46 protein-coding genes are annotated in these 48,268 nt (G+C 72.5%); 35 read left to right on the top strand and 11 right to left on the bottom strand.

All coding sequences use genetic code 11. From position 1 onward, the window contains the following. Positions 1–72 precede the first annotated feature (72 nt). Positions 73–1,863 (bottom strand): AMP-dependent synthetase/ligase, encoded by a 1,791-nt coding sequence (locus JCO01S_RS09025; RefSeq protein WP_068254105.1) that lies wholly within the window; start codon positions 1,861–1,863, stop codon positions 73–75. Between the two features lie 131 nt (positions 1,864–1,994). On the opposite strand from JCO01S_RS09025, the gene JCO01S_RS09020 reads away from it, so the two are divergent. From JCO01S_RS09020 to JCO01S_RS08995, 6 genes are read left to right on the top strand one after another with little or no spacing between them, the layout of a single operon-like run. Then, positions 1,995–2,363 (top strand): polyketide cyclase / dehydrase and lipid transport, encoded by a 369-nt coding sequence (locus JCO01S_RS09020; RefSeq protein ID WP_157074538.1) that lies wholly within the window; start codon positions 1,995–1,997, stop codon positions 2,361–2,363. Positions 2,364–2,373: 10 nt separating this feature from the next. Next, positions 2,374–2,817, top strand: coding sequence for an SRPBCC family protein (locus JCO01S_RS09015; RefSeq protein ID WP_068254095.1), 444 nt, complete (start codon positions 2,374–2,376; stop codon positions 2,815–2,817). 4 nt (positions 2,818–2,821) lie between these two features. Beyond that, complete coding sequence (locus tag JCO01S_RS09010) at positions 2,822–3,730, top strand: ArsA family ATPase (RefSeq protein ID WP_068254084.1); 909 nt, start codon at positions 2,822–2,824, stop codon at positions 3,728–3,730. Continuing rightward, complete coding sequence (locus tag JCO01S_RS09005; protein WP_068254081.1) at positions 3,723–4,058, top strand: hypothetical protein; 336 nt, start codon at positions 3,723–3,725, stop codon at positions 4,056–4,058. Before JCO01S_RS09010 ends, JCO01S_RS09005 begins: the two co-directional genes overlap by 8 nt. Continuing rightward, entirely contained in the window at positions 4,055–5,032 is a 978-nt protein-coding gene (locus JCO01S_RS09000; protein WP_068254078.1) for an ROK family protein, read from the top strand. The genes JCO01S_RS09005 and JCO01S_RS09000 overlap by 4 nt, the downstream gene beginning before the upstream one ends. Further along, positions 5,029–6,012, top strand: a complete 984-nt coding sequence (locus tag JCO01S_RS08995; protein ID WP_068254075.1) for an ROK family glucokinase — start codon at positions 5,029–5,031, stop codon at positions 6,010–6,012. Before JCO01S_RS09000 ends, JCO01S_RS08995 begins: the two co-directional genes overlap by 4 nt. Here JCO01S_RS08995 and JCO01S_RS08990 read toward each other — a convergent pair. Next, positions 6,009–6,671 (bottom strand): hypothetical protein, encoded by a 663-nt coding sequence (locus tag JCO01S_RS08990; protein WP_157074537.1) that lies wholly within the window; start codon positions 6,669–6,671, stop codon positions 6,009–6,011. The genes JCO01S_RS08995 and JCO01S_RS08990 overlap by 4 nt on opposite strands. Positions 6,672–6,740: 69 nt before the next feature. Between JCO01S_RS08990 and JCO01S_RS08985 the strand changes: the two genes are divergently transcribed. The 4 genes from JCO01S_RS08985 to JCO01S_RS08970 all read left to right on the top strand — a co-directional run bounded on the left by JCO01S_RS08985 (position 6,741) and on the right by JCO01S_RS08970 (position 10,883). Next, positions 6,741–7,550, top strand: coding sequence for a lysophospholipid acyltransferase family protein (locus JCO01S_RS08985; RefSeq protein WP_084342781.1), 810 nt, complete (start codon positions 6,741–6,743; stop codon positions 7,548–7,550). Further along, positions 7,551–8,780, top strand: coding sequence for a MacS family sensor histidine kinase (gene macS, locus JCO01S_RS08980; RefSeq protein WP_068254069.1), 1,230 nt, complete (start codon positions 7,551–7,553; stop codon positions 8,778–8,780). After that, on the top strand, positions 8,777–9,463 hold the full coding sequence (locus tag JCO01S_RS08975) for a response regulator (RefSeq protein WP_068254119.1): 687 nt from the start codon (positions 8,777–8,779) through the stop codon (positions 9,461–9,463). The genes macS and JCO01S_RS08975 overlap by 4 nt, the downstream gene beginning before the upstream one ends. A gap of 67 nt (positions 9,464–9,530) precedes the next feature. After that, the gene (locus JCO01S_RS08970; RefSeq protein WP_068254066.1) at positions 9,531–10,883 is read left to right on the top strand and encodes a class II 3-deoxy-7-phosphoheptulonate synthase; all 1,353 of its coding nucleotides are present in this window, start codon (positions 9,531–9,533) and stop codon (positions 10,881–10,883) included. Between the two features lie 3 nt (positions 10,884–10,886). Here JCO01S_RS08970 and pknB read toward each other — a convergent pair whose 3' ends face one another. Next, entirely contained in the window at positions 10,887–12,779 is a 1,893-nt protein-coding gene (gene pknB, locus JCO01S_RS08965; protein ID WP_068254060.1) for a Stk1 family PASTA domain-containing Ser/Thr kinase, read from the bottom strand. Positions 12,780–12,810: 31 nt separating this feature from the next. Then, the gene (locus tag JCO01S_RS08960; RefSeq protein WP_068254057.1) at positions 12,811–13,941 is read right to left on the bottom strand and encodes a LysM peptidoglycan-binding domain-containing protein; all 1,131 of its coding nucleotides are present in this window, start codon (positions 13,939–13,941) and stop codon (positions 12,811–12,813) included. 231 nt (positions 13,942–14,172) lie between these two features. Between JCO01S_RS08960 and JCO01S_RS08955 the strand changes: the two genes are divergently transcribed. Beyond that, positions 14,173–14,532 carry an Rv2175c family DNA-binding protein gene (locus JCO01S_RS08955; protein ID WP_157074536.1) on the top strand — a complete coding sequence of 120 codons (360 nt, stop codon included), beginning with the start codon at positions 14,173–14,175 and terminating at the stop codon, positions 14,530–14,532. Between the two features lie 37 nt (positions 14,533–14,569). On the opposite strand, the gene JCO01S_RS08950 is transcribed toward JCO01S_RS08955, so the two are convergent. Continuing rightward, entirely contained in the window at positions 14,570–15,643 is a 1,074-nt protein-coding gene (locus tag JCO01S_RS08950) for a polyprenyl synthetase family protein (protein ID WP_245634381.1), read from the bottom strand. 163 nt (positions 15,644–15,806) lie between these two features. Between JCO01S_RS08950 and JCO01S_RS08945 the strand changes: the two genes are divergently transcribed. The 8 genes from JCO01S_RS08945 (at position 15,807) to JCO01S_RS08910 (ending at position 24,220) form a co-directional block, all read left to right on the top strand. After that, complete coding sequence (locus tag JCO01S_RS08945; protein WP_068254052.1) at positions 15,807–16,166, top strand: DUF6504 family protein; 360 nt, start codon at positions 15,807–15,809, stop codon at positions 16,164–16,166. Further along, positions 16,166–16,666 carry an SAV_6107 family HEPN domain-containing protein gene (locus JCO01S_RS08940; protein WP_157074535.1) on the top strand — a complete coding sequence of 167 codons (501 nt, stop codon included), beginning with the start codon at positions 16,166–16,168 and terminating at the stop codon, positions 16,664–16,666. The genes JCO01S_RS08945 and JCO01S_RS08940 overlap by 1 nt, the downstream gene beginning before the upstream one ends. Continuing rightward, positions 16,663–20,403 (top strand): DNA polymerase III subunit alpha, encoded by a 3,741-nt coding sequence (locus tag JCO01S_RS08935; protein WP_068254042.1) that lies wholly within the window; start codon positions 16,663–16,665, stop codon positions 20,401–20,403. Before JCO01S_RS08940 ends, JCO01S_RS08935 begins: the two co-directional genes overlap by 4 nt. Positions 20,404–20,572: 169 nt before the next feature. Continuing rightward, positions 20,573–20,932 carry a nuclear transport factor 2 family protein gene (locus tag JCO01S_RS08930; protein ID WP_157074534.1) on the top strand — a complete coding sequence of 120 codons (360 nt, stop codon included), beginning with the start codon at positions 20,573–20,575 and terminating at the stop codon, positions 20,930–20,932. Further along, positions 20,929–21,501 (top strand): GNAT family N-acetyltransferase, encoded by a 573-nt coding sequence (locus JCO01S_RS08925; protein WP_068254035.1) that lies wholly within the window; start codon positions 20,929–20,931, stop codon positions 21,499–21,501. The genes JCO01S_RS08930 and JCO01S_RS08925 overlap by 4 nt, the downstream gene beginning before the upstream one ends. 135 nt (positions 21,502–21,636) lie before the next feature. Further along, a complete protein-coding gene (locus JCO01S_RS08920) occupies positions 21,637–22,413 on the top strand; it encodes a methyltransferase domain-containing protein (protein WP_068254030.1) in 777 nt (258 codons plus the stop codon). Positions 22,414–22,429: 16 nt separating this feature from the next. Continuing rightward, positions 22,430–23,701, top strand: coding sequence for a DNA polymerase IV (gene dinB / locus JCO01S_RS08915; protein ID WP_068254027.1), 1,272 nt, complete (start codon positions 22,430–22,432; stop codon positions 23,699–23,701). Positions 23,702–23,782: 81 nt separating this feature from the next. Continuing rightward, complete coding sequence (locus JCO01S_RS08910) at positions 23,783–24,220, top strand: SCO2097 family morphological protein (RefSeq protein WP_068254022.1); 438 nt, start codon at positions 23,783–23,785, stop codon at positions 24,218–24,220. 45 nt (positions 24,221–24,265) lie between these two features. Here the strand turns inward: JCO01S_RS08910 and JCO01S_RS08905 are convergent, their stop codons facing one another. Together JCO01S_RS08905 and JCO01S_RS08900 are read right to left on the bottom strand one after the other, a co-directional pair. Further along, on the bottom strand, positions 24,266–24,781 hold the full coding sequence (locus JCO01S_RS08905) for a DUF456 domain-containing protein (RefSeq protein ID WP_068254019.1): 516 nt from the start codon (positions 24,779–24,781) through the stop codon (positions 24,266–24,268). 18 nt (positions 24,782–24,799) lie between these two features. After that, complete coding sequence (locus JCO01S_RS08900; protein WP_068254015.1) at positions 24,800–25,024, bottom strand: DUF7455 domain-containing protein; 225 nt, start codon at positions 25,022–25,024, stop codon at positions 24,800–24,802. Between the two features lie 222 nt (positions 25,025–25,246). Here JCO01S_RS08900 and JCO01S_RS08895 point away from each other — a divergent pair, with 222 nt between their 5' ends. Beyond that, a complete protein-coding gene (locus tag JCO01S_RS08895; RefSeq protein WP_068254012.1) occupies positions 25,247–27,376 on the top strand; it encodes a DNA gyrase/topoisomerase IV subunit B in 2,130 nt (709 codons plus the stop codon). Between the two features lie 127 nt (positions 27,377–27,503). Further along, positions 27,504–28,937 (top strand): APC family permease, encoded by a 1,434-nt coding sequence (locus JCO01S_RS08890; RefSeq protein WP_068254009.1) that lies wholly within the window; start codon positions 27,504–27,506, stop codon positions 28,935–28,937. 86 nt (positions 28,938–29,023) lie between these two features. Here the strand turns inward: JCO01S_RS08890 and JCO01S_RS08885 are convergent, their stop codons facing one another. Continuing rightward, entirely contained in the window at positions 29,024–31,459 is a 2,436-nt protein-coding gene (locus JCO01S_RS08885; protein ID WP_068254007.1) for a DNA gyrase/topoisomerase IV subunit A, read from the bottom strand. Positions 31,460–31,685: 226 nt separating this feature from the next. On the opposite strand from JCO01S_RS08885, the gene JCO01S_RS08880 reads away from it, so the two are divergent. Genes JCO01S_RS08880 through JCO01S_RS08855 form a run of 6 tightly spaced genes read left to right on the top strand, consistent with a single transcriptional unit; the run spans position 31,686 to position 38,698 of the window. Continuing rightward, positions 31,686–32,177: an RNA polymerase sigma factor gene (locus tag JCO01S_RS08880; RefSeq protein ID WP_084342782.1), complete on the top strand. Its 492-nt coding sequence runs from the start codon at positions 31,686–31,688 to the stop codon at positions 32,175–32,177. Continuing rightward, positions 32,174–33,499, top strand: a complete 1,326-nt coding sequence (locus JCO01S_RS08875) for a sialidase family protein (protein WP_068254001.1) — start codon at positions 32,174–32,176, stop codon at positions 33,497–33,499. Before JCO01S_RS08880 ends, JCO01S_RS08875 begins: the two co-directional genes overlap by 4 nt. Positions 33,500–33,532: 33 nt before the next feature. Next, positions 33,533–36,226: a bifunctional acetate--CoA ligase family protein/GNAT family N-acetyltransferase gene (locus tag JCO01S_RS08870; RefSeq protein ID WP_245634380.1), complete on the top strand. Its 2,694-nt coding sequence runs from the start codon at positions 33,533–33,535 to the stop codon at positions 36,224–36,226. A 6-nt stretch (positions 36,227–36,232) separates the two neighbouring features. Beyond that, entirely contained in the window at positions 36,233–36,838 is a 606-nt protein-coding gene (locus JCO01S_RS08865; protein ID WP_068253996.1) for a DUF5998 family protein, read from the top strand. Further along, on the top strand, positions 36,835–37,992 hold the full coding sequence (locus JCO01S_RS08860) for an alkaline phosphatase family protein (RefSeq protein WP_068253991.1): 1,158 nt from the start codon (positions 36,835–36,837) through the stop codon (positions 37,990–37,992). Before JCO01S_RS08865 ends, JCO01S_RS08860 begins: the two co-directional genes overlap by 4 nt. Before the next feature lies 1 nt (position 37,993). Further along, complete coding sequence (locus JCO01S_RS08855; protein WP_068253988.1) at positions 37,994–38,698, top strand: thymidine kinase; 705 nt, start codon at positions 37,994–37,996, stop codon at positions 38,696–38,698. A gap of 4 nt (positions 38,699–38,702) precedes the next feature. Here the strand turns inward: JCO01S_RS08855 and sepH are convergent, their stop codons facing one another. Continuing rightward, positions 38,703–39,884 carry a septation protein SepH gene (gene sepH, locus JCO01S_RS08850; RefSeq protein WP_068253985.1) on the bottom strand — a complete coding sequence of 394 codons (1,182 nt, stop codon included), beginning with the start codon at positions 39,882–39,884 and terminating at the stop codon, positions 38,703–38,705. A gap of 92 nt (positions 39,885–39,976) precedes the next feature. On the opposite strand from sepH, the gene JCO01S_RS08845 reads away from it, so the two are divergent. From JCO01S_RS08845 to JCO01S_RS08815, 7 genes are all read left to right on the top strand, one after another. After that, complete coding sequence (locus tag JCO01S_RS08845) at positions 39,977–41,116, top strand: ferrochelatase (RefSeq protein ID WP_068253982.1); 1,140 nt, start codon at positions 39,977–39,979, stop codon at positions 41,114–41,116. A gap of 1 nt (position 41,117) precedes the next feature. Continuing rightward, positions 41,118–41,987 (top strand): inositol monophosphatase family protein, encoded by an 870-nt coding sequence (locus JCO01S_RS08840; RefSeq protein WP_068253978.1) that lies wholly within the window; start codon positions 41,118–41,120, stop codon positions 41,985–41,987. Positions 41,988–42,125: 138 nt separating this feature from the next. Further along, positions 42,126–42,425, top strand: coding sequence for a DUF4193 domain-containing protein (locus tag JCO01S_RS08835; RefSeq protein WP_068253975.1), 300 nt, complete (start codon positions 42,126–42,128; stop codon positions 42,423–42,425). Between the two features lie 3 nt (positions 42,426–42,428). Beyond that, positions 42,429–42,914, top strand: a complete 486-nt coding sequence (dut, locus tag JCO01S_RS08830) for a dUTP diphosphatase (RefSeq protein WP_439645696.1) — start codon at positions 42,429–42,431, stop codon at positions 42,912–42,914. Continuing rightward, positions 42,914–43,651, top strand: coding sequence for a DUF3710 domain-containing protein (locus JCO01S_RS08825; RefSeq protein WP_068253972.1), 738 nt, complete (start codon positions 42,914–42,916; stop codon positions 43,649–43,651). Before dut ends, JCO01S_RS08825 begins: the two co-directional genes overlap by 1 nt. Beyond that, positions 43,651–44,019 carry an OB-fold nucleic acid binding domain-containing protein gene (locus tag JCO01S_RS08820; RefSeq protein WP_068253968.1) on the top strand — a complete coding sequence of 123 codons (369 nt, stop codon included), beginning with the start codon at positions 43,651–43,653 and terminating at the stop codon, positions 44,017–44,019. The genes JCO01S_RS08825 and JCO01S_RS08820 overlap by 1 nt, the downstream gene beginning before the upstream one ends. Further along, positions 44,009–44,725 carry a DUF3159 domain-containing protein gene (locus tag JCO01S_RS08815; RefSeq protein ID WP_068253965.1) on the top strand — a complete coding sequence of 239 codons (717 nt, stop codon included), beginning with the start codon at positions 44,009–44,011 and terminating at the stop codon, positions 44,723–44,725. Before JCO01S_RS08820 ends, JCO01S_RS08815 begins: the two co-directional genes overlap by 11 nt. A gap of 33 nt (positions 44,726–44,758) precedes the next feature. On the opposite strand, the gene JCO01S_RS08810 is transcribed toward JCO01S_RS08815, so the two are convergent. Together JCO01S_RS08810 and JCO01S_RS08805 are read right to left on the bottom strand one after the other, a co-directional pair. Beyond that, the gene (locus JCO01S_RS08810; protein WP_068253962.1) at positions 44,759–45,427 is read right to left on the bottom strand and encodes a potassium channel family protein; all 669 of its coding nucleotides are present in this window, start codon (positions 45,425–45,427) and stop codon (positions 44,759–44,761) included. Between the two features lie 3 nt (positions 45,428–45,430). Then, positions 45,431–46,096, bottom strand: a complete 666-nt coding sequence (locus JCO01S_RS08805; protein ID WP_068253958.1) for a potassium channel family protein — start codon at positions 46,094–46,096, stop codon at positions 45,431–45,433. Between JCO01S_RS08805 and JCO01S_RS08800 the strand changes: the two genes are divergently transcribed. Next, positions 46,083–48,149 carry an APC family permease gene (locus tag JCO01S_RS08800; protein WP_157074532.1) on the top strand — a complete coding sequence of 689 codons (2,067 nt, stop codon included), beginning with the start codon at positions 46,083–46,085 and terminating at the stop codon, positions 48,147–48,149. The two genes, JCO01S_RS08805 and JCO01S_RS08800, sit on opposite strands and share 14 nt — an antisense overlap. The last annotated feature ends 119 nt before the right edge of the window (positions 48,150–48,268 follow it).

Genomic DNA, 48,268 nt, shown 5'->3' with positions numbered 1-48,268 from the left:
CAGGGGCCCGCGCGGTGCGCGAGCCCCTGCCACTGCATCGGGGACGGACCCGGGAGGCCGGGTGAGGTCGGGTCAGTTGCCGTAGAGGGCCTCGACCTCGTCCTCGTAGTCGGTCATGATGACCTTCCGCTTCAGCTTCAGGGAGGGGGTCATCGTGCCGTTCTCCTCGGTGAAGTCCTCCTTGAGGATCGTGAACTTGCGGATCGACTCGGCCTTGGAGACCGCCTTGTTCGCGTCGTCGACCGCGGACTGGACCTCGGCGAGCACGGTCTCGTTGGTCCGGGCCTGCTCGAGGGTGAGCGAGCCGAGGCCGTTGTTCGAGGCCCAGCCGGGCAGCATCTCCTCGTCGAGGGTGATGAGCGCGGCGATGAAGGGCTTGCCGTCGCCGACGACGAGGCACTGGCTGATGAGCGGGTGGGCGCGCAGCCGGTCCTCGAGGACGGCCGGGGCGACGTTCTTGCCGCCGGCGGTCACGAGGATCTCCTTCTTGCGGCCGGTGATCTTCAGGAAGCCGTCCTCGTCGAGGTCGCCGAGGTCGCCGGTGTGGAACCAGCCGTCCTGGACCGCCTCGGCCATCGCCTGCTCGTTCCCGTGGTAGCCCTTGAGGACGTTGACGCCCTTGATGAGCACCTCGCCGTCATCGGCGATCCGGACCGACACGCCCGGCAGCGGCAGGCCGACGGTTCCGATCTTGGTGTTGTCCGGCAGGTTGACCGTGGCCGGGGCCGTGGTCTCGGTGAGGCCGTAGCCCTCGAGGATCGTCACGCCGATGCCGCGGAAGAAGTGCCCGAGGCGGGTCCCCAGGGCCGCGCCGCCGGAGACGGCGTACTCGACCTTGTTGCCCATCTTCGAGCGCAGCGTGGAGTAGACGAGCTTGTCGAAGAGCGCGTGCTGCAACTTCAGCTTCAGCGGCACCGAGCCGGTGTCCTGGGCCTCGGACCAGGCGATGGCGGTCTCCGCGGCCCTGGCGAAGATCTTGCCCTTGCCGCCCGCGGTCGCCTGCTCGTTGGCCTTGTTGTAGATCTTCTCGAAGACCCGCGGCACGGCGAGGATGAAGGTCGGCTTGAAGGCCTGGAAGTCGTCGAGGATGTTGGCGATGTCGGCGCTGTGGCCCATCCGGACCTCGGCGGTCACGGCCAGGACCTCGATGAAACGGGCGAAGACGTGTGCGAGGGGCAGGAAGAGCAGCGTCGAGGCGTCCTCCCGCTCGAGGAGGTCCTTCATCTTCGCCTGGGTGTTCTCCGCCAGACCGAGGAAGTTGTCGTGCGTCAGCTGGCACCCCTTCGGGCGACCGGTGGTGCCGGAGGTATAGATGATCGTCGCGACCGTCTCGCGTCCCGTGCCGGCGATGCGGGCGTCGAGGTCCTCGTCGCTGACCTCGGAGCCGCTGGCGACGACGGTGTCCAGGTCGCCGTTGTCGATGGTCCAGACGTGCCGTACCCCGGACTGCTCCCGGGTGGCCTCGGTCGCGATCTGCTGGTGCTTGGCGGTCTCGACGATGAGCAGCGAGGTGCCGGAGTCCTTGACGATCCACTCGATCTGCTCGGCGGAGCTGGTCTCGTAGATCGGGACCACGACGCCGCCCGCGGCCCACGCCGCGAAGTCGATCACGGTCCACTCGTAGCGGGTGCGCGCGACGAGTCCGATCCGGTCGCCGGCCTCCAGGCCCTGGGCGATGAGGCCCTTGGCGAGGCCGCGCACGTCCTCGTTGAACTGGGAGGCGGTCACGTCACGCCAGGAGTCGGCCTCCTTGACGGAGAAGGCCACCCGCTGCGGGTGCCGGGCGGCGTTGCGGCCGGGAAGGTCGGCGAGGGAGTCCTTCGGGTCACCGTCGACGATCCGAGGCATCGAGTTGTCGTTCACATGGTCTCCTTTGTGTCGCCGGTTCACCGTTCTCCGCCCACTCCGCAGGGGCGCACGCTGCCCTTGACCTTACCGGGCATGGGCGGGCGGCGGGCTGGCACCGGGCGTGATCGAGGCCATAATCTGTGCCGGTGTCCCTCCGCCCCCGCACCGTCGACGTCGTGGACGAGACCTTCGTGCGCGCCCGGCCCGCGACGGTGCGTGCCGCGCTGGACGAGCCGGGCCTGCTCGACCGGCTCTGGCCGGGCCTGCAGCGGGAGGTCCTCCAGGACCGGGGGACGAAGGGGGTGCGCTGGCGCGCCGCCGGCGACGTCGAGGGGCGCCTCGAGATCTGGCTGGAGGAGGCCTCGGGCGGCACCATCGTCCACCACTTCCTCCACGGGAGGCAGCGCCGGGGAGGTCGGCGCTGGGTGCAGCAGCACCGTCGCCGGTGGAAGGGCGGCCTGCATGTGATCAAGGACCACCTCGAGGGTCGGCGGCCACGAGGCGGTGGCCTGTAGTCTGCCCGCCATGGCCGACAGCACGCGCTCCAGCATCGTCGTGGACGCTCCCTGCGGGGACGTCCTGGACATCATCGCCGACCTCGAGGCCTACCCGGAGTGGGCCAAGGAGATCACCCGCGTCGAGATCCTCACCGAGGACGGGGACGGGTGGCCCGACCAGGCCCGCTTCTCCCTGGACGCCGGGGCGATCAAGGACACCTACACCCTCGAGTACACCTGGGACGTCGAGGAGTCCGGTGCCGGTGTCGCCTCCTGGCAGCTCGTCGAGGCCACCATGCTCAAGGCGATGGACGGCTCCTACACGCTGACCGAGTCCGACGCGGGGACCGAGGTCGTCTACGAGCTGACGGTCGACCTCAAGGTGCCCATGCTGGGGATGCTCAAGCGCAAGGCGGAGAAGGTCATCGTCGACACGGCGCTGCGTGACCTGAAGAACCGCGCCGAAGCCTGACCCCGTGGGAGTTCATCTCGTCATCGGCGGCGGCGAGCACAGCGAGGCCGTCACCACCCGGATCAGCGCCGGCCTGCAGTCCGCGGGTCCGGTCGTGCACGCCTCCTCGGGGGAGGGCCGGGACCCCGTCGTGGTCGCCGTCCGCGCCCACCTGGACCGCCTCTTCGCCGCGCTGGACCTGCCGGCGCCGGTGATCGCCGACCTGCTCGCCCGGGTCCTGCCCCCCGAGCTGCCCACCCTGCTGCGGCTGGCCCGCGAGGTGGACCAGGCGAGGGCCCAGGGGGTGGACCTCGTCGCCGCGGTGCCGCTGGAGGTCGGGCGGCTCCTCGACCTGCCGCAGCGCATCGCACGGACGATGGAGGCCTTCGTCCCCGTGGTGGCCCGGTGGGAGACGCTCGTCGCGCCCCCGGGAGTCGGGTCCCTCCCCGCCCCCACGAGCACGCTGCTCACCGCCCTTCGTGAGGGTGGTGAGTTGCTGGCGGACCTCGACGAGGTGCTCAGTGACGCGTCCGGCACCGCGCTGCACCTGGCGGCCCCCGCCGGGCCGGTCGGGTCCGCCCGCCGGGCCGACGCCGAGGTGCTCCTGGCGCTGCGCGGCCGGACCCTCACCGCCGTCCACCCGCCCGGAGCGGCCGGGATCGAGTACCTGCCCCAGGTCGAGGCAACGGCACGGCCCCTCGTGGAGCGCAGCGAGGACGTCTGGTTGCTGCGGGTCGCGCTGCCGGGGATCCGGGCGGGCGACCTGGAGCTGGTCCGCCACGACGACGAGCTGCTGCTGCAGTGCGCGGGTCGCTCCCGCCGGGTCCTGCTGCCCTCGGTCCTGCGGCGGTGCACGGTCGAGCGGGCCGGCGTCGCCGGCGGCGTCCTGACCGTGGCGATGTCCCCCGACGAGGCGGTGTGGCCGCGTGGTTGACGGCACGGACCACGGCGGCGGAGCGGCGGACGACGTGGGCGAGGCCGTGGCCTCGCTGCTGCGCCTGCTCTCCGAGATCGACATGGACGAGCTGGGCGAGGACCTGCGCGAGCTGGACTCGGCGACGAGCCAGCGTGCCCTGACGGGCGTCAGCCTCCTCGCCGAGGCCATCACCCGTGCGGTGCTCGGCGCCGACGGAGTCGCGGACGTGCTCGGCGTCGACCTCGACCAGACGCCGGAGCACACGCCGCACACCGACCGGGGTGAGCGGATCGTGGTGCACGACGACGACGCGGGCGCCGGGTCCGGGGCGGGAAGTGGAGCATGAGCCGACCCGAGCGGGAGGCACCCGCCATCGGCATCGACATCGGCGGGACCAAGCTGGCCGGCGGGCTCGTCGACGCCGGCGGACGCATCAGCCACCGCACGCAGGCGGCGACCCCCGAGGACACCGTGGGGATCGTCGCTGCCATCGCGCGGCTGGCCGCCGAGCTGCTGGAGACCGCTGACGGCCCCGTGGCGGGAGTCGGTCTCGCCTGCGCCGGGCTCGTCGACGGTCACCACGGCCACCTGTGGTTCGCACCGAACCTGCCCTGGCGGGACATCGACCTCGCAGGTGAGGTGGAGCAACGACTGGGACGCCCCGTCGTCGTGGAGAACGACGCGAACGCCGCCGCCTGGGGCGAGTACCGCCACGGCACCGGGGCCGCCGCGGACACCGACGCCATGGCGCTGATCACCGTGGGGACCGGCATCGGCGGTGGCGCCGTCGCCGGCGACCAGCTGCTGCGCGGCAGCTTCGGGGCGGGCGGCGAGATCGGCCACGTCGTCCTGGACCCGGACGGGCCGCGCTGCGGCTGCGGCAACCGTGGGTGCCTCGAGGTCTTCGCCTCCGGCAGCGCCCTCGTGCGCACCGCCCGCGAGGTGATCCACTCCTCCTCGCCCCACGTCCAGGGCCTGCGGGACCGCTGCGGGGGCGACGCCGACCGGCTCACCGGCGAGGACGTCACCGCCGCAGCCGTGGACGGGGACCAGGCCGCCGTCGAGCTCCTCGCCGATCTCGGCGCCCGGCTCGGGGAGGGGATCGCGACGCTGTGCGCGGTGCTCGACCCCGGCCTCGTCGTCATCGGCGGGGGCGTCGCCGACGCCGGTGACCTGCTGCTCGGGCCGGCCGCCGCCTCCCTCGGCCGCCGGATCGTCGGGCGTGGGTACCGCCCTTCGCCCGACCTGGCCCTGGCCACCCTGGGCAACGACGCCGGCATCGTCGGCGTGGCCGCCCTGGCCCGGGAGAGCGCCTCGTGAGGACCGCGATCGGTCTGGACATCGGGGGCACGAAGGTCTCCGGAGGCGTCCTCGACGAGGAGGGACGCATCCTCGTGCGCACCCGGCGGGACACCCCCGACCGCTCCAACGCGCCCCGTGTCGTCGAGGACACCCTCGTCGAGGTCGTCGACGAGCTGCTCGCGATGGCCGAGGAGGACGGCATCGACCGGCCGCTCACCGTCGGCATCGGCGCGGCCGGCTTCGTCGCGGCGGACCGCTCCACGGTCGTCTTCGCCCCCCACCTCTCCTGGCGGGACGAGCCGCTGCGGGAGTCCCTCGGCTGCCGGATCGACCTGCCGATCACGATCGAGAACGACGCCAATGCCGCCCTGTGGGCGGAGCACCGCTTCGGGGCGGCCGCGGGGGCCAGCCACGCGGTGATGATCACCCTCGGCACCGGGATCGGTGGCGCGATCCTCGTGGAGGGCGCGCTCGTGCGGGGCCGGTACGGCATCGCGGGGGAGTTCGGGCACATGCAGGTCGTCCCCGGCGGTCAGCGCTGCGAGTGCGGCAACCGCGGCTGCTGGGAGCAGTACTCCTCGGGCAATGCCCTCGTGCGCGAGGCCAAGGGGCTCGCCATGGCCCACTCGCCGATGGCCACCGATCTGCTCGCCCACGTCGGCGGTGACGTCTCGCGCCTCACCGGGCCGGCCATCACCGACATCGCCCGGTGCGGCGACGCGACGGCCATCGAGCTCCTCGCCGAGATCGGTCACTGGCTCGGCGTCGGTCTGGCCAACCTCGCGGCGGCCCTGGACCCGGAGGTCTTCGTCATCGGTGGCGGTGTGAGCGCCGCGGGCGACCTGCTCCTCGGCCCGGCGCGGGAGACCTTCGCCCGGCAGCTGACGGGGCGTGGGTACCGACCGGCGGCGCGGATCACCGCGGCCCGATTCGGCCCCGACGCCGGTCTCATCGGCGCTGCCAGTCTCGGGGCGCGCGAGGGGAACTCGCCCCGCTAGACCCGTGCGCCGTCGTCCGGGTCGTCGCCGCGGTGGGTCGGCTGGCGCAGCACCAGGCAGGTGAAACCGCCGACGATCAGCCCGAAGACGACCACCTTGGTGAGGAAGCCGGCCTCCGGCCGGAGGAAGACGAGCCAGACCAGGCCGAGCGGGCCCAGGACGAGCCCGACGAGCGCGCCCCAGAAGAGCCGGTCGCTCAGCGGCGGCAGCGGCCGGGTGGGCGGGGGAGTGAAGCCCTCGTCGTCCTCGGCCGTGCCGGGGTGCTCCGGCTGGCCGAGCAGGTCGGCGACCGAGTTCGTCGGGTCCACCCGCCACGGCACCGAGCCGTCGTGGGCGAAGGGGGAGACGTCCCCCTTGCCCTCCTCCTCCGCCTCCGGGTGGCGGGCCCCCCAGGGCGGGTTCGTCGCGCTGCGACGGCTCGGGGGTGGATTGGTCGCCCCACGACCGCGCGGCGCAGGATTCGTCGGCCCGTGTCGGTGGGGCGGCGGGGCGCCCCCTTCGTCATCCGGCTCGGTGGGTCCCTGCTGCGGGTCGAGTGCCTCGTCCTCCCAACGGGCAACGATCGACTCGAAGATCGCGTCGACGTCACGCTCGTCGGGCTGCTGTGCCTCGGCCATCTCCCGCTCCGTGCTCGCCTCCGGTGATGCTGCTGCTCCCATCCTCGCACGGTCGCCGCCGGAGCCCTCCGCCGTGCACTACAGTTCGACCAGAATGGAGGTGGCGCGTCGGTGCTGTACTGGGTCCTCAAGAGGATCATCGTGGGTCCCCTGCTGCGGGTCTTCTTCCGTCCGTGGGTCGAGGGGATCGAGCACGTCCCGGACGAGGGTGGCGCGATCTTCGCGAGCAACCACCTGTCCTTCTCCGACTCGATCTTCCTGCCGCTCATGATCGAGCGACGCGTGACCTTCCTCGCGAAGTCCGACTACTTCACGGGCACGGGCATCAAGGGGTGGCTCACGGCGGCCTTCTTCCGCGGGGTCGGGCAGGTGCCGATCGACCGCAGTGGCGGGAAGGCGAGCGAGGCGGCGCTGCGCTCCGGCCTGCGGATCCTCGACTCCGGTGACCTGCTCGCGCTCTACCCGGAGGGCACCCGCTCACCGGACGGGCGCCTCTACCGGGGCCGCACCGGCGTGGCCCGGATGGCGCTGACGGCCGGGGTCCCGGTCATCCCCGTCGCGATGATCGACACCGAGAAGGCGCAGCCGACCGGCCAGATCATCCCCAACATCCACCAGGTGGGCGTCCGCATCGGTGCCCCGCTGGACTTCTCCCGCTACGAGGGCATGGAGGGGGACCGCTTCGTCCTGCGCTCGATCACCGACGAGGTCATGTACGAGCTGATGCGGCTCTCCGGCCAGGAGTACGTCGACACCTACGCCACGGCCGAGAAGGAGCGCCTGCTCGTGCGCGCCAAGCGCCGCGCCCGGGAGCTGCAGGAGGCTGCCATGCCCGGCCGGGCCGCTCCCGAGCTGGAGGCGGCCCTGGACCCACAGGACGACCCGAACAACCCCTGGGCCGAGGGGCAACGGGAGATCTGAGTGGACCTCCCCGTCGGTCGCGCCGACCAGAGGCACTACCACCCCTCGCCGCTCATGGACAGCGCGGCGGGCAGAGGGTTGGCGCTGTACCGTTTCGTCGCGATCGGCTACGCGGCGGCGCTCATCGCCTTCGTCCACCGCGAGCACGTCATCAGCTGGTGGCCGATCATCGCCTACGGCTTCGTCATCGTCGGCTGGTCGGTCGTGGCCCCGCTGCGGCCCCGTCCGACGCGACTGGCGATCGTCATCGAGCTGGCCATCGCGGTCACCGGCATCTTCCTGACGAACATCGTCTACGAACCGGCCGAGGTGACCGCGGGGATCTCCACGGTCCCCGGCGTGTGGGCCGGTGCCCCGGTGATGGCCGCCGCGCTGCTGTCGGGGGTCCGGGGCGGGGTCCTCGCGGCGACCGTCATCGCCACGACCAACATCATCCAGACCCAGCACGAGACCCAGCTGACCTGGCACAACATCATCCTGCTCTACCTGCTCGGTGGCCTCGTCGGGTTGGCCGTGCAGCTGGCCACGGAGAGCCAACGACGTCTCGAGCGGGCCATCGCCATCAGCGAGCGCAGCGCCGAGCGGGACCGGATCGGTCGGGAGGTGCACGACAACGTGCTGCAGGCCCTGGCCCTGATCAACCGTCGCGGTCGCCAGATGGGGGGCGAGGGCACGGCGCTCGCCGACCTCGCGGCGGACCAGGAGCGCTCGCTGCGCAGCCTGATCTCCCGGCTCTCCTCCGAGGCCCATGGGCCGCCCGAAGGGGGCGCCGGGCGCGGGGCCGACGGGCGGACCGGCGCCGGACCCGGCGGGCACGATCAGGAGGTCGACCTCGGCGACCTGCTGGGCCGGCTGCGTCGCGACGGTGTCGAGATCATCCTGCCGGCGGGGCCGGTACGCCTCTCCGAGGGCGTCGCCAGTGAGATCCGCGCGGCCGTCTCCGCGGCCCTGGACAACGTGGCGCTGCACGCCGGTGAGGGCGCGCGGGCCTGGGTGCTCGTGGACCGCACGGACGAGGCGGTCCAGGTGGTCGTGCGCGACAACGGCCGTGGGATGCCCTCGGACCGGCTCGTGCAGGCCGCGGAGGAGGGGCGTCTCGGGGCGAGCAGCTCGATCCGCGGGCGCATGCTCGACCTGGGCGGTGACGCGACGTGGCGCACCCCCGCCGGCGGGGGCACGACCGTGACGCTCACCGCCCCGGCCCGACGCGTGGCAGGCTCTCCCTCATGAGTACCGGAACCGACGGCGGCAGCGGCCTGACCGTCCTCGTCGCCGATGACCACCCGCTGTGGCGGGACGCGCTGGTGCGCGACCTGCAGGAGACGGACTTCGAGGTCGTCGGCACGGCGGCCGACGGTCCCGCCGCGGTGCGGCGCACCCGCGCGACCGTCCCCGACGTGCTCGTGCTCGACCTGAACCTGCCGGAGATGAACGGCGACGAGGTGTGTCGGGCGATCAGCGATCTGCCGACGAAGGTCCTCATCCTCTCCGCGAGCGGGGAGGAGCGTGACGTCCTCGCCGCCGTGAAGGCCGGGGCCAGCGGCTACCTCGTCAAGTCCGCCTCCCCGGAGGAGATCCGCGCTGCGGTGACCGCCACGGGGGCGGGGGAGGGGGTCTTCACACCCGGGCTGGCCGGGCTCGTCCTGGGTGAGTTCCGCGAGATGCACACCCGCTCCCGGGGCTCGGACCCGCAGCAGGACACCGCCCCGGTCCCCGAGCTGACCGAGCGGGAGACCGAGGTGCTGCGCCTCGTGGCGATGGGCATGACCGCCAAGGAGATCGCCGCCGACCTCGTCCTCTCCCACCGCACGGTGCAGAACCACGTGCAGAACATCCTCGGGAAGCTGCACCTGCACAACCGCGTGGAGCTGACCCGGTTCGCGATCAGCAGGGGCCTGGACAAGCCGGACTGAGCCGCCCGGGACGTCTGTCTGGTGGACGTCTGCAGTCTCCGAGGGACCGGCGACCTATCCTTGGGGTGTGACCACTGCACCGCCCACCTTCGACACGCCCAGCCATGCGCTCACGACCGACCTCCCGGCGGCCCAGCAGCCCTCCTGGCCGGACCGGACCGCCCTCGACGAGGTCGTGTCGACGCTGGGCAGCTGTCCGCCGCTGGTCTTCGCCGGCGAGTGCGACGAGCTGCGGGACCGGATGGCCCAGGCATCGATCGGCGAGGCCTTCGTCCTGCAGGGCGGGGACTGCGCCGAGACCTTCCAGCACGCGACCGCCGACAACATCCGCGACCGGATCAAGACCGTGCTGCAGATGTCGGCGGTGCTCACCTACGGCGCCGGCATGCCCGTGGTGAAGATGGGGCGGATGGCCGGCCAGTTCGCCAAGCCACGCAGCAAGGACACCGAGACCCGTGACGGGGTCACCCTGCCGGCCTACCGCGGGGACATGGTCAACGACTTCGAGTTCACCGCCGAGTCCCGGGAGCCGGACCCGAAGCGGTTGTTGCGCGGGTACCACACGAGCGCCTCGACCCTGAACCTCGTGCGTGCCTTCACCCAGGGCGGCTTCGCCGACCTGCGGATGGTCCACGACTGGAACGTCGGCTTCGTCTCCAACGCCGCCAACCGCCGGTACGAGGGCCTCGCCCGGGAGATCAGCAAGGCGCTGCGCTTCATGGCCGCCTGCGGGGTGGACTTCGACGCGATGACCGCGACCGAGTTCTGGTCGGCCCACGAGGCGCTGCTGCTGGACTACGAGCGGCCGATGACCCGCGTGGACTCCCGCACCGGCGACCTCTACGACACCTCCGGGCACTTCCTGTGGGTCGGCGAGCGCACCCGGCAGCTGGACCACGCCCACCTGGAGTTCGTCAGCCGGATCCGCAACCCGATCGGGATGAAGGTCTCCGACAAGGCCGACCCCGAGGAGCTGCTGCGCGTCATCGACCTGCTGGACCCGCAGCGCGAGCCCGGCCGGCTGACCTTCATCACGCGGATGGGGGCCGGCAAGATCCGGGAGGCGCTGCCCCCGATCATCGAGAAGGTGCGCGACTCCGGTGCGACCGTGACCTGGATCTGCGACCCGATGCACGGCAACACCTTCGAGTCGGCCTCGGGCTTCAAGACCCGGGACTTCGAGGACGTCGTGGATGAGGTGCGCGGTTTCTTCGAGGTGCACCGCAGCCTCGGCACCGTCCCCGGCGGGCTGCACATCGAGCTGACCGGCAACGACGTGACCGAGTGCCTCGGTGGCGCCGAGCGGATCCTCGACGAGGACCTCAACAAGCGTTACGAGAGCGTCTGCGACCCGCGGCTGAACCACCGGCAGAGCCTCGAGCTGGCCTTCCTCACCGCGGAGATGCTCGCCGAGGGCTGATCCTCACACGACGAGGATCGTCACGGTCGAGCCCTTCTCGGCGCGTTCGCCGCCACCGGGTCGGGAGGCTCGCACCTCGTCCATCGGGGCGCCGAGGAACTTCTGGACGGTGACCTCGAAGCCGGCCGACTCCAGGGCCCGGGTGGCCTCCGCGAGGCTCATCCCCTCGACCTTCGGCACGGTGACCATCTCCGGCCCCTTGGAGACGGTGACGGTGACGGTCCCACCGCGCGGGAGCGTCCCGTCGGCCGGCGACTGGTCGGTGATCGCCCCCTTCGGCACGTCGGAGGAGTAGGCGTCCGCGCTGCGGTCGACCTCGAAGCCGGCCTCCTCGAGGGTGGTCGTGGCCGCTGCCAGCCTCTCGCCGGTCACCGAGGGCACGTCGACGGGCTCGGGACCCTTGGAGAGGACGAGGTCGATGCCGGAGTCGCGCTTCAGCTCGGTACCCGCGTCCGGTTCCGTCGCGACGACCCTGCCCTTGCGGACGGTCTCGTCGTAGCGTCCGGTGGTCCCGTCGACCCGGAGGTGGCGCCGCTCGAGGAGGGACTCGGCGCGCTGGCGCGACGTGCCCGCGAGGTCCGGCACCGCGTACCGCTCCGGGCCGCGGGAGAAGACGACGGTCAGCTCGTCGCCCCGGCCGACCTCGGTGCGCGCCGGCGGGCTCGAGGTGATCACCCGCCCCTTGGGGACGTCCTCGTCGTAGGCCCGCTTCGCCTCGAGTCCCAGGTCGTGCTCCCGGAGGGTCTGCTCCGCCTGCTGGCGGGTCTGGCCGGCGGTGTCCGGGACGGTGACGTCGCCGCCCGGCCCTGCGGTGGCGTACCACCAGTACCCGGCGCCGAGGACGAGCAGCAGTGCCAGCAGCAGTGCGACCAGCCGGCCCCGCGAGGACGAGGCCGGAGGGAGCGTGCCCCCGGTGGCACCGGGGTGCGCCGGTGCGGTGAGTGAGCGGGTCGGGGCCGGGCGCGCGTGGGCGACCGTGGCGGCGTTGCCGGGCGCGGCGGCACCCGCGGGGTGTGGGGCCCCGGCGGGTCGGCGGTCCAGCTGGGCGGGCGTGAGCGCCCGGCGCACCGCACGGACCTCCGCGAGGTACTCGCCGGCGTCGCGGGGACGCTGGTCCGGGTCGCGGTGGGTGGCCACGGCCACGAGGTGGTCCAGCTCCGGCGGCAGGCCGGGCACCCGCTCCGAGGGGGCCGGGATGTCCGCGTGCACGTGCTGGAAGGCGATGTGGATCGGCGAATCACCCTGCAGCGCACGGGTGCCGGTGAGCAGCTCGAAGAGCACCAGGCCCGCCGCGTAGACGTCGCTGCGAGCATCGGCGATGCCACGCTCGACCTGCTCGGGGGAGAGGTAGGCGACGGTGCCGTAGAGGACGCCCTCGTCGGCGGTGTGCGTCTGGGAGGTGACGGCCCGGGCCAGACCGAAGTCGGCGACCTTGACCCGGCCCTCCTCGGAGATCAGGACGTTCTCCGGCTTGACGTCCCGGTGGATGTAGCCGGCGTCGTGGGCCACCGCCAGGCCGGTCAGCACCGGCGCGAGGAGGTCGAGGGCCTCCCGCGGTGTGAGCGCCCCCTCGGTGCCGATGCGTTCCCGGAGGGTCTCACCGGCCACGTACTCCATCGCGAGGAAGATCCGGCCGTCGTCCTCGCCCTGGTCGTGCACCTGCACGACGTTGGGGTGGCTGAGGCGGGCGGCGGAGCGCGCCTCGCGCCGGAAGCGGGAGACGAAGGTCTCGTCCGCGGCCAGGTCCTCGCGCATGACCTTCAGCGCCACCTCGCGGTCCAGCCGCGTGTCGGTGGCGAGCAGGACCGTGGCCATCCCGCCGTCCGCGAGATGGCTGAGCACGCGGTACCGGCCGTCGACCAGGTGGCCGACGAGCAGGTGGGACGAGGTGGTCACTGCCACAGTCTGGACCGGCCCCCTTCGTGGGTCACATCTGGTGTCGGAGCGCCTTGACCTTCGAGACGTACTCCTTGGTGTCGTCGTACATACCGCCTCGCTGTACCGAGGCGAGGCCCTGGTAGTACCCGGCGATCGCCTCCGAGGTGTTCGATGCCTGCTCGGTGAGGGACTTGATGAGCACGACGCCGGCGGTGATGTTCTCCTCGGCGTCGAGCAGGTCCAGGTCGCGCCCGGTCATGCTGGAGGCCCACCGGCCGCTGCTGGGGATCAGCTGCATCGTGCCCACGGCATTGGCCACCGACACCTGCCGATGATCCCAGCCGGACTCCTGGTAGGCGATGGCCAGTGCGAGGGAGGGGTCGACGCCGTGGCGCTTCGCGGTGCGCACGATGGTGTCCTTGACCTCCTGACGGGAGGGTGTGTCCCGGGCGGCGAGGGTGCGCCGGTTCTCGTCCGCCGCGGCGACGGTCTCGTCGGAGTAGTCCCGTCCCGCGAAGGTGTTGTGGTCGTACTCCGCCGGCCGGTCCCGGGCGACCTTGAGCTCCTGCCCCGGCCGGATGACCGTCCCGGGGGTGAGCGAGTTGGTCTTGGCCAGCCGGGTCGGGCTCATGCCGTGGCGGGCGGCGATGCCGGTGAGGGTCTCGCCCGCGCGCACGGTGTGGGTGTCGGTCGCCGGGGAGCGGTGGGTCGCCCGCTTCGCGGGGCGGTGGGCGGTGCCGTGGACGCGGAGCTTCTGCCCGGTGCGGATGGGGTCCTGCCCGAGCCCGTTGAGGCTCCGCAGGCGGTCCACACCCATGTCGTGGCGGGCGGCGATGCCGGTGAGGGTGTCGCCGGTGCGCACCGTGTAGCTGCGGGTCGGGCCGGAGCGGGCCGGCGTGGAGCGGGAGGCCTGGGCCTGGGTCCCGGCGTGGGACTCCCGGGGCGGGATGCGCAGCTGCTGGCCGGGGTGGATGTAGGCGCTCGAGGAGAGGTTGTTGCGCTCGAGGAGCCGGCCGACGTCGACCCGGTAGCGGGTGGCGATGGCGGTGGCGGTCTCGCCGACGCGCACGGTGTGCTCCGCGGAGCCGTTCCGGGCGGTCGCGGGCGCGGTCACCGTCGTCTCGACCGTGGGGGCCTCGGCGGGCGTCGCGGGGGTGGTGACGAGCAGTGGCAGGACCAAGCGGGCCTCCAGGGGTCGGGGCGGCGAAGGGGCCACCCGGCACGGGCGGGATGAGTGGTGCTGGCGTTGCCTGTGTGACGAAACGACATTCGTGTGCTTTGTGTGATCGACGGTAGCGAAGATCCGACCGGATCCGTCGGACCCTCGGTCGGCAGGGGCGCGCTCGACCGGACCCGGCGAGGCGGGCGTGCCCCGTCACTGCGGGCCCGCGGACCTGAGAGACTGACCGGCGTGCAACAGAGCGACACGCCGAAACCCGATGAGTGGCTGACCGTGCCCGACCTCGCCGAGCGGCTGGGGGTGCGGATCGGCGACGTGCGCCGGATGCTCGAGGAGCGTCAGCTGGTCGCGGTCCGACGCGGCGAGCGGAACGTGCTCTCGGTGCCCGCCGCCTTCCTCGACGAGGAGGGCCCGCTGCCCGCGCTCGCGGGGACCTTCACGGTCCTCGCCGACGGCGGCTTCGGCGACGAGGAGATCGTCGAGTGGATGTTCGCCGAGGACGAGCGGCTGCCCGGGGGCAGCCCGATCGGCGCGATCCGCTCCGGTGCCAAGACCGAGGTGCGCCGCCGCGCCATGGAGGAGGCCCTGTAGCCGGGCACCGCTGCGGAGAGCGGCGGCCCCCTTCGCCTCAGGTGCTGCGCGCGGTGGTCCGGTCGATGAGCTCGGCGAGGACCTCGCGGGGCTCGTCCGGGACCCCCTCCGCCTCGGCCAGCGCCTGTCGGGCGGCTTCGGCCCCCTCGGCGATGTCGGCCTCGACCCGCTCCAGCGCGCCGGTGTCGACGAGCAGCCGGCGCAGCTCGAGGACCTCCTCCTGCGTCAGGTCCGGCGCCCCGAGCCGCTGCTCCAGGCGATCGGCGTCGGTCGCGGTCGCCCCGGCGAGGGTCCGTGCGATGAGCACGGTCCGCTTGCCCTCGCGCAGGTCGTCGCCGGCGGGCTTGCCGGTGACCTCGGGATCACCGAAGACGCCGAGCACGTCGTCGCGCAGCTGGAAGGCCTCACCGAGCGCGAGTCCGTAGCGGGAGAGCGCCGCCAGGTCCTGCTCGCCCGCGTCGCCGGCGGTGGCGCCGATGAGCAGCGGGTGCTCGATGGAGTACTTGGCGCTCTTGTAGCGGATGACGTGGCGGGCGCGATCGGTGCGCTCCTCGTCCCCGAGCCGGCGCCACGGCCGCATCGAGGTGACGATGTCGAGGAACTGCCCGGCCATGAGCTGTCCGCGCATCCGCTCGAAGACCGGCCGCGCGGCGGTGAGGGAGTCCGCCGGCAGTCCCGAGTCGGCGAAGAGGTCGTCGCACCAGCCCAGGCAGAGGTTGCCGGCGAGGATGGCTCCCGCGGCGCCGAATCGCTCCGGGTCGCCGTGCCAGCCGCGTGAGGTGTGGGTTCCGGCGAGCGAGCGGTGCATCGCGGGGCGCCCGCGACGGGTCTCGCTGTCATCCATGACGTCGTCGTGGATGAGCGCGGCGGCCTGGAAGAGCTCCATCGAGGCGGCGAGCGAGATCGCCCCGTCGTGGTCCTCGCGGCCGGCGGCGCGCCAGCCCCAGTAGGCGAAACCGGCCCGCAGCCGCTTGCCGCCCTCGAGGAGCTGGCGGATGGGGGTGAGCAGGTCCACGACGTCGGGGCCGATCTCGGCGAGCTCACGCTCCCAGCTGCTCAGCTGGTGATCGATGCGGACCTGGACCCGGGAGCGCAGGTCTGCTCGGTCCAAGGGGTGCGGCACGTGGGCTCCAGTGACGAAGGGTCGGTGACGGCCCGGGCGGTCCCGCACGGGCCGTCCTCAGCCTACGTCGGGAGGACTTGACGCGCTGTCGGGCCCTCGGTCTACTGTTGTTCGAACAGGCGTTCGAAAAGTGGTGAGGAAGGGAGCAGCCATGGTCCGGCTCGTCGAGGAGGACATCGAGGTGCGGGTGGCGCAGACCGCGCAGCAGCAGTGTGCAGGCGAAGGGGGACAGCCCCCGGATGCGCCGGAGCAGTTCCTCTGGCGCGGGCGGCTCTACCGGGTGACCGAGGTCGTCGACCACTGGCAGGAGCGGCGCGACTGGTGGCGCGAGGCGGCCACGCGGCCGCTGGACGAGGTGTCACTGGCCAGGCAGGTCTGGCGGGTCAGCGCCAGCCCGGGCCGTTCGGAGGTGCCCGGGGTCTACGACCTCGGGGTGGACACCGGCGCCGGACGGGATCCGGCGGCGGCCGATCGCGCCGCCCGGTGGCTGCTGCTGCGGACCCAGGACTGATGGCTGTGGTCGCGCTGCCGATGTTGGACACCCACCGGGTCGAGGCCGCCGTGGAGCTGCTCCACGCCGCCGGTGAGAGCCTGACCGCCGCTCACCTGGCGGGGAACGTGCGGGCGCGGGCCGCGGCGACCCGGCTGGCCGTCCTGCGCGCCGCGACGGCCGTGCTCGCCGTCCGCCCCGCGGCCCCCCTCCGGGGCTCCTCCGTCGCCCCGCCCACGCGGAACGTGGGGCCCGGGGAGCCGCCTCGAAGGGCCCTCGACGTGTGGTCCGCCCTGCCCCGGGTCGCGCCCGAGCTGACCGAGTGGGCGCAGTTCTTCGCCGCGGTGCTGCCCGAGGAGGGCGACCGCGGTTGGTGGCCGAGCGTGCGCGAGGCCGACGACCTGCTGCGGCAGGGGGAGGAGTTCGCCACGGTCGTGGCGGGGCAGCTCGGGCTGCCGCCGGTGCCGGTCACCGGTGCCCTGACCTCGTTGGGCCCTGCGAGCGGAGGAACGAGACGGTGAGCTTCGCCCATCTGCACGTCGCGTCGGGCTTCTCGCTGCGGCACGGCACGAGCACCCCGGAGGACCTGGTCGCCCGGGCTGTCGAGCTCGGCCAGCCGGCGCTGGCGCTGACCGACCGGGACGGCCTCTACGGGGCGGTCCGCTTCGCACGGGCCGCGGGCGAGGCCGGCATCGCCCCCGTCCTCGGGGTGGACCTGGCCGTCGGCCCCGGTGCGGGCGCAGGTGTGCCGGCACCGCGACGGCGCACCCCCGTGCGAGGGGGCGCCGACGTCGACCCGCGGCACCCACGGGTCACGGTGCTGGCCCGCGGCGGCGGCGCGGGGGTGCCGCACGGGCTCGGGTGGGCCCGGCTGTGCCGCCTCGTGAGCGAGGTGCACCTGACGGGGGAGCGGGACGACCCGGTCGCCGACGCGTCGATGATCGCCCGGCACGCCGCCCCGGCCGTGCCCGGTGAGGCGGCCCCCCTTCGGGTCCTGCTCGGCCCGGCCTCCGACGTCGGGGCCGCGCTGCTCGCCCGCCGACCGGACCTGGCGCGGGAGCGGCTGGCGGCCTGGCACCGGCTGCTGCCGCCGGATGCGGTGACCATCGAGGTCGTCGACCACGGGGGGCCACCCGGTACCCCCGCGTCCACCGGGCACGCCATGCACCTGCTGGGTCTGGCCGACGAGACGGGCACGCCGGCGGTGCTGACCGCGGCGACCCGGCACCTGCACCCGCAGGACGCGGTCGTCGCCGACCTCCTCGACGCCACCCGCCGGCTCGTGGTCCTCGACGCCCGCCACCTGGACCGGACGACCGACGCCGGCCACCTTGCCGACGACCGGGCGATGGCGGTCACCGCCCACCGGGTGGCCGCCGCGCTCGGCGGCGGCGTCGGGATGCTCGCCGGACTCGGCCCCCGGCAGCGGGCCGAACGGCTGCTGGAGGAGACCACCCGGGTGGCCCTGGAGTGCGCCCAGGGGGAACGCACCGACCTGGGCATCGGGCGGGTCCATCTGCCCGAGGCGCGCCTGCTCGGCCTGGCACCCGACGAGGACCCGCAGACGGTGCTCGCGCAGCGGTGCCGGGCCGCGGTCGGTCGGCGCTATCCGGGCGCCTCCCCGTCGCTGCTGCGGCGGGTCGAGGGCCGGCTCGAGGACGAGCTGGACGTCATCGCCGCGCTGGGGTACCCGACCTACTTCCTCACCGTCGCCGAGGTCGTCGACCTCATCGTCGACGCGGGGGTGCGGGTGGCCGCCCGCGGCTCCGGCGCCGGCAGCCTCGTCAACCACCTGCTCGGGATCAGCGCGATCGACCCGATCCGCCACGACCTGCTCATGGAGCGCTTCTGCTCGCCGCTGCGGGCCGAGCTGCCGGACATCGACATCGACGTCGAGTCCGCCCGGCGCACCGAGATGTACGACCGCATCCTCGAGCGCTTCGGGCGCGATCGGGTCACCTGCGTCTCGATGATGGACACCTACAAGGCGCGACACGCGATCCGCGACGTCGGTGCCGCGCTCGGCATGCCTCCGGCCGAGGTCGACCGGGTCGCCAAGGCATTCCCGCACATCCGGGCCCGGGACGTGCGCAGCGCGCTCGCCGAGCTGCCCGAGCTGCGCACCCGGGGGGTGGGGGACGGCGGGCCGGGGTTGGGGACCCTGCTGGACCTCGTCGAGCGCCTCGACGGGCTGCCCCGGCACATCGCGATGCACCCGTGCGGGGTGGTGATCTCCGACGGTGGCCTGCTGGACCGGACCCCGGTGGAGTCCAGCTGGATGGGCTACCCGATGAGCCAGTTCGACAAGGACGACGTCGAGGCGCTCGGGCTGCTCAAGCTGGACGTGCTCGGCATCCGGATGCAGTCGGCGATGGCCCACGCGACCGACGAGATCGAGCGGGTGGAGGGGGAGCGGATCGACCTCGACGACCGCGCCCGGGTGCCCCTCGACGACGCGTCGACCTACGCGATGATCCGGACCACGCACACCCTGGGCTGCTTCCAGATCGAGAGCCCGGGGCAGCGCGAGCTCGTCGGCAAGCTGGGGCCGACGACCTTCGAGGACCTGGTCATCGACATCTCGCTCTTCCGTCCCGGGCCGGTGAAGTCGGACATGATCCGGCCCTTCCTCGAGGCGCGGCACGGGTGGGCCCGCCCGCGCTTCCTCCACGACCGGCTCGTCCCGACGCTCGCCGAGACCGAGGGGGTGGTCGTCTTCCACGAGCAGATGCTGCGGATCATCGCCGAGACGTCCGGGGTGGACCTCGCCCGGGCGGACGAGGTGCGCCGGACGATGGGTACTCCGGACGGGCAGGCGCGGATCGAGGCGTGGTGGCGTCCGGCCGCCGCGGCCCGGGGGTACCCGCCCGCGGACGTGGACCGGATCTGGGAGGTGCTGGCCGCCTTCGCCTCCTTCGGCTTCTGCAAGGCGCACGCGGCGGCCTTCGCCATGCCGACCTACCAGTCCGCCTGGCTGAAGACCCACCACCCGGCCGCCTTCCTCGCCGGGGTGCTCACCCACGACCCGGGGATGTACCCCAAACGGCTGCTGCTGGAGGAGGCCCGCTCCCTGGGCGTCGCCGTGCTCGGCGTCGACGTCAACGCGAGCACGGGGGAGTACCGCGTCGAGCGGGTCGGCGTCCCCGGCCGGCCGCCGGAGGACCCGGACCTGCCGGACGGCTCCGGGTACGGCATCCGGCTCTCCCTCGCCGACGTCAAGGGGATGAGCGAGGGGGAGATCGAGCGGGTGGTCGCAGGCGCGCCCTACGAGTCGCTCGCCGACTTCTGGCAGCGGGCCCGGGTCAGCCGTCCCGTCGTCGAACGGCTGGTGCTGGTGGGGGCCTTCGACTCGATCCACGGCACCGGCGCCGGCGCCGCGGTGCCCGGTGTGGGTCACCGCGGCCGGCTGACCCGGCGGGACCTGCTGCTGCACGTGGCCGAGCTGGACCGGTGGAGCCGGGCGAGCGGGCCCGGGCGGGGGCGCTCGCGCCGGAGGGAGCCGCCGCCGGCATGGGCGGCGGACGGGCCGGGGGCCCACCAGGTGCGCACGCAGGCCGTGGCACCCGTCGCCAGCCAGCTGACCCTCGACCTCGGGGACGAGCCCCAGCTGGGCGAGGCGGCGGGCCTGCCCGAGATGAGCGTCTCGGACCAGGTGGGGGCGGAGCTGGAGATCCTCGGGCTGGACGCCTCCCGGCACGTCATGGGCTTCTACGCGCCGATGCTGCAGGCGCTCGGGGTGACCCGCAGCGCCGACCTGCTCTCGGTGCGCAGCAACACCGAGGTGCTCACCGCCGGGGTCAAGGCCGCCACCCAGACCCCACCGGTCCGCTCCGGGCGGCGGGTGGTCTTCCTCACCGTCGACGACGGGAGCGGGCCGGTGGACGCGACCTTCTTCGAGGACGCGCAGGGGCCCTACGCGGCGACGATCTTCCACTCCTGGCTGGTGCTCGTGCGCGGCACGGTGCGTCGGACCGGCGACCGGGGGCTCTCGCTGCTCGGCTCCGGGGCGTGGGAGCTCTCCGGCCTCTGGGACGCCTGGCAGTCCGGGGGTATCGAGGCGGTGCACGCCGCCTTCGCCGAGGCCGACGACCTCGCCCGTACCCGGGACGCAGCACACCGACAGCCCGAGGGGCACCGGGTGCTGGTGCACGCCTCCGGGTTCCGGCAGTCCCCCTTCGCCGACACCCGCCCCGCCGGCACCGGCGTGCAGCCGCCGCGCAAGCTGTGGCACGCCTCGCCCGGCAGCTCCGGCCACTGAGGTTCGCCCCATGAGTCACCCGATTCTCGGGTCACCCGAGAAACTGCCCCTTGGCAAGAGTTTGAAACTCCTGCGAAGGGGGTGAAAGTCCTGCAGAGCACTCGGCAGCCGGGGCAGCAGAGCCCCCTTCGTCCCCTCCTGCGGGGGCGAACGTGCTGGGATGGCAGACATGGATGAGTCCGCACTCGCCACCGTCCTCGAGCTCGAACGCGAGCTGCAGTCCCCGGCCACCCGGGCCGACGAGCACCGGCTGCGCCAGCTGCTCGCGCCGGACTTCCTCGAGGTCGGGGCCTCCGGCCGGCAGTGGGACCGCGAGACGACCCTCGCCCTGCTGCGCGAGCAGTCCGAGGACGAGGAGACCCCGCCAATCGGGATCCACGACCTGCGCGGTCGCATCCTCACGCCGGGCGTTGTGCAGGTCTCGTGGGACTCCAGCACGGGGGCCCTCCGAGCGCGACGCACCTCGATCTGGTGCGAGCGAGGCTCGGGCTGGCAGCAGGTCCACCACCAGGGGACCCCGATCCCATGATGCCCACGAGACTGCCGCGGATCCTTCGGCCTCCGGCCCTGCTGCGTCCTTTCGCGGACATCGACGCCGATCTGGTCCGATCCATCGCCGATGACCCGCTCATCCCGCTCATCACCACGGTCCCGACGAGCGGTACCCGGGGTGACGCGCTGTCCTACATCGAGCGACAGCACGCACGACTGCGCGACGGACAGGGCTACTCCTTCGTGATCGCCGACGCCGTGCAGGGACATGCCGTGGGGCAGATCGGGCTGTGGACACGTGACATCAACGCCGGACGTGCCTCCACCGGCTACTGGGTCGCCCCGCAGTTCCGTCGTCGAGGCTACCTCCGCGCAGCACTTGCGGGCCTGACGGAATGGGCGCTCACCCACGACGAGATCAGCCGCATCGAGCTGCACGTCGAGCCATGGAACGCCGGATCGTGGCGTGCGGCCCGGGCCTGTGGCTACGAGCGCGAAGGGAGGCTGCGCTCCTGGGAGCAGGTCGGCGAGGAACGCAAGGACATGGACGTGTGGAGCGTCGTCAGCCACCCCTCCGAACGATTCGAGGTCCCAGGGGGCGAATAGCCGAGCGCCGCAACCTCGACCCACGTGTGGGGCCGATGCCGGGAGCCGTCGTCAGCGGCGACCACTAGGCTGGAGCGGGTCCGCCGGGCAGGGCGGGCCCGCGGCCAGCAGCACCCCACAGGACCAGGAGCAGGCGTGAACGAGGAGTACGGATGGCGACGCGGCGACGGGGTGGCGGACAACGTGCGCACCGCGGCCGTGTGGTCCCAGGTCCGTGAGCTCGGCGAGTCCCGGCAGCAGGAGCTCTCCCGGCCGCTGCGGGTCCTCGACCTCGGCGGGGGCACCGGCGGCCTGGCCGTCGCCCTGGCCGAACGCGGACACACCGTCACCGTCGTCGACCCCAGCCCGGACGCCCTGGCATCCCTCGGCCTGCGCGCCGAGCAGTCCAGCGCCGCCGAGCGGGTCACCGCGGTCCAGGGGGACGAGGACGACCTGGCCGACATCGCCGCCCCCGGTTCGATCGACCTGCTGTGCTGCCACGGCACCCTCGAGTACGTCGAGGACCCCGCCGCCACCCTCGTTCGGATGGCAGAGGTCCTCGCTCCCGGGGGCCACCTCTCCCTGCTCGTCGCCCAACGAGTCGCTGCGGTCCTGGCCCGCGCCATCGCGGGGCAGTTCGAGCAGGCGCGGGCGGCCCTGACGAGCGCGGACGGGCGCTGGGGCGAGGAGGACCCGATGCCGCGACGCTTCGACCGCGCCGAGCTGCGCGAGATGCTCGGCCGGGCAGGATTCACCACCCTCGACGCCCGCGGCGTGCGCATCTTCAGCGACCTGGTGCCGGGCACCTATCTCGACACCGACGCCGAGCGCACCGCCCTGCTCGAGCTGGAGGAGCTGGCCTCCACCGACGAGGGCGACACCGGGCTGGCGCGGCTCGGTGGTGCCGTGCACGTCGTGGCGCGCCGGGACTGAGCGAGCGGGAGCGCAGATGAGCCGGCGCCAGTTCCGGCCGCCGCCGCGGGCGGGTGACGGGCCCCCGGACGACACCGGGTGCACGGTCCTGCACGTCGACATGGACGCCTTCTACGCCTCGGCGTCGCTGCTCTCCCGTCCCGAGCTCGTCGGCACGCCCGTCATCATCGGTGGTGGCAACCGCGGGGTCGTGCTCTCCGCGACCTACGAGGCGCGCGCCTTCGGGGTCAGCTCGGCCATGCCGATGGGCCGGGCCACCCGGCTGTGCCCGCAGGCGACCATCATCGCGCCCGACCACGACCGCTACGCGCGCATCTCGAAGGCGGTGATGGCCACCTTCGCCGACATCACCCCCTTCGTGGAGCCACTGAGCCTCGACGAGGCCTTCCTCGACGTCGCCGGCGCGGTGCGGCTCATGGGCAGCCCCGCGACGATCGCCGGCCGCATCCGCGACACGATCGCCGACGAGCAGGGCATCACCTGCTCCGTGGGGGTGGCCGGCAGCAAGTTCGTCGCCAAGCTCGCCTCCGCGCTGGCCAAACCCGACGGGATGCTCGTCGTCCCGGAGTCCGAGGTCGTGACCTTCGTCCAGCAGCTGCCCGTCGCGGCGCTGTGGGGGGTCGGGGACCGGACGGAGGAGCAGCTCGCCCGCCTGGGGCTGCGCACGGTCGCCGACATCGCCCACACCCCCCGGCAGACGCTGGTGCGCGCCCTCGGCGAGGCGACCGGAACCCACCTGCACGACCTGGCCTGGGGGCGTGACCCGCGCAGCGTGGAGCCGATCCGCAAGGAGCGCAGCATCGGCAACGAGCGCACCTACGAGCACGACGTCGACGACCCGGACGTCGTCCACCGCACGATCCTCGGCCTCGCCGGCACCACCGCGGCCCGGTTGCGGGCCGCCGGCCTCGTCGGCCGGACGGTGAGCATCAAGGTCCGATTCGCCGACTTCACGACGATCACCCGTTCGAAGACCCTTCGGGACCCCACCGACGTCACCCGCGAGGTCGCCGCCGTCGCGCGCGGCCTCTATGACGCCCTCGGCCTGCAGCGGGCCAGGGTGCGCCTCGTCGGGGTGCGGGTCGAGGGGCTGAGCGAGGCCGCGGCCACACCGGTGCAGGCCACGCTCGATGAGCCCGAGCACGGGTGGCGCGAGGCGGATCGTGCAATCGACCGCGCCAGGGCCCGATTCGGGACCGGCAGCGTGGGTATGGCCAGCCTGCTGGCCGACCGCGAGCGGCGTGGGAGGCGTCCACCTACCGAAGGAGAGGGGCACGACATAGAATGAGAGGACCACGGCGGGAAGCGTCCGTCGTGGGGTTCGGCGGACGAACACCTCGTCCACTGGTCAGGCGAGTAGGAGGTCACCGTGGCGCTGTCAGAGCGTGAGCGGCAGATGCTCGAGGAGATGGAAGAGGCCATCCGGGCCGAGGACCCCCGCTTTGCCTCGCAGATGAACGGCACCCGAGGCCACATGGGCGCCAACCGCAAGAAGATCGTCATCGGCGTCGTGGGCGCACTCGTGGGGCTCGGCCTCGTCCTGCTCGGGGTCAACACCAGCATCTGGGTGGGTGTCGCCGGCTTCGTCATCATCGTGGCCGCGGTCGCGTACGCGGCCACCCCCGGCCAGGCCGGCCTGAAGGTCGTCGCGGAGGACGGCAGCATCCAGCAGCCCGGCGGCCACGGCTCGCGGACGAAGGGGGCCTCCCGCGCCCCGAAGGGCCGGTCCCGGAAGACCCCGAACCACGGCAGCTTCATGCAGCGCATGGAGCAGCGGTGGGAGGAGCGTCGTCGGCAGGGCTACTGAGCCGGCCGCCCACGCGCCCCACTGACATGACGGCGGCGGGGGTCCTCAGTGGAGCAGGATCCCGCCGATCCACACCACGGCGATGACGAATGCCGTGGAGAGCTCGATGCCCATGCTGTGCAGCACGCCCCGCACGGCGGACTTGGTCATCTCCCACGCGCGCACACGGTCCCGGTAGCGCAGCAGCTCGACCGCGAAGATCCCCAGGACGAAGCCCACGGGCGCCCCGAGGAGCGGGATGACGAAGAAGCCCACGACGGCGGCCACGAGCCCGAGCAACAGCGTCGACGTGCTCACCCCGGCTCGCTTCATGCGCCGCCCCGGGACGAGGTACTGCAGGGTCAGCCCGCACAGGTAGAGCGCGAGCACCACGCCGAAGGTCCCCCAGGCGAGCGGCCCCGAGGTCCCGGCCGCCCAGAGCAGCACCGCCGCCACGCACACGAGCAGGCCGGGCAGCACCGGGAAGATGATCCCGAAGACCCCGACGAGATAGAGCAGCGCCGCGAAGACGAGGACGACCGAGGTCGGATCGGGTCCGGCCTCGGTCGTCAGGGTCAGCACGGCTGGTGCGGCGGCGGATCAGCGCTCGTCGACGGGCGCGGACGCGGGGGTCTCGTCGTGGAGCTGGTCGCTCTGGTCCTCGATCTCTGCCAGGCCCTTCAGTGCCGGGATGTGCTCACGGCCGTGGTGGGCGCAGAACAGGAGCTCCCCACCGGCGTGGAGACGAGCACGCACGTAGGCCTTGGCTCCGCAGCGGTCGCAGCGGTCGGCTGCGGTCAGGGGGGTGGCCAAAGTCGCGTTCACGGTTGCCTCTTTTCCTCCGTGGTTCGTGGACGTCCGGGACAACAGTCAAACACGTCGTGAACTTCCCTCGGTGCATGGTCTCGCGCGAGTCGTGACCGAGGACACAATGCGCTCCCTTCGCGACACCACCGCCGGGTCCGCCTCCCGGGCGCCCCCGGGAGCGCGGACTACCCTGCGAGTGACCACCAGCAGTCAGCCCACGGATAGGAACCGGTCACCGACGTGTCCCCTGCCACAGCCAAGAAGGCGGCCAGCACCAAGTCCGCCAAGGACTACACCGCGCACCACCTGCAGGTGCTCGAGGGGCTGGAGGCCGTGCGCAAGCGACCCGGCATGTACATCGGGTCCACCGATCGCCGCGGCCTCATGCACTGCATGTGGGAGATCATCGACAACTCGGTCGACGAGGCGCTCGGTGGCCACGCGACCCGCATCGAGGTGCTCCTGCGCGCCGACGGCTCGGTCGAGGTGAGCGACGACGGACGCGGCATCCCCGTCGACATCGAGCCGCGCACCGGGCTGACCGGGGTCGAGGTGGTCTACACCAAGCTGCACGCGGGCGGGAAGTTCGGCGGCGGCTCCTACACCGCGTCCGGCGGCCTGCACGGCGTCGGCGCCTCCGTGGTCAATGCGCTGGCCTCCCGGCTGGACGTGGAGATCGACCGGGGCGGCAAGACCTACGCCATGAGCTTCCGCCGGGGAGAGCCCGGCAGCTTCTCCGACGTCGCCGGGTCGAAGGGGAGCAAGTCCCCGGAGAACGACTTCACCCCCTACGACCGGGGGAGCGAGCTGGAGGTCGTCGGGAAGGCCAAGCGCGGCGTGACCGGCACCCGGGTGCGCTACTGGGCCGACCCGCACATCTTCCTCCAGAGCGCCACGGTGGACCTGACGGCGCTGCTGGACCGGGCCCGCCAGACCTCCTTCCTCGTCCCCGGGCTGACGCTCGTCGTGCGCGACGAGCGCGGCGAGGAACCGGTCGAGGAGGTCTTCCACCACGAAGGGGGCATCAGCGAGTTCGTCGACTTCCTCACCCCGGACCAGCCGGTCACGGACGTGTGGCGGCTGCAGGGGAGCGGTACCTTCACCGAGACCGTGCCGGTCCTCGACGACGCGGGCCACATGACCCCCACCGACGTCGAGCGGGAGTGCGAGGTGGACATCGCGCTGCGCTGGGGGACCGGGTACGAGACGAGCGCCTCCTCCTTCGTCAACATCATCGCCACCCCCAAGGGCGGCACCCACGTCACCGGCTTCGAGCAGGCACTGCTGAAGGTCTTCCGCAAGCAGCTGGAGGCCAACAGCCGCAAGCTGAAGGTCGGGAACGACAAGGTGGAGAAGGACGACGTCCTCGCCGGCCTCACCTCGGTGGTCACCGTCCGGCTCGCCGAGCCCCAGTTCGAGGGGCAGACCAAGGAGGTGCTCGGCACCAACGCCGTGCGCAGCATCGTCGCCAAGGTGGTCGAGAAGGAGCTGACCGCCCGCATCACCAACCCCAAGCGCGGCGAGAAGCAGATGGCGACCCAGCTGCTGGAGAAGGTCGTCGCGGAGATGAAGTCGCGCATCTCCGCGCGGATGCACAAGGAGACCCAGCGTCGCAAGAACGCCCTGGAGACCTCGACCCTCCCGCCCAAGCTGCGCGACTGCCGCAGCAACGACGTCGACGCCACCGAGCTGTTCATCGTCGAGGGGGACTCGGCGATGGGCACCGCGAAGGAGGCCCGCAGCAGCGAGTTCCAGGCCCTGCTGCCGATCCGCGGCAAGATCCTGAACGTGCAGAAGGCCGCCGTCGGCGACATGCTCAAGAACGCCGAGTGCGCCTCGATCATCCAGGTCATCGGCGCCGGCTCGGGACGGTCCTTCGACATCGACGCCGCGCGCTACGGCAAGGTCATCATCATGACCGACGCCGACGTCGACGGCGCCCACATCCGCACCCTGCTGCTCACCCTCTTCTTCCGCTACATGCGCCCGCTCGTGGAGGCCGGCAAGGTCTACGCCGCGGTGCCCCCGCTGCACCGCATCGAGGTGATCAACCCCGGGTCGAAGAAGAACGAGCTGATCTACACCTACTCCGAGGCCGAGATGCGCAAGGCCCTGGCGAAGCTGTCCTCCAAGGGGAAGAAGGTCAAGGAGCCGATCCAGCGCTACAAGGGTCTCGGCGAGATGGACGCCGACCAGCTCGCGGAGACCACGATGGACCCCGCGCACCGCATGCTGCGGCGGGTGACCACGGCCGACATGGAGGCCGCCGAGGAGGTCTTCGAGCTGCTCATGGGCAAGCACGTCGACCCGCGGCGGGAGTTCATCGTCTCCTCCGCCGACCAGCTGGACCGGGAACGCATCGACGCCTGAGGGCCGGCCGACACCTCCACCCGAGACCCACCGGCGTGTCCGGGGCGAAACAGTTGCGTCGGGGAGTGATCCGGACCACGGTTGGTTCATGGCGCGCACGGGTGCGCCATGAATCGAGGGAGGTCCCATGACCGAGGACACGACGGATCGCGCCGCCCAGGGCTCGGGTGAGCTCAAGCGGGTCATGGGGCCCAAGCTGCTGCTCCTCTTCATCGTCGGCGACATCCTCGGTACCGGCGTCTACGCCCTGACCGGGGACGTGGCGGCCGAGGTCGGCGGGGCGGCGTGGGCTCCCTTCCTCGTCGCCTTCGTCGTCGCGGGCCTCACCGCCTTCTCCTACCTGGAGCTGGTGACGAAGTACCCGGCGGCCGGGGGTGCCGCCACCTTCGTGCACAAGGCCTTCGGCATCCATTTCCTGACGTTCCTCGTCGCCTTCGCCGTGATCTGCTCCGGCATCACCTCCGCCTCGACCGCCTCGAGTGCCTTCGCCGGGTTCCTCCGCGATGGCCTGCTGGCGGACTGGGATGCCGGCTCGACCCCGCTGCTGATCGTCGCGCTCGGCTTCATGACGCTCATCGCACTGATCAACCTGCGCGGGGTCGGGGAGAGCGTCAAGGCGAACGTGGTGCTCACGCTCGTCGAGCTCTCCGGTCTGCTGATGATCATCTTCATCGGCCTGTATGCCGTCACCCAGGGCAATGCCGACTTCTCCCGGGTCGTCGTCTTCGAGAGCCCGAGCGACAAGAACACCTTCTTCGCGGTGACGACCGCGACCGCCCTGGCCTTCTTCGCCATGATCGGCTTCGAGGACTCGGTGAACATGGCCGAGGAGACGAAGAACCCCTCCCGGGACTTCCCGCGGATGATGCTCACCGGCCTCGGCCTCGCCGCGGTCATCTACACCCTCGTCTCGATCACCGCGGTCGCGCTCGTACCCGTCGGCAAGCTCGTCGGTGGCGAGCAGTCGGCCCTGACCCAGGTCGTCGAGGTCGGGGCGCCGGGCCTTCCCTTCGACCGGATCTTCCCGTGGATCGGGATGTTCGCGGTCGCCAACACGGCGCTGATCAACATGCTCATGGCCAGCCGGCTCATCTACGGCATGGCCAAGCAGGAGGTGCTGCCCCCGGTCCTGGGCAAGGTCCACGCGGGCCGGCAGACGCCGTGGGTGGCCATCATCTTCACCACGCTGATCGCCTTCGGACTGATCAGCTACGTCAGCCTCGACAGCGAGTCGCCGATCGTGGCGCTGCTCGGCGGGACGACCGCCCTGCTGCTGCTGTGCGTCTTCGTCGTCGTCAACATCGCGGTGCTCACGCTGCGCAAGGACCGGGTCGGGCACAAGCACTTCGTGACCCCGTCCGCGTTGCCGATCCTCGGCGCCGTGACGAGCGCCTTCCTCGTCGGTCCGTGGGCCCGCAGCCCCGAGCAGCAGCAGCAGTACGAGATCGCCGGGATGCTCCTGCTGCTCGGCGTGATCCTGTGGGTGATCACCTGGTTCATCAACCGGGCGGTCTACTCCAAGCGGACCTACATGCGCGACCCGGAGCACCTCGAGGAGTGAGCCCCCCCCCGGGACCCCGACCCGGTCGAGGTCCCGGCGCCCCGGACGGACGAGCGGCTGGACCTCGAACCGACGGGGCCGGGCGTTCAGAGAGAGCCGATGCCGCCGATCACGGCGCGAGCCGGCTCACCGGAGCCGTCGCGGCGCCCCTCGGGCTCCGGGAGGGTCACGGCGACGCCGTTGGGCTGGGCCGCGCGGGCCCCGGCCCGGCCGGCCCAGGCGAAGAGCAGCGTGTCCTCACCCTTGAGGAAGCGGTGCGCCCGCACGCCACCGGTGCCGCGGCCCTTGCTCGGGTACTCCGCGAAGGGGGTGACCTTCCACGCGCCCGCGTCGGTCCCGGGCAGCGAGTCCGAGGAGCCGGAGACGGTCACGACGATGTTGTCCACGTCGGGGTCGACGACGCCGAAGAAGAGCACCCGGGCGCCCTCCGGGACGCGGATGCCGCTCACGCCACCGGCGGTGCGTCCCTGCGGGCGGACCGCTTCGGCGGAGAAGTGCAGCAGCTGGGCCTGGTCGGTGATCATGACCAGTTCCTCGTGCCCGGTGCGCAGCTGGGCCGCCCCGACCACCCGGTCGCCGTCCTTGAGGGAGATCGCCTCCCAGTCGTGGCCCTTGGGGTAGTCGGTGTTGACCCGCTTGACCACGCCGTGGGCCGTGCCGAGGGCGAGGCCGGGAGTGTCGGGGGAGAGGGAGGCCAGCGTCAGTGGCATCTCCCCGTCGGCCAGGTCGACGTAGGCCGCGAGCGGCGCGCCGCCGGAGAGGTTCGGGGCGCTGGAGGAGGCCGGCAGCGCAGGGAGCTCGAGGGCGCTGAGGCGGATCATCCGGCCGTGGGAGGTCACGACGGCCACCTCGCCGCGCGCGGTGGTCGCCACCGCGGCGACCACGGCGTCGTGCTTGGCCCGGCCCCCTTCGCGCGGGAGGGGCTCGGCGTCCGCGGTGCGGGCCAGCAGCCCGGTGCTGGAGAGGATCACCCAGCACGGATCGTCGGGGACCTCCAACGGGGTGGCCTCCGCGGCCGGCTGTCCGGCGGACTCCAGCAGGACGGTGCGTCGGGGGTCACCGTGCTTCTTCGCGACGTCGGCCAGCTCGCGGGAGATGAGCCTGGTGAGGACCGACTCGTCGCCGAGGATCTCCTCGAGCTCGGCGATGGCGGCGAGCAGCTCCTGCTGCTCGGTCTCCAGCTCGATCCGGGAGAACTTCGTCAGGCGCCGCAGCTGCAGGTCCAGGATGTAGCCGGCCTGGGCCTCGGAGAGGTCGAAGACCTCCTGTAGCCGGGTGCGGGCAGTGGCCGCGTCGTCGCTGGAGCGGATCAGCTGGATGACCTCGTCGATGTCGAGGATGGCGATGAGCAGCCCCTCGACGAGGTGCAACCGCTCCCGCCGCTTGGCCAGCCGGTACTCGCTGCGTCGGCGCACGACGTCGCGCCGGAAGTCGATGTAGACGGTGAGCATCTGCTTCAGGCCCATCGCCTGCGGCCGCCCGTCGACGAGGGCGACGTTGTTGATCCCGAAGGAGTCCTCCATCGGGGTCAGCCGGTAGAGCTTCTCGAGGACCGCCTCTGGGTTGAAGCCGTTCTTGATCTCGATGACGAGCTGCAGCCCGGACTGGCGGTCGGTGAGGTCCTTGACGTCGGCGATGCCCTGCAGCTTCTTGGACTGCACCGCGTCCTTGATCTTCTCGATGACCTTCTCGGGGCCGACGAGGTAGGGCAGCTCGGTGACGATGATCCCCTTGCGGCGGGGCGAGACCTTCTCGATCCGGGTGGTGGCCCGGGTGCGGAAGCTGCCGCGGCCGGTGAGGTAGGCCTCCCGGATGCCCTCGAGGCCGACGACGCGCCCCCCGCCGGGCAGATCGGGCCCGGGGACGAACTTCATCAGGTCGTCCAGGCTCGCGTCCGGGTGCTTCAGCAGGTGCCGGGTGGCCCCGATGACCTCGACGAGGTTGTGCGGCGGCATGTTCGTCGACATCCCCACCGCGATGCCGGTCGTGCCGTTGACGAGCAGGTTCGGGTAGGCCGCCGGCAGGACGTCCGGCTGGGTGAGCTGGTCGTCGTAGTTCGGGACGAAGGGGACCGTGTCCTCGTCGAGGCCCGTCACCATGAGCAGCGCGGCCGGCGCCATCCGCGCCTCGGTGTAGCGGCTCGCGGCCGGTCCGTCGTCGAGCGAGCCGAAGTTGCCGTGGCCGTCGACGAGGGGCAGGCGCATCGAGAAGGGCTGGGCCATCCGCACGAGTGCGTCGTAGATCGCGCTGTCGCCGTGCGGGTGGAACTTGCCCATGACCTCGCCGACGACGCGGGAGGACTTCACGTGGCCTCGCTCGGGGCGCAGCCCCATCTCGCTCATCGAGTACAGGATCCGGCGGTGCACCGGCTTCAGCCCGTCACGTGCGTCCGGCAGGGCCCGGGCATGGATCACCGAGTAGCTGTACTCGAGGTAGGCGTTGCGCATCTCGTCCGCGACGTCGATGTCGACGATCGTCTCGGGGACGTCCGGTCGGGGAGCGGGAGCGGAGCGACGGGCCACGGGCAGGGGTCTCCTGGTCGGCAAGGGGGCGATGGACCCCTCCATCCTCACCCCTGTGCGCGTGCTGCCCCGGCATCGACACTCACGGTGAGTACCCTTCGCCATCGTCACCCCGGGGGCGGGGTGTCAGAATTCACACCAGGGCATGGCCAACCGGGACCGGGTCTGCGGCGTCGATGAGGATGTGACGACGGTAGCGCTGGTACCCCTGTCGGGGAGGCGAGTGGTGGCACGAGCGGACACCGCGGACGAGGCTGCCGTCCAGGAGATCTACCGCGCCCACTACGGGCGACTGGCCGGCTGGGCGACTCGACTGGTCGGTGACCCGGACATCGCCCACGACCTGGCCACCGAGGCCTTCGTACGGCTGCTCTCGCAGTTCGGGGGCGTGACCGAGCCCCGGGCGTGGTTGTACACGGTCACCGGCAACCTCGTGCGCGACCACTGGCGCAAGCGGGGCAGGGAGGCCGAGGCCTACGGCCGCCACGAAGGGGGCGCCGACCTCGACGGCTTCGTCGACGTCACGACCCGGGTCACCGTGCGGGAGGCCGTGCGCTCGTTGCCGGACCGGCTGCGGCTGTGCGTCATGCTCTACTACTTCGCCGACCTGCCGGTGGCGACGATCGCGAAGCAGATCGACCGGGCGCCGGGTACCGTCAAGCGGGACCTGTTCGAGGCGAGGCGCCTGCTCGCGCAGCTGTTGGAGGGTGACGGATGAGAGGCGATCCCGCACCCCACGACGACGAGCTGCCCGAGCACGGCCCCGTCGAGGACTTCTTCGGCCACGAGCGCGAGCGCATCCCCGAGCTGCCGGGACACGAGCTGCACTGGCGCGGGATCGTCCAGCAGGCACGACGCACCCGCCGCCCGCGCCGCACCGGTCGCGCCCTCGCCGGCGTCGCTGCAGCGGCGGTCCTCCTCGTCGGCGGCGGCCTGGTCTGGCAGGACGTCGTGGGCTCGGGTGAGGGTGGCGCGGGGGAGGGCAGCGCCGCGGATGCCGAGCAGTCCAGCGACATGAGCGCGATGTCCTCACCGCAGGTCAGTGTCGGGGGGACCCAGCGGGTCCTGGCCTTCTCCGCCCGGGACGACGACTCCCGGGAGGTGCTCACCTCGGCCAGCTGTGACGGGCAGGCGGGCTGCCCCGTGCTGTGGCGCACCGACGACGACGGCGACACCTGGCAGCAGCGGGCCCTCCCGCGGCTGCGCGCCACACCGGAGGACGGCATCGCCACCGGCCCCGGGCAGGTGGGGCTCGTCCGCCTCGGGTCCGACGGACGCGGCTGGCTCGCCGGTTCGACGATGCTGCGCACCGAGGACGGTGGTCGCACCTGGAGCGACTTCGCCTACCCGGGTGGGACCGTGCTGGCCGTGGCGGCCGACCGCGACGCCGTGACGGCCGTCGCCGGTAACTCCTGCGACGGGGGCGAGTGCGACGGTCGGTTGCGGGTCCATCGGGCCGGTGCCGGTGCCTCCCGGATGGAGCAGGTCGTGCTCGACCGGGACCTCGGCAGCTACCGAGACGTGGACCTCACGGATGCCAAGGGGAGCGCCTACCTCTCCCTCGACACCGACGACGGCCCCCGGGTGTGGCGCATCACGGGGCACCGGGCCCGGGAGCTGGACGTCTGCCCCGGGGCGGACTCGCTCGACCTCGCCGTCCCGGCCGACGGCAGCGAGACCATCACCGCGCTCTGCGAGACGACCGACGGCGACTCCACCCGCCTCGCGGCCTCGACCTCCGGCGACGGCGGCGACACCTGGAGCCGCCCCGGCGCGGGCCGCACGGTGCCGGGGAGCCCCGTCGACGTGACCGCGCCCAACGGGGACGCGGTCGTCGTGGCGACGGATGCCACGCGCGGCTCCGGGATCCACCGCAGCACCGACGGGGGAGCGACCTGGACCGAGGTCGAGGGCCCCCACGGGCCGTGGCGGTGGACGTCCGCCGGCGGTGCCGGACGGGTCTACGCGATCTCCGCAGACGGCCGCCTGCTGGAGAGCCGCGACGGCGGCGTCACGTGGGAGCGCGTGCGGTTGGACTGAGGTCGACCTCTCCTGCGTGGCAGGATGGTTGACATGAGCGAGGGACTTCCCGCGGGATACCCGGAGCGAGCCGAGGCGGATGTCGTCCTCAAGGACGGCACCGTCTGCCGCCTGCGCCCGATCAAGCCCTCGGACGCCGAGGGCATCCAGCGCTTCCACGGCCGCCAGTCCGAGGAGTCGATCTACCTGCGCTTCTTCGCCCCCATGCGGCGGTTGAGCGAGCGCGACCTGCAGCGCTTCACCCACGTGGACTACCAGGCCCGGATGGCCCTCGTCGCGACCATCCACGACGAGATCGTCGGCATCGGCCGCTACGACCAGATCGAGGAGGGCCTCGCCGAGGTCGCCTTCAACATCTCCGACAACCTGCACGGCAAAGGCATCGCCTCCGTGCTCCTGGAGCACCTCGCCGCGCTGGCCGCGGCCGCCGGTATCAGGGAGTTCGAGGCCGAGGTCCTCCCGCACAACCGCAAGATGCTCTCGGTCTTCTCCGAGGCCGGCTACGAGGTGGCCCGCCGCTTCGAGGACGGCGTGGTCATGCTGCGCTTCGCGATCGAGCCGACCGCCGAGTCGCTCTCGGTCCGGTTCGCGCGCGAGCACCGCGCCGAGGCCCAGAGCGTGCGCGCGATGCTGCACCCGACCTCGCTGGCGGTGATCGGGCCGAGCCGCAGCGGGCGGGGTATCGGCCACCAGGTCCTCAGGCACATCGTCGACGGCGGCTTCTCCGGTCGGGTCCACGCGGTCAACCGCGGAGCCGGCGAGGTCTACGGGGTCCCCGCGGTCGCCTCGGTGCGCGACATCGAGGACGGCGTGGACCTGGCGGTGGTCGCCGTCCCGGCCGAGGAGGTCCTGCCGGTCGTGCGTGACTGCGCCGCCTCAGGGGTCAAGACGCTGCTCATCATCTCCTCCGGCTTCGCCGAGACCGGCGACGCCGGGGCCCGGTTGCAGAACAAGGTGCTGCGCCTGGCGCGCGACAACGGCATGCGCATCGTCGGGCCGAACTCCTTCGGCATGATCAACTCCGACACGAGCGTCAACCTCAACGCGACGTTGACCTCGGTGATCCCCGAGCCGGGACAGCTGGGGCTCTTCTCCCAGAGCGGCGCCCTGGCCATCGCCAACCTCGACTCCGCCGCGCGGCGCAACCTGGGCATCTCGGTCTTCGCCTCGGCCGGCAACCGGGTGGACGTCTCCGGCAACGACCTCATGCAGTACTGGGTCGACGACCCCCGCACCCACGCCGTCGGTCTCTACCTGGAGTCGATGGGCAACCCGCGCAAGTTCAGCCGGATCGCGCGGCACCTCGCCTCCCGCAAGCCGGTGCTCGTCGTCAAGTCCGGCTCCGGCAGCTACGGCGTCCCGCCCGGCCACCGGGTGCGCCGGCCCAAGGTCAAGCCGCACGCCTTCACCGCCATGCTCGAGCAGGCCGGGGTCATCCGCTGCGAGAACGTTCACCAGATGTTCGACGTCGCCCAGCTCGTGGTCCACCAGCCGCTTCCGCAGGGGAGACGGGTGGCCGTCGTCGGGAACTCCGCGCAGCTCGCCGCGCTGTCCGCGGACAACGCGGAGTCCCGGGGCCTGCAGGTCACCCACGGCCCGGTGGCCGTCCCCACCGAGGCCACGGCGGAGCAGTTCCGGGTGGCCGTCGACGACGCCTTCGCCGATCCCGAGGTCGACTCGGTGATGGTGTGCTTCATCCCACCCGTCGGGGTGCTCGACGAGGAGGTGGTCGACGCCCTTCGCCATGCCGCGTCACGCTCGGAGAAGCCGTGCGTGGCCACGCTGCTCGGGATGCGTGGGGTGGACCCCTCGACGAGCGAGGGCACCTACGTGCAGGAGTCCGGTGACGTGCCCGAGGGCCGGCCCCGCCAGGCGGTGCCGATCTACCAGATGCCGGAGGAGGCGCTGCACGCGCTCGCCGCGGCCACCGACTACGCCCAGTGGCGCACGAAGGACAAGGGGGAGCGCGTCACCCGCGAGGGGGTCGACCGCTGGGCGGCCCGGGCGGTGCTGGACCGGGTCCTCGAGGAGGACCCGGAAGGACGGGCGCTCACCACCGAGGAGACCAGGGAGCTGCTCGGCGCCTACGGCATCGACGTGTGGCCCCGCCGGGAGGTCGCCAGCGCCGAGGAGGCCGTCCTCGCCGCGGAGGAGGTCGGCTACCCGGTCGTCATCAAGTCCCTCTCGCCGATCGTGCGCGGTCAGTCCGTGCTGGAGGGCATCCGCGTGGACCTGCACTCCCCGGCCGCGGTGCGGGAGGCCTTCGAGGCCCTCGACCGACGCCTGGCGCCCCTCGACGCCAACTACCTCGTCGTCCAGCGGATGGCCGAGCGCGGCGTCTCCTGCGTCCTGGCCACGCTCGAGGACCCGCTCTTCGGCCCGGTGGTCTCCTTCAGCCTCGCCGGCGCGACCCGGGACCTGCTCGACGACATCGGCTACCGCATCCCCCCGCTGACCGACGTCGACGTGCGCGAGCTCGTCGACGAGGTCCGGGCCAAGCCGCTGCTGGACGGTCGGGGCGGCGCCCCGCCGGTGGACCGCGCGGCCATCGAGGACGTGCTGGGGCGGCTGTCGCTGATGTCGGACGACTTCCTCGAGCTGTCCACCGTGGAGCTGAACCCGGTGATGGTCCACGGCGACGGCCTGACCGTCCTGGGCGCGGACGTCGTCATCACCCCGGCGGCGCGTCGCACCGACACCGTGGCCCGGAGCCTGACGGGGGGCTGAGGCACAATGGCGGGCATGTCCGTTCCAGTCGACCTCGACGCGATCACCCTGCCCGACGCCCTCACCGACGACATCGAGCAGGCCGGCTACTACCCAGCCCTCGTCGTGGACGTCATCAAGGCGGCAGTGGGCCCCGAGGCCGTGCACAGCCACCTCGTGCACCAGGAGACGACCTTCGACCAGGACCGGGTCCGGCGCCACATCACCGCCTTCGTGCGGACCGGCACCCGCCTCGTGGTCGCGCACGCGGACGACTTCACCGAGAGCGACGGGGCGCCCCGCGAGGTGGCGGCCGCGACGACCGAGTGCATCCCCCTCAGCGCCGTCCGGGGCGTCATGCTCAGCCACGTCGCCGCCGACCCGGCCAACTACGTCCCCGGTTCCCTCGGCCGAGAGCTGACGCTGACCATCGGGTGGGGCGCGGTCAGCCGGGTCGACCTGCTGCCCGGCCAGTGCGCCGACCCCGAGTGCGAAGGGGGCGACCACGGCTACGAGGGCACGATCACCGCCGACGACATCGCACTGCGCATCAGCGCCGAGGCCGAGGGGCGGGGGGCTCTCGAGCGGGCCATCGAGTTCGCCCGCGACCTCTCCTCGAGCATCGGGCGATGAGCCCGGTGGCGGGGCACTCCCACGGTTCCCTGCTCGCCGGCCCCCGACTGGACCGGCTGCTGCCGGCGGTTGCCACGAGCATCGGTGTCCCGGGGCTGGCGAAGGGGGGCGACCGCGCCTTGCGGTCGGCCCGCCGCAGCGTGGTCGTGCTCGTCGACGGGCTCGGCTCCCGGCTCCTCGAGCGCAGGGGAGGGCACGCCCCCTTCCTCCGCCGCCTGCTGCAGGAGCAGGACGCCGGGGCGACGCTGGCCTGCGGCTTCCCCTCCACGACGGCCACGTCGATGGGCAGCTTCGGCACCGGCACCCTCGCCGGCACCCACGGGCTGACCGGCTACGAGGCCTACGACCCCGACACGGACACGGTCTTCAACGAGCTGTCCTGGCAGGACGGGCCGGACCCGCGGCGCTGGCAGCCCCTCCCGACGGTCTTCGAGGCCGCCTCGGACGCCGGGGTGGCGGTGACCCGGATCGGTCCCGGCTACTTCGACGGCTCCGGGCTGACGAATGCCGCCCTTCGCGGGGGTCGGTTCGTGGCCGCCGAGTCCCTCGCGGCACGCGTGGACGAGACGGTCGCCGCGGTGCGGCGCGACGAGCGGGCCCTGGTCCACCTGTACTGGGGCGACGTGGACAAGGTCGGCCACATGCACGGCTGCGACTCCTGGCAGTGGGTCGAGGAGCTGGAGTCCGTGGACGCCGAGCTGGCCCGGCTGGCGGGCCTGCTGCCCGCGGACACCTCGCTGCACATCACCGCCGACCACGGCATGGTCGACGTGCCGCTGGACGCCCGGACCGACCTGGCAGAGGACGCCGAGCTGGACTCCGGCGTGCGACAGGTCTCCGGTGAGCCGCGCGGCCTCCAGCTGCACGTCGTCGACGGGGCCCTCGAGGACGTCCTGGCCACCTGGCGCGGCCGGCTGGGCGAGGACGCCCTCGTGGTCTCCCGCGAGGAGGCGATCGATCGCGGTTGGCTCGGTCCGGTGAGCGACCGGGTGCGCGCCCGGCTCGGAGACGTCATCACGGCGATGACCGGCCCGGTGGCGGTCGTCGACAGCCGCCGCCACCGCCCGCTGATCCTCTCCCTGCTCGGCGTGCACGGGTCGATCACCGAGGACGAGCTGGCCATCCCGTGGCTGACCCTGCCGGCGACGGACTGACGTGGCCGAGCTGATCTTCTTCGCCGGCACCATGGACTGCGGCAAGTCCACCCTCGCCCTGCAGGTGGCCCACAACCATCGTGCCCGGGGCCTGCAGGGGATGATCTTCTGCCGGCTCGACCGGGCCGGCGAGGCCCGGCTGTCCTCGCGGCTCGGCCTCTCCGAGCCCGCGATCGAGGTCACCGACGACCTCGACCCGTGGGAGTCGGTGACGGCCCGGATGAGCGCCGGTGCGCGGGTGGACTTCCTCGTCTGCGACGAGGCGCAGTTCTACACCGCCCACCAGGTCGAGCAGCTCGCCCGGATCGTCGACGAGCTGGACGTGGACGTCTACGCCTTCGGCATCACGAGCGACTTCCGCACCGAGCTCTTCGTGGGCAGCCGCCGGCTCATCGAGCTGGCCGACGAGACCCGCACGCTGCAGGTCCCGGCGCTGTGCTGGTGTGGTCGGCGGGCCACCCACAATGCGCGCGTCGTGGACGGTGTCATGGTGCTCGAGGGGGAGCAGGTGGTCGTCGGTGACACCTCACCGGCCGACGCGACGGAGGACCCGGGCACGTCCGGTGAGGTCGAGTACGAGGTGCTCTGCCGCCGACACCACATGCGCGGGATGAACTCCCGTGCGGCCCGCGCGGCGGCCCTCTCCGCCGAGGTGCTTCCCTTCGAGCTGGACGCCCACCCGGCGCCGGGGAGCGAGACGGACTAGCGGCTCACTCGCGCCCGGAGCCGAACATCACGTCGTCCCAGCTCGGGACGCTGGCCCGGCCACGCTTGCCCTTGCCCTTTCCCTTGCCCCTGCTCTTGGACGAGGACCGGTCCGACGACGAGGGCTGGCTCTTCGCCTCCTCCGTGGAGGCGTCGTCGTCCCCCTTCACCTCGGAGGTCGTGGTCTCCTGCGCGGAGGACGGATCCTCCCCCTTCGCCGGAGTGGCTGCGGACTCCTCGGTCTCGGGCGCGGGACCGACGTGTCCGGTCCGGGAGTCCTCGGGCGCCGGCTCCTCGTCCTCGGGCGCGGGCGGGGTGATCGGGACCTCCTGCGTGGGAGCCTCGTCGTCCCCGAGGGCGTCCTTCGGGTGTGTGCCGCGGGCGGCCGGCGGCGTCTCGTCGGTCTCGAAGGGCAGCGCCTCCTCGGTGGCCGGCGTCGCCCGGGGCTTGCGGCGAGCACCACTGCGGCCGCGCTTCTTGGCCCCGGAGTGCTCCCGCATGGAGTTGATGAGGTCGTCCGGCTGCGGTCGGTTCGCGCGCTCGGCGCGCTCCTCCTCGACCTCCACGTCGAAGACGGCGTTCGGCCGGTGCGTCGTCTCGGGCACCGGGCCCGCGGCGGCCTCGGCCTCGGAGAGCCACTTGGCCTCGTCGTTCTTCGCGACCACGCTCATCCCGGCCTGGTCGAACCACCAGACCGCGGCGCGCTCCCGCCCGCCGGCGATGAAGGTCGCGCTCACGGTCCACTGGCCCTCGGAGTCCCGGCAGGCGTCCCAGGCGACCGTGCTGCTGTCGACGTCGCGGGTGGCCAGGCGTGCCGCGGTGCGCTGGGCGAGTGTCTCGGGGGCGCCCGCCTGGTTGGCCCCGCGCATGCGTACGGACTGCGCCCGGGTGGCCACGTGGTCGCGCTCGGCGAGGACCGGCCCCTCGAAGCGGGCGATCTTGTCCGGCTCCCACCCGGTCAGCGAGGCGACCTCGTCGGCCGTCGAGCCGGCCCGGATCAGGGCCTGGACGTCCCGCGCGCTCACCTGCGCCGGGTCGATCTCCCGCTGCTCCACCCTGGGGCGGTCGCGGCGGACGGCCGCGCGCAGCCGGTCGTCGATGCGCAGTCGGAACTCGTCCCCTGCGTCACCGGTCAGCACGAGGTGCCCACCGTCGTCGTGCACCCCGATGAGGCGAAGCTCCCGCATCACGTTCCCTCTCGATCTCCTCGGTCCCCACGACTGTGCCACCTGAGAGCCCGCTTCGGCCGGTGCACACGCCGCGGGGATACCTTGTCTGCATGCCTATCGAGCCCCCTGACCACGCCGAGCCGGCCGAGGCGGCAGAGGACCACCTGCTGCGACCCTATGATGCCGTGCTCCTGCAGTCCTTCGGAGGCCCGGAGGGGCCGGACGAGGTCCTGCCCTTCCTGCGCCGGGTCACGGCCGGCCGGGGAGTTCCGGACGAGCGCCTCGTGGAGGTGGGGCAGCACTACGACCGCGTCGGGGGCATCAGCCCGCTGCCGGCCCTGAACCGCGCTCTCGTCGGGGCGCTGCGCGCCGAGCTGACCCGTCGCGAGTGCCCCCTGCCCGTCGTCCTCGGCAACCGGAACTCCTCTCCCTTCGTCGCCGATGCGTTGGGCGAGCTGGCCGATGCCGGTGCCAGGCGGGTGCTCGCGGTGCCGACGAGCGCCTGGCGCAGCTACTCCTCCTGCCGGCAGTACCGCGAGGACCTCGCGGAGGCCGTCGAGGGGCGTCCCGAGCTGGTCGTGGACAAGGTCCGGCCGTACGGGGAGCACCCCGGTTTCGCGGGGCCGGTGGCCCGGGTCACCGTCGACGCCGCGCGGGAGGCCGTCGAGCAGGTCGGAGGCGGTGCCGTGGCACTGCTCTTCGTCACCCACTCGATCCCCGAGGCCATGGACGAGACCTCGGGCCCGGGCGACGGTGACGGGCGCGCCTACAGCGGTGACCAGGCGGAGGCCGCGGCGGCGGTCCTCGCCGAGGTCGACACGGCGCTCGGCACCGACCTGCCCGGTGGCCTCGCCTTCTGCTCCCGCTCCGGGTCACCGCACACCCCGTGGCTGGAGCCGGACGTGGGCGACCGGCTGCGCGAGCTGGCCGACGAGGGGATCCGCCACGTCGTGCTCGTCCCGATCGGCTTCGTCTCGGACCACATGGAGGTCGTGCACGACCTCGACGTCGAGGCCGAGGAGACCGCGGCCGAGGTCGGGCTCGACCTGACGCGGGTCCCGACGCCGGGGGAGGACCCCGCCTTCGTCGCCGGCCTCGTCGACGTGCTGCTGGAGCGGGCCGCCGAGGCCCGTGGCGAGGCGCCGGTGCGTGCCACGTGGCGTGACCTGGACTCCCACCCGTCGATCTGCCCGGCCGGATGCTGCCCCAACCTGCGCACCGCGAAGCCGGCGCTGTGCGGAGAGGACTGAGATGAGCACCGACTTGCCCGTCGAGCTGCCCGACGGGGTCGACCTCGCCGAGCTGCGCTCGGTCGCGACGGCGGTCGCGGTGGAGGCCGCGGCCCTCATCGTCGACGAGCGCCCGAGCGGCCTCGGCGTGAGCCGGACGAAGAGCTCGCGCACCGACATCGTCACCGTCATGGACCAGCGCAGCCAGGACCTGCTGCGCTCGCGGCTCGCGCAGCTGCGGCCGCAGGACGCCTTCCACGGAGAGGAGGAGGGCCAGCGGGCCGGCTCCTCCGGCATCACGTGGGTCGTCGACCCGATCGACGGCACCGTGAACTACCTCTACGAGATCCCCGCCTACGCGGTGTCCGTGGCGGCCGTCGTCGGGGACCCGACGCGCGAAGGGGGCTGGCGGCCCGTCGCCGGCGCCGTCGTCAACCCCGTCACCGGGGAGCGCTTCGCCGCCGCGCTGGGGCACGGCGCCACCCGTGCGGTCGGAGACGGCCGGGCAGAGACGCTCGCCGTCGGCGACCCGGAGCTGGCCGTCTCGCTGTGTGGGACCGGCTTCGGCTACGACGCCGACCGGCGGGCCTGGCAGGGAGCCGTGCTCGCGCAGGTGCTGCCGTCGGTGCGGGACATCCGGCGGATCGGCAGCGCCGCGCTCGACCTGTGCCACGTCGCCGACGGTGGCCTCGACGTCTACTACGAACGTGGCCTCGGCGCGTGGGACATGGCCGCCGGCTGGCTCGTCGCGACCGAGGCGGGGGCCGTCGTCACGACCGTGGCAGGCGACCCGCCGGGCACCGCGTGGACGGTGGCCGGGGGACCGCGCAACCAGGCCGACCTGCGGGCCGTGATCGGCCGGGCGGTCGAGGTCGTCGGCGAGGAGGACTGACCAGCAGACGGCCCCGGGGTGGCGCGGATGAGATTCATGGGGCACAATCCGGGCGCCGGGCACAAAATCAGCATCTGCTGCGTTGACGACGGCGCACCAGTTTTATTGCCGGCCCGGAAGACCTAGGACAGGGGAGAGATGGCAACTGACTACGACGCCCCTCGCAAGACTGACGACGAACTGTCGGAAGACTCGATCGAGGAGCTGAAGACCCGGCGCAACGAGGCCACCTCGTCGAACGTCGACGTCGACGAGACGGAGATGGCCGAGGGCTTCGAGCTCCCGGGCGCGGATCTGTCCGGCGAAGAGATGTCGGTGCGGGTCGTGCCGCGCCAGGCGGACGAGTTCACCTGCACCAGCTGCTTCCTCGTGCACCACCGGAGCCAGCTGGCCAGCGAGGGCAAGAACGGTCCGATCTGCACAGAGTGCGCCGCGTGACCCGTGTGTGAGGACCCGGACATCCGCCGGGTCCCGGTGCAGCTGCTGCACCGGGATGCGCGCCTGCCCGCCCGTGCGAAGGAGGGGGACGCCGGGGCCGACCTGACGTCGGTCGCGGAGGTCACCCTCGCGCCGGGCGAGCGGGCGCTGGTCCCCACGGGGATCGCGCTGGCGCTGCCGACCGGGTGGGTCGGCCTGGTCCACCCGCGGTCCGGGCTGGCCGCGCGTCACGGGATCTCGGTGGTCAACGCACCGGGGACGGTGGATGCGGGCTACCGGGGTGAGATCATGGTCAACCTGATCAACCTCGACCCGTGCGAGACCTTCACGATCCACCCTGGTGACCGGATCGCCCAGCTGCTGCTGCAGGAGGTGGCTCGGGGGGACTTCCACGTCGTTGATTCGCTTCCCTCCAGCACCCGGGGGGAGACTGGACACGGATCCAGTGGAGGCTTCGGCCCACAGTCGAGCAGGACAGGACGAGGATGATGTTCGGGCGCAGGAAGAAGGCCGACCGCGAGGCGGACGTGACGGAGGCGGCCGAGCGGCCGCAGGACTCCGCGGCGGACGTCGTGGAGGACGGCGAGGCACACCCTGCCCCCGAGACCGCTGCAGCGAAGGGGGACGGCCCCCGTGACGCCGACGACGTCACCGACACCGAGGACCGTGCGGACCTCGGCGCACTGCGCATCGCGCCCCCGTCCGGCATGGAGCTGCGCCTCGAGATCGATCAGGGCAGCAGCGAGGTGACCGCGGTGCAGGTCGCCGACGACCACGGCTCCGTGCAGTTGCAGGTCTTCGCCGCGCCCCGCTCCAGCGGGCTCTGGGAGGACATCCGCGAGGAGATCTCCGGAATGATCGACCGCGGCGGGGGCACCGTCGAAGAGGTCGACGGGCCCTTCGGGACGGAGCTGCGCACACGACTGGCCCAGTCCGGCCCCCAGGGCCGCACCGTCTTCGCGCCGGCGGTCTTCGCCGGTGTCGACGGCCCGCGGTGGTTCCTGCGGGCGGTCTACTCCGGGTCGGCGGCCGTCGACGAGGAGCGCCGCGGCGCCTTCGACGAGGTCGTCCGCTCGGCCGTCGTCGTCCGGGGCGACGAGGCCCGTGCGCCGCGGGAGATGCTGCCGCTGCGGATGCCCGAGCAGAACCGGCCCGCGCCGCAGGAGAGCGGGGAGCAGGACCTGAAACCCTTCGAGCGAGGGCCCGAGATCACCGAGGTCCGGTGATGGTCGGCCTGCTGCGCCGCCTCGTCGACCTCGGTCGCTCCGATGACGACATCGAGGCCGGTGAGTTGCGGGCCGCGGCCCAGACGCACGGGGGCACGCCGGCGACGGGGCACGTGGACCGGCAGGTCATCACGGTCGCCGGCAGCATCGCCTCGGTGACACTGCGGCCCCGGGCCACCGTCCCCGCGCTGGTGGCCGAGGTCTACGACGGGTCCGCCACGGTCCAGCTGGTCTGGCTGGGCCGGCGCCGGATCCGGGGCATCGACCCCGGCGCGTACCTCAAGGCCACCGGGCTCCTCTGCCACCCCGGGGCCGTGCCCACGATCTACAACCCCGCCTACGAGCTGGTGCCCCGGCATGAGCACTGAGCAACCCACGGAGACCGCACTGCCCGCCCCGACCACGACCGTCGAGAGCCTGATCCGGCACCGCCTCGGTGAGGCCCTCGGAGGCATCCGCGGCTCGTTGGAGACCGCGATGCCGATGCTCGGCTTCGTCATCGTCTGGTCGAGCACCGGGGACCGGGAGATCTCCCTCGGTGTGGCCGCCGGGTTGACGGTCCTCTTCGCCGTCGCCCGGCTGGTGCAGCGACAGACCCTGCAGTTCGTCCTCAGCTCGATCATCGCGACCGCCGTGGCCGCGTTCTTCGCCCTGCGGTCGGGGGAGGCCCAGGACGCCTTCCTGCCCGGCATCCTCACCTCGCTCGCCTACGGCATCGCCACCCTGGTCTCGGTGCTGGTGCGCTGGCCGGTCGTCGGGCTGCTCGTCGGTGTCGCGGACAAGGACGCGGTCGCCGCGGGGGACCCCTTCCGGTGGCGCCGCAACCCGGCCGCGGTCAAGGTGTGCACCCGACTGACGCTCGTCCTCGTGGTCGTCTACGTCATCCGGGTCGGCATCATGGGCCCGCTCTACCTCGCCGACAACGTCGTCGGCCTGACGATCACCAAGGTCGTCCTCGGCTGGCCGCTGTGGGCCCTCGCCGTCGTGACGATGGGTGCGATGCTCCTCAAGGGCCAGACCCCGATCGACCCCGAGGACGACCTCGTCCACGGCGTCGACCGCGAGCAGGACTGACCCGGGCGCGCCCCGCGTGGGCGCGAGTCCACCTCAGTCCACGTGGCGTGGGCGCACCATGCGGGCCAGGTGGGGCTCGCTCTCCTGGGTGGTGAGGAAGAGCAGCTCGTCCTGGGCCTCGAGCGAGTCGTCGGCGGAGGGGCCGATGGGCCGCCCGTCGCGGATGATGCCGACGAGCAGGGTGTCGTCGGGGAAGTCGATGTCGCCGATCCGCCGCCCGACGTTGGGGTTGTCCGGCGGCAGCGTGATCTCGGCCATCGCCGCGCTGCCCTGCTGGAAGTCGAAGATGCGCACGAGGTCCCCGACGGTGACGGCCTCCTCGACGAGGGCGGTCATCAGCCGCGGGGTGGAGACGGCCACGTCCACGCCCCAGGACTCGTCGAACATCCACTCGTTCTTCGGGTTGTTCACCCGCGCCACCGTGCGGGGTACGCCGAACTCGGTCTTGGACAGCAGCGAGACGACGAGGTTGACCTTGTCGTCGCCGCTGGCGGCGACGACGACGTCACTGGTCTCCAGCTCGGCCTCCTGGAGGGTGGAGATCTCGCAGGCGTCGCCGGCCAGCCAGCTGGCCTCCGGTGCGGTGGTGACCCGCTCCTCGTCGGCCTCCTTGTCGATGAGCAGCACCGTGTGGCCGTGCTGCACGAGCTCCCGGGCGATGGAGCGTCCCACCGAGCCCGCTCCGACGATCACGACTCGCACTGCTCAGTCCTCCTGCGGGGGCGCGGCGTCCAGGATGCGCTCGACGTCGTGGATCCGGCTGCGTTCGATGACGAGGTGGACCAGGTCGCCCTCCTGGTGGACGCTGGACGGCGAAGGGAGCGTGCCCTCACCCAGGCGGGTGAGGTAGGCGACCCGGGCACCGGTGACCTCCTCGAGACGTCGGTACGTGCGGCCCACCCACCGCTCGTCGACGGCGACCTCGGCGATGACGAGCCGGCCGGAGGCGTCGGTCATCTCCGAGACCTGCCCCTCGGGCAGCATGCGTCGCAGGACCTGGTCGGCCGTCCAGCGGACGGTGGCCACCGTAGGGATCCCGAGGCGCTGGTAGACCTGCGCACGGTCCGGGTCGTAGATGCGGGCCACGACGTGGTCCACGCCGAAGGTCTCCCGGGCCACCCGCGCGGCGAGGATGTTGGAGTTGTCGCCGCTGGAGACGGCCGCGAAGGCGTAGGTCTCCTCGATGCCGGCCTTGACGAGCGTGTCGCGGTCGAATCCCACGCCGGCGACCCGACGTCCCTTGAACTCGCTGCCGAGGCGGCGGAAGGAGGCGGGGTTCTGGTCCACGATCGCCACGTCGTGCCCGATGCGTTCGAGGGAGCGGGCCAGGGAGGAGCCCACACGGCCGCAGCCCATGATGACGAAGTGCACGGCAGCACCGTACTCCGTGCCCTCGATCCGGGCCTACACTCGCGTGGTGTCAACAGGTCAGGTCCTCAAGCGCCTGCTCGTCGGTCGGGCCGTGCGCAGCGACAACCTCGGTCAGACCCTGCTCACCAAGCGGGTCGCGCTGCCGGTCTTCGCCAGTGACGCGCTGAGCTCCGTCGCCTACGCACCGGACGAGATCCTGCTGACCCTCGGGCTCGCCGGTGGCGCCCTCGCGATGACCCACTCCTGGCCGGTCGCCCTCGGAGTCGTGCTCGTCATGACCGTCGTCGTGGCCAGCTACCGGCAGAACGTGCACGCCTACCCCTCCGGCGGCGGTGACTACGAGATCGCGAGCACCAACCTGGGCCCGCGTGCGGGCACGACGGTCGCGAGCGCGCTGCTCGTGGACTACGTCCTCACCGTCGCGGTGTCGATCTCCTCGGGCGTGCAGAACGCAGCGGCCGCCTTCGGCTTCATCCGCGGTCACGAGGTGCTCATGGCGCTCGCGCTCATCGCCGCCCTGACGGGGATGAACCTGCGCGGCGTGCGGGAGTCGGGCCGGGTCTTCGCCATCCCGACCTATCTGTTCATGTTCGCCGTGCTCGGCATGGCCGCGGTGGGCCTGGTGCGGCACCTGCTGGGCGACCTTCCCATGGCCGAGAGCGCCGGCCTCACGCTCGCGCCGCAGCCGGGGCACGAGCAGCTGGGCGACCTCGCACTGGCCTTCCTGCTGCTGCGGGCCTTTTCCTCCGGCTGCGCGGCGCTGACCGGTGTCGAGGCGGTGAGCAACGGCGTGCCCGCCTTCCGCAAGCCCAAGAGCCGCAATGCCGCGACGACGCTGCTGCTCATGGGGGTCATCGCCATCACGCTGCTGGCGTCGATGATCGCGCTGGCCCGGTGGACCGGCGTCAAGGTCGCCGAGGAGCCGAGCACCCAGCTGCTGCGCGACGGGGTGCCGGTCGGGAACGACTACGTCCAGCAGACGGTGATGGGCCAGGTGGCCCACGCCGTCTTCGACGGCTTCCCCGCGGGCGTCGTGGTCGTCTCGATCGTCACCGGGCTGATCCTCGTGCTCGCCGCCAACACCGCCTTCAACGGCTTCCCCGTGCTCGGCTCGATCCTGGCGCGAGACGGGTACCTGCCCCGACAGCTGCACACCCGCGGGGACCGACTCGCCTTCTCCAACGGCATCATCCTGCTCGCCGCCGCGGCCGGGCTGCTCGTGGTCATCTACGACGCCGAGGTCACCAAGCTGATCCAGCTCTACATCGTCGGGGTGTTCGTCTCCTTCACCCTCAGCCAGTTCGGCATGGTGCGGCACTGGAACCGGCAGCTCGCGGTCGAGAAGGAGGACAAGGAACGGAAGGTGGTGCAGCGCCGTCGGGCGATCAACTCCGTCGGTGCGGTGATGTCCGGGACCGTTCTCGTGGTCGTCGTCATCACGAAGTTCGTCCACGGGGCCGGTTTCGCGATCGCGGCGATGCTCGTCCTCTTCGTGCTCATGCGGGCGATCCGCCGCCACTACGACCACGTGCGCGAGGAGCTGTCCGTGCCCGAGGGGGACACGCGCTATCAGCTGCTGCCCTCGCGGGTGCACGCGATCGTCCTCGTCAGCACGATCCACCGGCCCACGCTCCGGGCCCTCGCCTACGCGACGGCCACCCGGCCCTCGCGCCTGGAGGCGGTGACGGTGGACGTCGACGCGGAGGCGACCGCCGCCCTGCAGACGGAGTGGGACAGCCGGGCGATCCCGGTTCCGCTCAAGGCCCTGGACTCCCCGTACCGCGAGATCACCCGTCCGGTCGTGGACTACGTCAAGAGCCTGCGCACCGGCCGCCCCCGTGACCTCGTCGTCGTCTACATCCCGCAGTACGTGCTCGGGCACTGGTGGGAGCAGCTGCTGCACAACCAGTCGGCGCTGCGGCTGCGGGCCCGGCTCATCTTCACCCCGGGCGTCATGGTCGCCTCCGTGCCGTGGCAGCTGGAGAGCGCTGAGGGCGCCGAGGACCGCATGGACGGGCCCGTCGCCGGCGACGTGCGGCGTGGGGGAGCATGAGCGGTATGGAGACCGCAGTGGACGACCTCGCGGCAGGTGACGAGATCGAGGTCGAGGTCGGCCCGATCGCCCACGGCGGGCACTGCGTGGCCCGCCACCACGGACGGGTGGTCTTCGTC

Origin of the sequence: Janibacter corallicola NBRC 107790 (assembly GCF_001570965.1) — a bacterium.
Taxonomy (GTDB): domain Bacteria; phylum Actinomycetota; class Actinomycetes; order Actinomycetales; family Dermatophilaceae; genus Janibacter; species Janibacter corallicola.
Note: the sequence above shows the minus strand (reverse complement) of the source record. Positions and strands in the feature narration are given on the sequence as shown.

Coding starts and splice junctions, on each gene's coding strand:
- JCO01S_RS08860 (WP_068253991.1), top strand. CDS start 36,835: ATGAGCCCGGTGGCGGGGCACTCCCACGGTTCCCTGCTCGCCGGCCCC.
- JCO01S_RS08945 (WP_068254052.1), top strand. CDS start 15,807: ATGGTCCGGCTCGTCGAGGAGGACATCGAGGTGCGGGTGGCGCAGACC.
- JCO01S_RS08975 (WP_068254119.1), top strand. CDS start 8,777: ATGAGTACCGGAACCGACGGCGGCAGCGGCCTGACCGTCCTCGTCGCC.
- JCO01S_RS09015 (WP_068254095.1), top strand. CDS start 2,374: ATGGCCGACAGCACGCGCTCCAGCATCGTCGTGGACGCTCCCTGCGGG.
- dinB (WP_068254027.1), top strand. CDS start 22,430: ATGAGCCGGCGCCAGTTCCGGCCGCCGCCGCGGGCGGGTGACGGGCCC.
- JCO01S_RS08890 (WP_068254009.1), top strand. CDS start 27,504: ATGACCGAGGACACGACGGATCGCGCCGCCCAGGGCTCGGGTGAGCTC.
- JCO01S_RS08925 (WP_068254035.1), top strand. CDS start 20,929: ATGATGCCCACGAGACTGCCGCGGATCCTTCGGCCTCCGGCCCTGCTG.
- JCO01S_RS08800 (WP_157074532.1), top strand. CDS start 46,083: ATGACGAAGTGCACGGCAGCACCGTACTCCGTGCCCTCGATCCGGGCC.
- JCO01S_RS08875 (WP_068254001.1), top strand. CDS start 32,174: ATGAGAGGCGATCCCGCACCCCACGACGACGAGCTGCCCGAGCACGGC.
- JCO01S_RS08835 (WP_068253975.1), top strand. CDS start 42,126: ATGGCAACTGACTACGACGCCCCTCGCAAGACTGACGACGAACTGTCG.
- JCO01S_RS08815 (WP_068253965.1), top strand. CDS start 44,009: ATGAGCACTGAGCAACCCACGGAGACCGCACTGCCCGCCCCGACCACG.
- sepH (WP_068253985.1), bottom strand. CDS start 39,884: ATGCGGGAGCTTCGCCTCATCGGGGTGCACGACGACGGTGGGCACCTC.
- JCO01S_RS08845 (WP_068253982.1), top strand. CDS start 39,977: ATGCCTATCGAGCCCCCTGACCACGCCGAGCCGGCCGAGGCGGCAGAG.
- JCO01S_RS08990 (WP_157074537.1), bottom strand. CDS start 6,671: ATGGGAGCAGCAGCATCACCGGAGGCGAGCACGGAGCGGGAGATGGCC.
- JCO01S_RS08940 (WP_157074535.1), top strand. CDS start 16,166: ATGGCTGTGGTCGCGCTGCCGATGTTGGACACCCACCGGGTCGAGGCC.
- JCO01S_RS08870 (WP_245634380.1), top strand. CDS start 33,533: ATGAGCGAGGGACTTCCCGCGGGATACCCGGAGCGAGCCGAGGCGGAT.
- JCO01S_RS08840 (WP_068253978.1), top strand. CDS start 41,118: ATGAGCACCGACTTGCCCGTCGAGCTGCCCGACGGGGTCGACCTCGCC.
- JCO01S_RS08820 (WP_068253968.1), top strand. CDS start 43,651: ATGGTCGGCCTGCTGCGCCGCCTCGTCGACCTCGGTCGCTCCGATGAC.
- JCO01S_RS09000 (WP_068254078.1), top strand. CDS start 4,055: ATGAGCCGACCCGAGCGGGAGGCACCCGCCATCGGCATCGACATCGGC.
- JCO01S_RS08825 (WP_068253972.1), top strand. CDS start 42,914: ATGTTCGGGCGCAGGAAGAAGGCCGACCGCGAGGCGGACGTGACGGAG.
- JCO01S_RS08865 (WP_068253996.1), top strand. CDS start 36,233: ATGGCGGGCATGTCCGTTCCAGTCGACCTCGACGCGATCACCCTGCCC.
- JCO01S_RS08930 (WP_157074534.1), top strand. CDS start 20,573: ATGGATGAGTCCGCACTCGCCACCGTCCTCGAGCTCGAACGCGAGCTG.